This window comes from Anaerobacillus sp. 63XJN7_5_ISO-PGPR-S23-430 (assembly GCF_056173695.1).
Window position 1 is genome coordinate 3,799,381 of sequence record NZ_CM149686.1, and the last position, 57,671, is coordinate 3,857,051.

General features: G+C 38.4%; 51 protein-coding genes (2 of these 51 only partly in view). 8 read left to right on the plus strand and 43 right to left on the minus strand.

Features of this window, described 5'->3' with window-relative positions:
* Positions 1-3 carry the 5' portion of an alpha/beta fold hydrolase gene (locus tag AC0VYJ_RS19645; RefSeq protein ID WP_475365983.1) on the minus strand. The gene continues 813 nt to the left of window position 1, outside the view, so only the first 3 of its 816 coding nucleotides appear in the window; the start codon lies at positions 1-3; its stop codon lies beyond the left edge, outside the window.
* A 290-nt stretch (positions 4-293) separates the two neighbouring features.
* On the opposite strand from AC0VYJ_RS19645, the gene paaK reads away from it, so the two are divergent.
* Positions 294-1,634 carry a phenylacetate--CoA ligase PaaK gene (gene paaK / locus AC0VYJ_RS19650; RefSeq protein ID WP_475365984.1) on the plus strand — a complete coding sequence of 447 codons (1,341 nt, stop codon included), beginning with the start codon at positions 294-296 and terminating at the stop codon, positions 1,632-1,634.
* Between the two features lie 99 nt (positions 1,635-1,733).
* Here paaK and AC0VYJ_RS19655 read toward each other — a convergent pair whose 3' ends face one another.
* The 19 genes from AC0VYJ_RS19655 to AC0VYJ_RS19745 all read right to left on the minus strand — a co-directional run bounded on the left by AC0VYJ_RS19655 (position 1,734) and on the right by AC0VYJ_RS19745 (position 24,535).
* On the minus strand, positions 1,734-2,777 hold the full coding sequence (locus AC0VYJ_RS19655; protein WP_475365985.1) for a Gfo/Idh/MocA family protein: 1,044 nt from the start codon (positions 2,775-2,777) through the stop codon (positions 1,734-1,736).
* Between the two features lie 3 nt (positions 2,778-2,780).
* Positions 2,781-3,884: a Gfo/Idh/MocA family protein gene (locus tag AC0VYJ_RS19660; protein WP_475365986.1), complete on the minus strand. Its 1,104-nt coding sequence runs from the start codon at positions 3,882-3,884 to the stop codon at positions 2,781-2,783.
* 25 nt (positions 3,885-3,909) lie between these two features.
* A complete protein-coding gene (locus tag AC0VYJ_RS19665; RefSeq protein ID WP_283153465.1) occupies positions 3,910-4,731 on the minus strand; it encodes a carbohydrate ABC transporter permease in 822 nt (273 codons plus the stop codon).
* On the minus strand, positions 4,731-5,669 hold the full coding sequence (locus tag AC0VYJ_RS19670) for a carbohydrate ABC transporter permease (RefSeq protein WP_475365987.1): 939 nt from the start codon (positions 5,667-5,669) through the stop codon (positions 4,731-4,733). The genes AC0VYJ_RS19665 and AC0VYJ_RS19670 overlap by 1 nt, the downstream gene beginning before the upstream one ends.
* Positions 5,670-5,724: 55 nt before the next feature.
* Positions 5,725-7,005, minus strand: a complete 1,281-nt coding sequence (locus AC0VYJ_RS19675) for an extracellular solute-binding protein (protein WP_475365988.1) — start codon at positions 7,003-7,005, stop codon at positions 5,725-5,727.
* A gap of 42 nt (positions 7,006-7,047) precedes the next feature.
* On the minus strand, positions 7,048-7,803 hold the full coding sequence (locus AC0VYJ_RS19680; RefSeq protein ID WP_475365989.1) for a sugar phosphate isomerase/epimerase family protein: 756 nt from the start codon (positions 7,801-7,803) through the stop codon (positions 7,048-7,050).
* 201 nt (positions 7,804-8,004) lie between these two features.
* The gene (locus AC0VYJ_RS19685) at positions 8,005-9,009 is read right to left on the minus strand and encodes a LacI family DNA-binding transcriptional regulator (RefSeq protein ID WP_475365990.1); all 1,005 of its coding nucleotides are present in this window, start codon (positions 9,007-9,009) and stop codon (positions 8,005-8,007) included.
* Positions 9,010-9,310: 301 nt separating this feature from the next.
* Entirely contained in the window at positions 9,311-12,259 is a 2,949-nt protein-coding gene (locus AC0VYJ_RS19690; protein ID WP_475365991.1) for a CDP-glycerol glycerophosphotransferase family protein, read from the minus strand.
* 504 nt (positions 12,260-12,763) lie between these two features.
* Positions 12,764-13,822 (minus strand): acyltransferase family protein, encoded by a 1,059-nt coding sequence (locus tag AC0VYJ_RS19695; protein WP_475365992.1) that lies wholly within the window; start codon positions 13,820-13,822, stop codon positions 12,764-12,766.
* A gap of 269 nt (positions 13,823-14,091) precedes the next feature.
* Entirely contained in the window at positions 14,092-15,330 is a 1,239-nt protein-coding gene (locus tag AC0VYJ_RS19700) for a multidrug effflux MFS transporter (protein ID WP_475365993.1), read from the minus strand.
* A 214-nt stretch (positions 15,331-15,544) separates the two neighbouring features.
* Positions 15,545-15,799: a hypothetical protein gene (locus AC0VYJ_RS19705; RefSeq protein WP_194218555.1), complete on the minus strand. Its 255-nt coding sequence runs from the start codon at positions 15,797-15,799 to the stop codon at positions 15,545-15,547.
* A 166-nt stretch (positions 15,800-15,965) separates the two neighbouring features.
* Positions 15,966-17,051, minus strand: coding sequence for a plasmid pRiA4b ORF-3 family protein (locus AC0VYJ_RS19710; protein ID WP_475365994.1), 1,086 nt, complete (start codon positions 17,049-17,051; stop codon positions 15,966-15,968).
* Positions 17,052-17,290: 239 nt separating this feature from the next.
* Positions 17,291-17,482, minus strand: a complete 192-nt coding sequence (locus AC0VYJ_RS19715; protein ID WP_475365995.1) for a hypothetical protein — start codon at positions 17,480-17,482, stop codon at positions 17,291-17,293.
* Between the two features lie 24 nt (positions 17,483-17,506).
* A complete protein-coding gene (locus AC0VYJ_RS19720; RefSeq protein WP_475365996.1) occupies positions 17,507-18,043 on the minus strand; it encodes a DUF6241 domain-containing protein in 537 nt (178 codons plus the stop codon).
* 15 nt (positions 18,044-18,058) lie between these two features.
* A complete protein-coding gene (locus AC0VYJ_RS19725; RefSeq protein WP_475365997.1) occupies positions 18,059-19,009 on the minus strand; it encodes a hypothetical protein in 951 nt (316 codons plus the stop codon).
* On the minus strand, positions 19,010-19,537 hold the full coding sequence (locus AC0VYJ_RS19730) for a sigma-70 family RNA polymerase sigma factor (RefSeq protein WP_475365998.1): 528 nt from the start codon (positions 19,535-19,537) through the stop codon (positions 19,010-19,012).
* Between the two features lie 261 nt (positions 19,538-19,798).
* Entirely contained in the window at positions 19,799-21,064 is a 1,266-nt protein-coding gene (locus tag AC0VYJ_RS19735) for a LysM peptidoglycan-binding domain-containing protein (RefSeq protein ID WP_475365999.1), read from the minus strand.
* A 126-nt stretch (positions 21,065-21,190) separates the two neighbouring features.
* On the minus strand, positions 21,191-22,642 hold the full coding sequence (locus AC0VYJ_RS19740) for a cell wall-binding repeat-containing protein (protein ID WP_475366000.1): 1,452 nt from the start codon (positions 22,640-22,642) through the stop codon (positions 21,191-21,193).
* A 240-nt stretch (positions 22,643-22,882) separates the two neighbouring features.
* Positions 22,883-24,535, minus strand: coding sequence for an alpha-keto acid decarboxylase family protein (locus tag AC0VYJ_RS19745; protein ID WP_475367527.1), 1,653 nt, complete (start codon positions 24,533-24,535; stop codon positions 22,883-22,885).
* Positions 24,536-24,701: 166 nt separating this feature from the next.
* Between AC0VYJ_RS19745 and AC0VYJ_RS19750 the strand changes: the two genes are divergently transcribed.
* On the plus strand, positions 24,702-25,187 hold the full coding sequence (locus tag AC0VYJ_RS19750; RefSeq protein ID WP_475366001.1) for a MarR family winged helix-turn-helix transcriptional regulator: 486 nt from the start codon (positions 24,702-24,704) through the stop codon (positions 25,185-25,187).
* 118 nt (positions 25,188-25,305) lie between these two features.
* On the opposite strand, the gene AC0VYJ_RS19755 is transcribed toward AC0VYJ_RS19750, so the two are convergent.
* Complete coding sequence (locus AC0VYJ_RS19755; protein ID WP_371017714.1) at positions 25,306-26,208, minus strand: DUF1672 family protein; 903 nt, start codon at positions 26,206-26,208, stop codon at positions 25,306-25,308.
* A 119-nt stretch (positions 26,209-26,327) separates the two neighbouring features.
* Here AC0VYJ_RS19755 and AC0VYJ_RS19760 point away from each other — a divergent pair, with 119 nt between their 5' ends.
* The 4 genes from AC0VYJ_RS19760 (at position 26,328) to AC0VYJ_RS19775 (ending at position 30,199) form a co-directional block, all read left to right on the plus strand.
* The gene (locus tag AC0VYJ_RS19760; RefSeq protein ID WP_475366002.1) at positions 26,328-26,993 is read left to right on the plus strand and encodes a hypothetical protein; all 666 of its coding nucleotides are present in this window, start codon (positions 26,328-26,330) and stop codon (positions 26,991-26,993) included.
* A 388-nt stretch (positions 26,994-27,381) separates the two neighbouring features.
* Positions 27,382-27,981: a hypothetical protein gene (locus AC0VYJ_RS19765; RefSeq protein ID WP_194218544.1), complete on the plus strand. Its 600-nt coding sequence runs from the start codon at positions 27,382-27,384 to the stop codon at positions 27,979-27,981.
* A 4-nt stretch (positions 27,982-27,985) separates the two neighbouring features.
* On the plus strand, positions 27,986-29,836 hold the full coding sequence (locus tag AC0VYJ_RS19770; protein ID WP_475366003.1) for a DUF6792 domain-containing protein: 1,851 nt from the start codon (positions 27,986-27,988) through the stop codon (positions 29,834-29,836).
* Between the two features lie 24 nt (positions 29,837-29,860).
* Entirely contained in the window at positions 29,861-30,199 is a 339-nt protein-coding gene (locus tag AC0VYJ_RS19775; RefSeq protein ID WP_475366004.1) for a hypothetical protein, read from the plus strand.
* Between the two features lie 64 nt (positions 30,200-30,263).
* On the opposite strand, the gene AC0VYJ_RS19780 is transcribed toward AC0VYJ_RS19775, so the two are convergent.
* From AC0VYJ_RS19780 to AC0VYJ_RS19815, 8 genes are all read right to left on the minus strand, one after another.
* A complete protein-coding gene (locus tag AC0VYJ_RS19780) occupies positions 30,264-30,980 on the minus strand; it encodes a MurR/RpiR family transcriptional regulator (RefSeq protein WP_475366005.1) in 717 nt (238 codons plus the stop codon).
* Positions 30,981-31,303: 323 nt separating this feature from the next.
* On the minus strand, positions 31,304-32,602 hold the full coding sequence (locus AC0VYJ_RS19785) for an MFS transporter (protein WP_283153449.1): 1,299 nt from the start codon (positions 32,600-32,602) through the stop codon (positions 31,304-31,306).
* A 16-nt stretch (positions 32,603-32,618) separates the two neighbouring features.
* A complete protein-coding gene (locus AC0VYJ_RS19790; protein ID WP_475366006.1) occupies positions 32,619-34,052 on the minus strand; it encodes an FGGY-family carbohydrate kinase in 1,434 nt (477 codons plus the stop codon).
* Between the two features lie 10 nt (positions 34,053-34,062).
* Positions 34,063-35,535, minus strand: a complete 1,473-nt coding sequence (locus tag AC0VYJ_RS19795; RefSeq protein ID WP_475366007.1) for an FAD-binding oxidoreductase — start codon at positions 35,533-35,535, stop codon at positions 34,063-34,065.
* 39 nt (positions 35,536-35,574) lie between these two features.
* The gene (locus AC0VYJ_RS19800; protein WP_475367528.1) at positions 35,575-36,369 is read right to left on the minus strand and encodes an SDR family oxidoreductase; all 795 of its coding nucleotides are present in this window, start codon (positions 36,367-36,369) and stop codon (positions 35,575-35,577) included.
* Between the two features lie 280 nt (positions 36,370-36,649).
* Positions 36,650-37,702, minus strand: coding sequence for a M14 family metallopeptidase (locus AC0VYJ_RS19805; RefSeq protein WP_475366008.1), 1,053 nt, complete (start codon positions 37,700-37,702; stop codon positions 36,650-36,652).
* 68 nt (positions 37,703-37,770) lie between these two features.
* Positions 37,771-38,958, minus strand: a complete 1,188-nt coding sequence (locus tag AC0VYJ_RS19810) for a M14 family zinc carboxypeptidase (protein WP_475366009.1) — start codon at positions 38,956-38,958, stop codon at positions 37,771-37,773.
* Positions 38,959-39,444: 486 nt separating this feature from the next.
* Positions 39,445-41,076, minus strand: a complete 1,632-nt coding sequence (locus AC0VYJ_RS19815; RefSeq protein ID WP_475366010.1) for a DUF2207 domain-containing protein — start codon at positions 41,074-41,076, stop codon at positions 39,445-39,447.
* Positions 41,077-41,467: 391 nt separating this feature from the next.
* Between AC0VYJ_RS19815 and AC0VYJ_RS19820 the strand changes: the two genes are divergently transcribed.
* Positions 41,468-42,826, plus strand: coding sequence for an SLC45 family MFS transporter (locus AC0VYJ_RS19820; RefSeq protein ID WP_475366011.1), 1,359 nt, complete (start codon positions 41,468-41,470; stop codon positions 42,824-42,826).
* A gap of 284 nt (positions 42,827-43,110) precedes the next feature.
* Here the strand turns inward: AC0VYJ_RS19820 and AC0VYJ_RS19825 are convergent, their stop codons facing one another.
* The 5 genes from AC0VYJ_RS19825 to AC0VYJ_RS19845 all read right to left on the minus strand — a co-directional run bounded on the left by AC0VYJ_RS19825 (position 43,111) and on the right by AC0VYJ_RS19845 (position 47,521).
* The gene (locus AC0VYJ_RS19825; protein ID WP_475366012.1) at positions 43,111-44,886 is read right to left on the minus strand and encodes an ABC transporter ATP-binding protein; all 1,776 of its coding nucleotides are present in this window, start codon (positions 44,884-44,886) and stop codon (positions 43,111-43,113) included.
* Positions 44,864-45,253, minus strand: coding sequence for a S24/S26 family peptidase (locus AC0VYJ_RS19830; RefSeq protein WP_475366013.1), 390 nt, complete (start codon positions 45,251-45,253; stop codon positions 44,864-44,866). The genes AC0VYJ_RS19825 and AC0VYJ_RS19830 overlap by 23 nt, the downstream gene beginning before the upstream one ends.
* A gap of 83 nt (positions 45,254-45,336) precedes the next feature.
* A complete protein-coding gene (locus tag AC0VYJ_RS19835) occupies positions 45,337-45,597 on the minus strand; it encodes a PqqD family protein (protein ID WP_475366014.1) in 261 nt (86 codons plus the stop codon).
* Positions 45,597-46,382, minus strand: coding sequence for a hypothetical protein (locus AC0VYJ_RS19840; protein ID WP_475366015.1), 786 nt, complete (start codon positions 46,380-46,382; stop codon positions 45,597-45,599). The genes AC0VYJ_RS19835 and AC0VYJ_RS19840 overlap by 1 nt, the downstream gene beginning before the upstream one ends.
* 20 nt (positions 46,383-46,402) lie before the next feature.
* On the minus strand, positions 46,403-47,521 hold the full coding sequence (locus AC0VYJ_RS19845; RefSeq protein WP_475366016.1) for a nucleotidyltransferase family protein: 1,119 nt from the start codon (positions 47,519-47,521) through the stop codon (positions 46,403-46,405).
* A gap of 365 nt (positions 47,522-47,886) precedes the next feature.
* Between AC0VYJ_RS19845 and AC0VYJ_RS19850 the strand changes: the two genes are divergently transcribed.
* Positions 47,887-49,557: a right-handed parallel beta-helix repeat-containing protein gene (locus AC0VYJ_RS19850; protein ID WP_475366017.1), complete on the plus strand. Its 1,671-nt coding sequence runs from the start codon at positions 47,887-47,889 to the stop codon at positions 49,555-49,557.
* A 63-nt stretch (positions 49,558-49,620) separates the two neighbouring features.
* Here AC0VYJ_RS19850 and AC0VYJ_RS19855 read toward each other — a convergent pair whose 3' ends face one another.
* From AC0VYJ_RS19855 to AC0VYJ_RS19895, 9 genes are all read right to left on the minus strand, one after another.
* Complete coding sequence (locus AC0VYJ_RS19855; RefSeq protein WP_475366018.1) at positions 49,621-50,121, minus strand: glycosyltransferase; 501 nt, start codon at positions 50,119-50,121, stop codon at positions 49,621-49,623.
* Positions 50,118-50,567, minus strand: a complete 450-nt coding sequence (gene pssD, locus AC0VYJ_RS19860) for a PssD/Cps14F family polysaccharide biosynthesis glycosyltransferase (protein WP_475366019.1) — start codon at positions 50,565-50,567, stop codon at positions 50,118-50,120. Before pssD ends, AC0VYJ_RS19855 begins: the two co-directional genes overlap by 4 nt.
* A gap of 48 nt (positions 50,568-50,615) precedes the next feature.
* On the minus strand, positions 50,616-51,797 hold the full coding sequence (locus AC0VYJ_RS19865) for an NAD(P)-dependent oxidoreductase (RefSeq protein ID WP_475366020.1): 1,182 nt from the start codon (positions 51,795-51,797) through the stop codon (positions 50,616-50,618).
* 62 nt (positions 51,798-51,859) lie between these two features.
* Complete coding sequence (locus AC0VYJ_RS19870) at positions 51,860-53,305, minus strand: O-antigen ligase family protein (protein ID WP_475366021.1); 1,446 nt, start codon at positions 53,303-53,305, stop codon at positions 51,860-51,862.
* Between the two features lie 12 nt (positions 53,306-53,317).
* The gene (gene rfbD / locus AC0VYJ_RS19875; RefSeq protein ID WP_475366022.1) at positions 53,318-54,187 is read right to left on the minus strand and encodes a dTDP-4-dehydrorhamnose reductase; all 870 of its coding nucleotides are present in this window, start codon (positions 54,185-54,187) and stop codon (positions 53,318-53,320) included.
* 16 nt (positions 54,188-54,203) lie between these two features.
* Positions 54,204-55,331, minus strand: coding sequence for a glycosyltransferase family 4 protein (locus AC0VYJ_RS19880; RefSeq protein ID WP_475366023.1), 1,128 nt, complete (start codon positions 55,329-55,331; stop codon positions 54,204-54,206).
* Between the two features lie 98 nt (positions 55,332-55,429).
* Positions 55,430-56,929, minus strand: coding sequence for a right-handed parallel beta-helix repeat-containing protein (locus AC0VYJ_RS19885; RefSeq protein WP_475366024.1), 1,500 nt, complete (start codon positions 56,927-56,929; stop codon positions 55,430-55,432).
* Positions 56,930-56,979: 50 nt separating this feature from the next.
* Positions 56,980-57,315 (minus strand): helix-turn-helix domain-containing protein, encoded by a 336-nt coding sequence (locus tag AC0VYJ_RS19890; RefSeq protein WP_475366025.1) that lies wholly within the window; start codon positions 57,313-57,315, stop codon positions 56,980-56,982.
* A gap of 64 nt (positions 57,316-57,379) precedes the next feature.
* Positions 57,380-57,671, minus strand: the end of a protein-coding gene (locus AC0VYJ_RS19895) for a CatB-related O-acetyltransferase (RefSeq protein ID WP_475366026.1). 425 nt of this gene lie beyond the right edge of the window; the window shows 292 of its 717 coding nt (coding positions 426-717); the start codon falls outside the window, past its right edge — the gene reads right to left on this strand; it ends in the stop codon at positions 57,380-57,382.

Here is a 57,671-nt window from a genome sequence, read left to right on the forward strand (position 1 = left end):
CACGGTAAACCATCTCCTTTAATATGAATTTTGTTATGGTATAACTCCTACAAAGTTCGCTACTAAACAGCATATCCCTCTTTTATAACTGCCTAATATCAAAACAATAGTGAAGAGAGAAACATTCGACAAATTCTTTCATATATCGGGCAGTGACAGGCACCATCCTCCACACCACGACCAAAGACACAATTCCACTAAATCTCATTGACCACGCTTCCATAAAAAGGTACCTTTAATATGACACTTATACTCTCAGTCGTTTATTTTGTATCATGCAAGGAGGCTACCGTATGGCAATTTATTCTGAACGAGAAACTTGGAGCAACGCTCAAATGCACGACCATCAATTAGAAGGATTAAAACGAACAGTCAGACACGCCTACCAGAACATCCCTTTCTACCACGAGACTTTTAAGAACATACATATAACCCCAGCTGATATCCAGTCACTCGACGATCTGCAACGACTTCCATTTACAAAGAAACATCACTTAAGAGAAAATTACCCTTTCAAGATGCTCGCCTGTCCTATGGACGAAGTTGTCCGCATCCATGCTTCATCTGGGACGAGCGGTAAACCTACCGTAGTCGCTTATACAAAGAATGATATTCAAAATTGGGCCGATATTGTTGCAAGATCAATCACACTCGCAGGCGGACAAAAGGGAGACATCCTTCATAACGCCTACGGATATGGACTGTTCACAGGTGGTCTCGGTCTCCATGCAGGCTCAGAGCGACTTGGCTGCGCAACAGTCCCGATATCAGGCGGAAATACAGCTAATCAAATTACCCTAATTCAAGATTTTAAGCCCAGAATCATTTGCTCCACTCCATCCTATCTCCTTAACATTGGAGAAGCGATGATGATGCAAGGCATTGATCCAGCTTCAACTTCATTACAATACGCCATTCTTGGCGCAGAGCCATGGTCGGAAGAAATGAGATTTCAGATCGAAAAATTATTCCATCTGAAAGCAACGGACATTTATGGTTTAAGTGAAGTAATGGGACCGGGCATTGCAATGGAATGTGCAGAATGTCAGAATGGACTCCACATCGCAGACGATCATTTTATCGCTGAAATCATTAACCCTGATACTCTCGATCAAGTCGACGAGGGACAATACGGCGAACTGGTTTTCACAAGCCTTACAAAAGAAGCTCTTCCAATAATCAGATACCGAACAGGTGACATCGCATCCATTACGAGAGAAAAGTGTCTTTGCGGCAGAACAACCACAAGAATGAGCCGTGTAAAAGGACGTATTGATGATATGCTCATTATCAGAGGAGTTAACGTTTTTCCTTCTGAAATCGAACGGTATATATGTAATCTAGAAGAACTCGTCCCGCACTATCAAATCCACTTGCAGAAAAAAGGCCACTTAGATCACGTAACCTTGCATGTCGAAGTAGAGCAGGAGTTTTATAAGAAGCTAGAGATGAATTTTAACCATCCTATGGCGGTGAATCTTGTTGAGAGTCTTGGAAAAACTCTTAAAATGAAAACGCTTATATCAGTGGATATCCAATTGAAAGAACCACACTCAATACCTCGCTCCGAAGGAAAAGCAAAGCGAGTGCTAGATGCCCGTACAAAAATTATTCCTAAAACTTCTATTCATTAATTCAAAACAGGCTGACGATTCATCTCGTCAGCCTGTTCGACATTTAGTGACATAGTTCGGGTGGTGACAGGCACCGCGCACCAACATACCACTCACCCCCTAAATAACCGCCCGCTCACCCTCTACCTCAACCACTCGCTTCGTTTCATTCGCTTCCAGTGCAGCTAAAATCACCTGCAACGATTTCATCCCTTCTTCACCACTCACGGCTGGTACGGTATCGTTCGCAATACAATCCACGAAATTCTCAACCACGTGCGTCGTTTGCTGTCCGGCCGCTTCATTCGTTTGGATTTTCTGAAGCTCATATTTCACAACATCACCGTTTTTGTACTGAACAACCAGTGAATGCTCCGGATCATCCTCTAGGCGAAGCACCGCATTTTCCCCATAGATTACGGTTGAATTATCGCCACCAGAAACGTAAGACCAGCTTGCTGCGAGTGTGCCAATCACTCCCATCTCCGTTTTAAGAATACACACCGCATTATCATCCACATCCGTGTTATCCTTCGCCTTCGTTTCTACAAACGCGCCAACCTCCACAATTTCTCCAAGCAAATAGCGCATGAGATCTGATTTATGTACGCCAAGGTCTCCCATCGCTCCGATAAACGCTCGCTCTTTATCGAAGAACCAGCTATCCGCTCCATCAATACTCCACCGTTCAGGTCCAGGATGACCGAACGTTGTGCGGAAGCTGTAGACCTTTCCAATCTCGCCGCCTTCGATCAATTCCTTCGCTTTCACGTGTGACGCGACGAATCGCTGATTATGAGCAATCATTAGCTTTTTGCCATTTATCTCCGCAGCTTCATTCATTGCTTTCGCTTCCTCAATTGAAGTCGCCATCGGCTTTTCACAAAGAACGTGCTTCCCTGCTTTCAATGCCGCAATCGATACAGGTGCGTGCAACGCGTTTGGCAAACACACGCTCACTGCATCAATCTCATCATCTTCAAGTAACGTGAGATAATCAGTATATGCCGTGCCGCCATACAAGTTCACCATATCCTCCGCGCGCTCCTTAACCACATCACACACCGCTACAATTTCCACATTTTCCTCTGCATTGTACTCCGGCAAATGACGCCGTCTCGCAATACTTCCACAACCGATAACCGCTACTTTCATTTTTTTCATTCCCTATCCCTCCATCGTCTCAGATAAAATGTCACTCGGCATTGAAGCAGGTTGCTCGCACTTACTCGTCATCTCATAATGCTTACCTTCCACTGAAGATTCATGTATACCATGCATAGTTTCTAGTACATGATAAGCAAGTTCACCATTTGCTCGTGGTTTCCGCTCTTCTCGTAAAGCGTTCACCATGTCCACCACACCAAGCCCACGGCTATTTTCAATCGATCCATGCGTAAGGGAAACTTCCTTCCATTCAACTTCTCCCGCATTTCTTACTAGTACCGGACCGCCGAACGTATTCGGATCAGGTACACTTAACGATCCATTCGTACCGTAGATTTCTAGAAAAGGAGTTTTCGCTCCCCATACATCAAAGCTCGTGATGATCGTACCGATCGCGCCATTTTCAAAATCCAAAATGCCTGCAACGTGCGTCGGCGTCTCGACCTTAATCGTCTGTCCAGACTTCGGTTCGCTTGTAATCATCCGTTCAGGCGAGGTGATCCTTGTCGATCCAGTAAGTCGACGAATCGGGCCAATTAAATGAATGAGAGCAGTTAAGTAATAAGGACCCATATCAAACATCGGCCCCGCTCCCTCTCGATAGAAAAAGGCTGGATCAGGGTGCCAGCTTTCCGGTCCATGACCCAGCATGAAGGCGGTCGCAGCAACTGGTTCCCCTATTGCGCCATCCTCGATTAGTTTCTTACACGTCTGAAGTCCACCACCGAGAAATGTATCAGGTGCAACACTTACTAAAAGATCTTTTTCCTTCGCCTTCACTAGAACCTTTTGCCCGTCTTCAAGCTTTATCGCTAGCGGTTTCTCAGAATACACATGCTTTCCTGCTTCTAATATGCGTAAACTAACTTCTGCATGTGCCGCAGGAATCGTTAAATTAAGAACGAGTTCTATGGTCGGATCTGCCAAAAGGGCGTCCACATCCAGAACACGAGGAATCTCATATTTATCTGCTTTCTCAACTGCTTTTTCGTGATTCAGATCAGCTACTGCAATCACTTCGAGATTCGCATACTCGCGAAGATTCGTTAAATAAATGTCGCTAATGTTGCCACAGCCGATGACACCAATTTTCATTTTCTCCATACTCTCCCACTCCTTTCCAAGTTCCTTAACCTTTCACCGCACCACCCGTTAGTCCTTTTACTACTTTTTCTTGTGAGAACAGGTACACAACGAGCATCGGAAGACTCGCAAGTGTTAATGCCGCCATCAAACCAGGGACATTTACTGAAAACTCTCCATAGAAATCTTGTAATCCTAATGGTAGGGTCATGTTCTCAGGGCTTGATACGAGAACGAGCGCAAAGATAAATTCATTCCACAGATGAATAAAATTATAGATAAAAACGGTCATAAGAGCCGGCGTTAACATCGGAAGGATAATGCGCCAAAAAATACCGAAATGAGAACAACCATCAATCTTAGCAGCTTCTTCTAATGACTTCGGAATTTCTTGCATAAATTGCGTTAAAATAAAGATCGAAATCGGTAAACTGAAAGCAATATAAGGTCCAAGTAAAGCTAGCAATGAATCATACAACCCCATATTTTGAGACAGCTTAAAGATCGGGATAAGCGTGGCATGAATTGGTAGCATCATTCCAGATATGAAAAGAAGAAACAAACCACGGTTAAACTTGAAATTCATTCTACTTAATGGATAACTTGCTAGAGCAGCAATTAACATAACTGCCACAACTGCCACAACCGAAACTAGGATACTGTTTAAAAAATAACGAGTTAGCCCCATCTGGAATACATCCGCGTAGTTACCCCACTCGATCGAGGTAAAAATAGCGAATGGTCTTTCAAAAAAAGTGCTCTGATCTTTTAATGAGGTCGAAATCATATAAACAAATGGATAACCAGTGAAAACCAAAAGCAATAATCCGATTAGATACAAAGGCATCTTCCTGAGTGATTGCACCATTAGAAAGCCCCTTTCTTCTTGCGGTTATAATCAACGATTTGGATCAGTACAGTAACAACGAGCGCAATGAGAAACATTAGAAACGCAATCGCACTTGCATAGCCCATGTTGAAGTTAATAAAAGCCTGCTTGAACATATAAGTGCCCATCAGTTCTGTTGCGTGATTCGGTCCACCACCAGTCATAATATAGAAAATATCAAAAGCCTTTAAGGATCCAACAATGGCTAGAATGGATGAACTCACAATGGTTGGCATAAGCAAAGGTAACGTGATGTGGAAGAACTTCTGCCAGGAATTCGCTCCATCGATTTGGGCAGATTCATAGAGTTCCTCTCCTATCCCGACCATAGCTGCCTTAAATAGGATCATATAAAAAGGTGAGAACTGCCAAACGACTACTAATAAGATCGCAATCAACGATGTGTTTTCATCACTAAGCCATGCTACATTTTCAAAGCCAAGTAAATTCACAATCTGATTAATAATCCCGTTGATTGGGTCAAACATATACACCCATAAGAGGCCGATCGCAACCGTAGACATTAAGAATGGAAGAAAATAAACGCTACTAAACAAGCGAATGCCTCGTATTGGTGCAAACAGCATCAGCGCCATGATCATGCCGAGTGGAATTTGGACAAAGACAGACGTCAGAACAACCCATGCATTGTTCGTAAGCGAAGTCCAAAAGACGGCATCGTTAAATAATTGAACGTAATTATCGAGGCCAATAAACGTTTTATCATTCGTTCCATCCCAGCTGTAGAAGCTATAACCTAATGTAGATAAAATGGGGTAAATCACATAGACAAGATAAATAATAAGGGCTGGCGCTGTGAATAAACCAATCGTGACCGCTTTTCTCATATTGCGCTTCTTCGTTCCGTGAGCCACTCTCGTCGTCTCGCTTCTTCTCGCCACTTCAGCTGTTTCCATATGTAAAGCTCTCCCTTCTGTAGATAAGAAAGAGGGGACTCATCCCCTCCTTCACTTATTCAAGAAGCTCTTCTGCCTTGGCTTCCATTTTGTTAGCTGCTTCTTCTGGCGTCATTGATAGACCGAATAGTGCCTGCGTCGTATCTTTATGAAGTTCAGCAAGCTCTGGAGGAAGTGTCTGGTCATAAGGCATTTGAATATGAGAAGCATTCTGAGCTACATCATAGAACTGCTTTACAAATTCATCCTCAGGAACAACATCTTTTACAGCTGACAGCGTTCCCGTGCGATCCGTGAATTTCTGTGCTGTTTCTTTACTCGTTAACGCTTGAATAAACTCAGCTGCTAAATCAGGATTTTTAGATTCTTTTGCAACTGACCAAACCGGTCCAGTGGCACCACCGACTTGCGTTTCATTTCCTTCCCCACCTGAAATCGTCGGGAATACGAAGAAACCAAGTTTCTCCTCGAACTGTGGAGCTTCTTCTCTCACGTTATTTAAGAAAGAGATCGTCATATCCATCATCGCAGCTTGCCCGGAGTACATGAGCTGTCGACCGCGGCCTTCATCGTAAGGAATACCGTTAAATCCAGCATTAAATGCATCCATCTTGACGAGATCTTGAATATACTCACCCGCTTCAACATAAGCAGGGTCATCAAAACCGCGTCCTTCGCGATTAAATGCGCTCTCGAATAAATCTGGTCCACCAATGCGACTTGCAAAATTCATTAAATAGTACGCTCCTGGCCATTTCGTTTTATTCGTTAACGCAAGTGGCGTCACATCATTCTTTTTCAGCGTCTTAATCACTTCAGTAAATTCCTCATACGTCTTTGGTTCTTCAAGATCATACTCTTCAAAGATTTCTTTGTTGTAGAAAATCACATCGAGCGATAAACCTAATGGAACCCCGTACACCTTTTCATCGAATGTCCCGTTATTTAATGCCATTTCTAAGTAATGATCTTGATCGATATTTTCAGTAATATCCTGCACATTTCCCTGATCAACGAAATGCTTCAACCAGCCGCCACCCCAGCTCTGAAAGATATCTGGTGGATTTCCACCTGACATCGAGACAGCTAATTTCTGCTTGTAAGCATCGTTTGGTGTTTGGAGTAACTTCACCTTCACACCATCATGTTCTTCTTCAAACTGCTTCGCTACTTCCTGAAAAAGCTTTTCCCGTTCACCCGTTTCAATGTGCCAAACTTCAATTACCTTCTCATCCCCGTTGCCAGAATCAGAACTTCCAGATGCTCCCTGGTTCCCCCCACATGCCGCTAACAGCAACAACACCAAAACTGATAATAAAGCCGTTACTTTCTTCATGCTTTACCCCCTAATTTGTAGTAATGACTATATAGCAACTGATCAAGAATGCTTACTAAGGAAATAGTTCATACTCATTTCAATACTTTCCAGAGGAGAGCGCTTACATTTATCTTGTTCAACAATCCACCAGTCAACGTTAGACACATCGCCTTGATTGAGGACTCCATTAAGGTCAACCCCTCCTGTGCCGAGCTCAGCGAAGAATTGCTCCCCATCCGTGGTCATGTCTTTCAAATGAACAAGAGGCGTGCGATCTTGATATCGCTTCATCCACTCTACCGGATTTTCCCCAGCCCGAGTGAGCCAATAAATATCAAACTCCGCCTTCACCCACTCTGGGTTCGTTTCATCTAAAATGGTCTCAAGTGCAGTTTTACCATTCGACAGCCTCTCTAATTCAAAATCATGATTGTGATAACATAACGTGATACCTTCTTTCGAGCACTCTCGTCCAATTTCATTCAAGCTTCGAATGAGCTCCGAATATCCTTCCTCTGTTCGCATTTCAGGTGCAAGAAACGGACAAACAAGTTTGGTACTCCCAATTTCATGCTGATACGCAATCACACTACTTAAATCTTCCTTTAGTGTATCGAGAGGAATGTGGCTAGAAGCTGCCATTAATCCAAGGTCATCCATTACTTTCTTCAAATCTTTTGCAGACATATCGTAATACCCTGCAAATTCCACACCCTGGTAACCGATGTCCGAAACCTTTTTCAAAGTACCAATAAAGTCCTTTTCACTTTCCTCACGTAACGTATACATCTGTACTGCAACAGGTATATTTGCCATTTACTATCTCTCCTTTAAATAGTTGATTTGTTTACCTCAGCCGATAGTCCGTTCTTCACCTCCTGGAAATAGTCGACTTCATAAATGTAATGGATTACATTTATGAATATAATTAATTGCTAATGAGCTTAGAAACAAAGGTTTCTCCACCACTCATAAAGTAAACGATTACATTTCAGTGAAACAGAATAGTCATTAAGACTAAACCTGCTTTTTATGACCACATGAATCTCTGATAATAAGTTTCGTATCAAGCACGTGCTGCTTTTTCGTTAAGGTCTCTCCATTAATTTGCTTCAAAAGGAGTTCCATAGATCTTTGTCCCATTTCCATAAAAGGTTGCGCTACTGTCGTAAGCGACGGCTCAAAGATATCTGAGAACTGGATATTATCAAAACCAACAACCCCAATGTCTTCTGGTACTCGAAGCCCGTGAGCTTTAACCGCTTTAACGGCCCCCATCGCCATGCTATCATTTGCAGCAAATATAGCTGTAGGAGGGTTTTCCAGTGCAAGAAACTTATTCATCTGATTGTAACCAGATTCATAATGATGATCTCCCTCTTGAATAAGAACCCCATCGATTCCTATGCCACGCTCAAGAAGCGCCTGTCGATAACCTTTTAACCGATCCCGACTTAACGGAATATCTAACGGACCTGTAATCATTCCAACTCGTTGATGTCCAAGCTGCAGTAAATGCTCCACCGCATTACGTGCACTGCTAATATTATCAATGGCTACAGTAGGAACGTTGAGTTCTGCAATAAAGTCAGATGTAAGCACAACAGGGTATTTGTCAGCGATGTCAGTAATAACGTTATTATCCAACCTCGTTGTTAATAATATCACCCCATCTACCTGTTTCTGCTTCAACTCTTCAAGATAGCTGTATGCTTTATCCGGATCTTGATAAGTATTTCCAAGAAGCACTTTGTAACCCGATTGATGTGCGACCAAGTCAATTCCGGCAATCATTTGCGGAAAAACATTATTCTCAATAGAAGGCACCATAACGAGGATGGTCTTCGTTTCAGTTCTTCTAAAATAACGAGCTAGAACATTCGGCTGATAGTTTAACTCTTCAATTGCCTGAAGCACCTTCATTCGCGTTTTTTCTTTTACAGCATCAGGATTTTGAATTACCCTGGACACAGTAGCTGTTGATACATTCGCAAGCTTTGCTACATCTGTCATATTCGCCATTTCAATTATCTCCCTAGTGTTTAAAATAGTATCTTTATTTTAAACTATAAATGGCTGATAGTGAGAATTCAAGCAAAATGTAATGGATTACATTTAGTGAACCGATTATCTATTTCCTGCAACTGATGCTCATTATAGAGAATAAATAGGCAAACTTCAATAGATTTCAGAAAATTTATTTAATTAAATTAATTAGAATGCACTTACGATACTTAGATCCCCCTCTCCTCGGATCTAAAATTCATTCTAAACAAATCCACAAAAAAGAGCCCAACGTAACCTAACCATTGGACTCTCAAAATTAATGTGACCTTAACGTTGCGAGAAGTTTGCCACCTACTTGATTAACAATAGGGTATTTTTTATACCTTCTCCACATTGTGGAGACAGCATCGCTGCTCTTCAACACTTCTTTGAGCGTTTTTCTTCTTGTTACTTCTTTCTCTTTTTTCTTAATTTCAGAAAAGATCCTTGAGCTGTTACCATCATCAATATAGTTAAAGTACTCAAATCGCTTGCTGCTAATTTCAGGTTTTTCAGCGAAATTCGTGCTCGCATACTCTTCGAATTTTGAAACTAACGCTGCGGAAGAGTATGCGACATCTCCAAATAATTCTTTGTTAAGATCCATATAACTTCCCTGCAATTCATTATACTTACTCAAATCAAAATGGAAAAATAGCACTGGCTTCTTTTGATAATACATTTCCCAGGCGACACTGGAATAATCCGTAATTAACATACTGGAGCGCATCAGGAGATCATTAATCTTTTCCTCACCGAATTGAATGACTCTTACATGCTCATTTTCACTAGTAAAATGGGCGACATAGGGCATGAATTTAGGATGAACATAGAAATTGAGAAGCAAATTATTTTTCCTTAGCGTGTCATGTAGCTCATTAGAGTTTAGCAGAGCATTATAAGCTTTATAGTAATCGGATAGCACAAATTCGCCTTCTTCTACTTCATCAAGCCAATTCCGCCAGGTCGGCATAAGAAAGACCTCTTTTTTCCCGCTATCGGTTGGCTCTTGGGAACGGTCTTCTACTACATCCCATCTTGATAAGCCCGTCACAATAATGTTCTTCGCTTTATATCCAAAGTGGTCCATGACGATTTGCTTTTCAAAATCGGAGGACACAACGAATAAATCAGCTGAATTCGCTGAACCAACCTTAAACGTATTTTCTACCTTCTTCAGTCCCAACACACCGTGCTGTAGAAAGACGTAGCGCTTACTATTCACATAATCACGAATCGGTCCACGAGCCACCCTCCAGGCATAACCGTGTCCCTTCGCTTCAGATGAAACAATCACTTTGGAAGATAGGATTAAGAAAAGGTGTTTAATGCTCATGAAATAAACGACTCGTTCCTTATAAGGAATTAAATTGCGTTCATCTTCAGACCCTTTTTTAATAACATAGTAAACCTTCTTACCTTTATGTTCTTCAAAGCAATGTTTAAAGAAGTAATAGGCATTATCTTGCGCTGTTTCTGAATATTTCTCATGAATTAACCAGGTAGGTTTCCAAAACGCATTCCAGTAGAAAAGGATATACAAATAGTACGCAATGTACTCATTCATTTTGTACTTTATGCTCTCATATTCGCCTTTATAGCGATAAGTGATACTAACCCCACCATTAATCGTGATATAGGGATAGATCATGTAGCCATTGGATTGATTTAAAGTGTATTTCCCCATCCGATGTTTCAATTGCTTATGAATAAGTAAATTATCACTAACTACTCTAATTAATCTCGTCTCGTGATTATTTACTTTTACTGAAATAAAAAAGTCCCAATAAAACTGTTCAAATTCAACTTCATTTAATTGAATGCGGAAACTTACTTTTTGTTTATTAGCGGACGTTTCCACCACTTTATGATAAGGTACACTTACTCGTTTACTCTTATCACTACGTAGCCTTAAGACGAGCTCCTCCACTTCGAAGCTTTTTATTCTTTTCATTGAAACCGTAGCCGTCAACTGCAGTTCACCATTTTGTTTAAGATTCAAACGATGAAGAGAAACGTTACCAGGATACTTACTTTTTAAATATTGCTCCTCAGTACTAACGTAAAATGAAAATTCATGATCATTTGTTAAATAAGGTGAAAGATAAAGATCCTCCGTTATAGGAAGATGACCGACATGCCGTTCGAGGTGGTTGAGAGGGTTATTATACTCACCGACTCTTCTTACCTCAACTAGGTTAGCGTGCCGAATTTCAACAAAAAGATCCCAACGGCTTGTGTTAGTAAATAATCCATTGAATTGGCTTATAGACACGCCGATTTCTTCCACTGAACCATGTAAATGACGGGACACCTCCAAATTCACGATCTCATCTCTTTTACGTTTCTTCAAATAAAATTGAATTTCATTCGCATATTCGATGAAATTCGTAGAAACATCAAATAAGATGCTATCGTGCGTAACACGTAAGTTCTGAGCATGAAGCTGCCCCTTCACTATTTTTGTAGATAAAGGTTGCACGATTGGGGTCACTTGACTATTCTCAAAAGTTAACGAATAAACTTCAAGAATATTTCCACGCTTAAAATGAAGTTGAAGCTCACCTTCTCCATTTACAAAGTCATTCGTGTTTTCATTATGCATTGTTACAGATTTATCTTCTGGATGATAAGATGAAGGGATCTTTCGGGAAGTTAAATCATTCGTGTGAACCATTACTGGTGAAGAAGGAAAGTACTGATTGATATGTAGAATGAGACGGTTGTCTTCTTCTTTCATGGAGATGACCTGACTTTGGAAATGAACAACTTCAAAACTAACTTTTTCTAACTCACTTATACTCCCTATATGCAAGGAAAGTTCATTCCGATCCGTAAGATAAGGAATCCAAGAGTTCTCCTCCATTTCAACAATCGGTTTCAAATACCTTTGTGCTCTAGAAGCTATCGGAGCTTGATAGACACCAATCCTCTTTCTATCCATACTTTTACTTCGACCATTTATTATAAAGAAATCCCATTTTCCTGAGCTTAACCCACTGAAATTCTCTTTAAATAAGCTGAAATTAATAAAAGAACCTACTCTTTCTTGTTTAAAATCCGGCCAAATATATTCTTCATTTTTACGATTTATAAGACATAGATTGAGAGATTCTAAATCATGAATTTCTTCATTTTTTATCTGGAAACTTAACATCTCTCCATCCCATCGCACATCGTTTAGTGCAATAGTTCTTTTTTCAACTTGATGACGTTTAACAAGCATATATCTCTTCCTTTGTACCATTAATTTTCCTTTTAATTAGGCAAAAACAGCTATTTATTTTCACACTCAACTAGACGCATCATAGATCTTTATCCATAACAATAGCCTGAACGTAATTTACAATTTCTTTACAAAGAATAAATTAAAAAAATACCTCGTTTTCTATTTTCAAAACAAAAGATCGTTTGATTGAAATAACGGTAAAAAACTCTACTCCCTTAAAAGAGATGTAAAGTCGAATGATTGGATAGTCGTTTTCGGATTCCATTTATACCCATTTAAAACCAATGATAACCAACACATAACGTTAATATTACCACTTATAGATTCGTTTTCAAGCATATCTGACTAAAAACTAGTCAATTAGTCATGCATGTGTCTATTCTCATAGATTGAGATCCGCTTCTTATCACACTAATTTTAACGGAGATATTGATACAAAAAAAACCCATCACCTAAATATGATGGGTTCTTTACGTTCATTGGAATGGATTAATCAAACGTTTAATTAATTCCAAGTTCCTGTTGATTCAGCATCTTTGTTTTAACAACAGGGCCTTTTATCCCCTCGATGTTGATGACAATTAACCTTACTAGCTTACTAATGAAAACCGACGTTCCAAGCACTAGGGTGAAGATAAGTACAATATATTCTTTTTGCCATACCGCATCTGGCAAAATACTTGAATACGCGAAAATCATGAATGGAAAGATAAAATAGAGGCCTATTGTGTTTTCCCCAATGGAGTGCAAGAAAATATCCAACAGCACCACTTTTCTAACTGATCGATAAATCCCTACCAAGGTTATCGTTATCACAGGCACCGTTATCATAAGAAACCATTCTGCCTGATAGATAGAGCCATTCATCAAATAGTAGGTAACCTCGAAAACAATTAATCCAATCAATGGTACAAGTCCGAATCGATTGAATTTCTCTAGAAAGTTCTGTACAGAATCCCAGTGCCGAGCTAAGTAACCTCCAAGAACAAAGAAGAAAAGCCATTTCAAAAGCAAACCGTCTTGGGCCAGAAATGCATTACCTTCCGTTAAGACTGGAGATACGAAATAGTAATGAACCAGTCCAGTAATAACTAATAGAATCGACCAACCAACTTTAGTTTGAACAAGCTTCAGTAAAGGGAGAAATAGAAGAAATTGTAGAACGACTGAAATAAAAGACAAGTGATAGAATGAATCCCCCATGGCAAAAGTAAGAATAGAATCTTTCCAACCGGTAAACATCTCTACGTTCATGGCTACTTTTGCAAGAACAAGATAGAAAAGGCTCCAGAGAACGAATAGAAGAATAACCTTAGAAACTTCAAAAGCACCTAATCGCTTCTCCTTCTTCGGCGATGGTTTAAATAGATATAAGCTAACGATCACTGCAAACATCGCAATCCCAAATTGACTGAGTTGATAAGTAATAGAGCTAATCTCATTCAATGACTGTCCTTCTCCAAAGAAAAGCATTTCCAAAACATGAACGAGTATTAGAAATAAACAAGTAATCGCACTTAGAAAAATGATTTCGCTTTGACCTTGATTCGTTCTCTGCATGAGCTCACATCCCGTTGTGGTTTGACTTGATACCTCTATTATAAGGATGTGACTCTCGCTGTGGAGGGATAATGGCTATTCTTTACAAAACATTAATAGAGCTGACATGATCCTTACAATGCCTTGATCCGCACTAAATAATATTCTCGAAAGAGCAAGAATAGCCTTCGACAAATATCGGGGAGTGACAGGCACCGCGAGCCGCAACCGCACCACCGACAGCAAAAATAAGACTGCTAAGCTACGCTTAGCAGTCTTATTCCATTCCATCAACTCGCTTCATTCGCAACAAGATACACTTTCTTGTTCCTTTTAACAAGAAAGACATATGCTCCTACGGCAATCAGTTCACATGCTGCAATCACAAGAGCCATTGATAAACCACCTTCCCCTAATCCTACAATTGGGGCAACAATAGCACCGAGAAGAAATGGTAATAAACCAAGTAATGCTGAAGCACTTCCGGCATGCTCAGCTTGATTTTCAAGTGCTAGTGAAAAGACGGATGTATTCACCACACCTACACTTGAGACGGTGAAAAACAAAAGAATGCAAACATAGATAACAGGTGCATCCATTGCGATCACCATTAGCAATAAAACACTGCTGATCATAGCTTGCGATAAACCGTAAACAAGCAGGCGACTCTCTCCTACTTTTCCGGCAAGCCTTCCTGTAGTTTGGGTCGCGATGATTAGTCCAACGCCGTTCAACGCAAAAACAAGACTAAACATTTGAGCAGAAAGTCCATACACTTCTTGAAGCACGAATGTGGAACCTGAAATGTACGCAAACATCGCACTCATCACAAATCCTTGTACGAGCACATAACCGAAAAAGATTTTATCTTTAAAAAGAAGTCCGTACGTCTGAAGAACCTCTTTGAACCCTCCTGTTTTTCGCTTATTAACAGGCAGTGTTTCTTTTAAACCAAATAGAACCGCAAAAAACATAATGGCGCCGATCACAGTTAATACGCCAAAAACACCACGCCATGATAAAAATTGGAGAAGCTGTCCGCCTGCAACTGGCGCAGCTATTGGTGCAATTCCATTCACAAGCATAAGTAGGGCAAAGTACTTCGTCATCTCTGTTCCTGAGAACTTATCACGTAGACTCGCTCTTGAAATCACCATTCCGGCTGCACCTGAAAGTCCCTGAAGTAAACGAAGGGCAATGAATGGCCAGATCGACGTCACAAAGAGACAAAGTAACGAAGCGATCGTATAAATAGTTAGTGAAATGATGAGAGGCTTACGTCTTCCCTGTATATCACTAAATGGTCCAACCACGATTTGCCCCAGCGCTAAACCAATTAAACAAGCTGTTAAACTTAGTTGTGCCATAGACGCATTGGTTTGCAAATCATCAGCCAACGTAGGAAGTGCCGGTAAATACATATCAATTGTTAAAGGACCAAACGCACTAAGAGCACCAAGTATAAAAATAAAGAAATAGATGGATTTCTTTGAACCGCTTGAGGTCGCTGTTAATTCTTCTTGTTTCATAATTGCTCTCCCCTCAATATCTTATAACAGAACAATCATAAACCCTCCAGTAACTGGAGGGTCAAGTTTTTTATTATCTTGAAGAAGAATTTAGTGGGAAGAGTAACTGAAAAGAGATAATGAATTTGTGAATTCAGCGTATCCTTAACCTCCATTTATGTAGAACCGACTCACTCCTTTTACCCCTTAGCACTCATATATGAACTAACCTTCTTCATTCTCGCCGATCTTTTATCATACGTTTTAGTTCTTCTGTTTCACTTAGCTGTTGCTCCTGGTAAGTCATGATCTGAGACAGTCCAAGCAGAATAACCCCAAAGAATAAGCTACTCCCAATAACGTTCACACCACCAAACCAGGATTGAGATACATTCCATACAATGATCCCAGTGATTACTCCAAAAATAAGAATCATCCAACCCACTAAGAAGGCGGCCACTTTAATCCCACTGTCTCTCTTTGTATTCATGATAGCACCTCTTTTTTTTCTTATTTTAACACGAACTGGTAAATAACTGGATATGAATAGCAACCATCTAACACGAAAGAAGGCACTAAGAACTCGTTTCTATCAAACTAAAAAGCACCCCTGGAAGTAACCCAGAGATGCTTTAATATACCTTTTCGAATTGTCATTATTTCTTCAACAACCGATTAATAACATCTTTATCAAACGACTTATACCCCTGGGATATAGCCCAGTCCATCATATCCTTACGATCAGGATGATTCACATCATTAACAATTTGGAGGAATTCTTCAAATCCTCCTTCTCCACCTACATCTTCAGGAGGAGCATTTCCTCCCCCATCAAGGCAAACAGAATAATTTAAATCTGAATTTTGAATGACTCGTTCTACCTCAATTTCATGCACCCAGTAATCTCCATAATCGTAGGTATACACCATGCGAGCAGGCAGATAATCCGAAAGTTTCTTTCCTCCCTCTAATGCCATTGGCGTTTCTCCTTGAAAGTCAAATGCATGCTTACTACTGACTAAGTTCATAAGTGGACGATTATTATTTTTATCTGCTTCCAAAGGATAAATCATGAAATCATGAAGATGAGCATTCATCCACCCAAAAGTGGTTTGTAAAATTCTATGGAAACTCGAAAAGGTTGTATTCGTCGGTACTCTTAACCTTCGCCATACATTATAATCCCTGAGTTGCAGCGTTACCTTCAGAACTACCGCCTCTATACTAAAAATCTCCCCACCTGAAAGCTCTTCTAAGTCTTTGTACAATTCCTCATTTGGTACAATGTAGCTATTCTTTCCGTTTCCATACAACGTATTGCTAACCCATTGACTCAATTCTTCTTGGATAATTGTATCAGGGTCAATCATATCTTCACCGAATTCCACGTTTTCACAAGCTTTGTTTAATCTCGCAACCGTTGTGCGATTTTTAGTTTTGGCATAAGTCGTCTGTCCCGCGTTCTGAACGACTTGATCAATAATCTCTTTCTTAATCCCTTCTGCCGCATACACTCGTTCAATTCCTTTAAGTAATAGCTGATCCAATTGCTTAAAGTCTTTCGCTTTTACACCATATAGTACAATTGCATAGCGATTTTGATCATTAACGAAAACTACTACCTTTTTCCGTCCAAGCTTAATGACGTTAGCATGCCAGGAATGTAAAGGTTCCTCATCTACATCTATCGCTACGTCGTCTTTCACTTCATCTAATAGTTTTTTGGTACATTGAATTAGCATGTAAGAGCTCCTTTTTAAAGTTGATTTAGAAAAAGACCCACTCAGTCAGTAAATTTCGCTTCATGTATTCATTCTCTAACTCCAGAAGTGTTTCGTCAAATGGCGAATGACTTATATCGTTATGAATGAAACTAGTATTCCACTCTAACTCCCCCTGCAACTCAAACCAGTCCACTGCTTTACATAAAATAAAACGGCGGGAGTTAAACAAACGTTTGTTTAACTCCCGCACCATTCATTTAATCGTCTTTTGAAACCCTCTTAACCTCTTGAAGCAACGGCTCATACAGGTCTGAACCTTTTTTTACATAATGAAGTTCCTTCACCCCAGGTACCTTCAGGTGTATTGCTCCGCTTTCCTTGTTGTACCACAACCTTAATCCATCAAGAAAAACGGACTTTTCTGTTTCGGAAACTTCTAGTTTCATCATTTATCTCTCAATCCTTTCTTTAGTTTAGTAGTGCTCATCAACAAATACCTGCTCTTCATCAGCAGACAATAACCGACTCGCCTTTCCGACTGACCCGTTATTCAAGCTCCAGAGCTCGTTATGAACGTAGACCGCATTTTCAAAATTTCCGTTTTTCCATTTCATTAACGCTTGCTTATATAAATCGTAATGTTCATATTCTCCCTTACCCTCGACTTGATCCAGAATGGTAAGCATGTCGTCAATACGCTCATCTGTCATTTCAACAAGCGTCCACTTTTCATCAGCATAAACTTTCTGATGTGTCATACCGTGAAGAGTGTTCATAAAATGCTGTTCACTCGGTATATCATCATTCGCTGTTGAATCCGATCCATCATCAATATAGCGTTCCTGATCAATCTCATCTGCCGCTTCTGCTGAGCCCTCATCAGATGCTTCAGTTACGCCTTTGTCTTCTAGTAAAGTTGTATTCATATCTGAGATAAACCAATAGCCAAGTCCAAGAGCCAAAAGGACGATTGATACGATTGAAATCAGTATTGTTTTAGTGGATGGCATGTTTTAGACAACTCCTTAGTATGATTGTTCGTTCAATTTATCTTTTCGTGCTAGATCTATGATTCCAGCCAGGTTAACGATGCTTCGCTTAAGGACGACATGTTGTTGCTCTAGTTCTTTCGCTTTTTCAACGCTATCGTCTTCAGGAGATGCGGAGTCGTTTGCTAGAGTGTCAGCTTTTGTATAGATTTTATCTATCTCACTTTTTAATGCCGGAAGTTCATCTGAATAGTTCATCGCTAGTTCCATCCGATCTCTCACTAATGCACTCCGATCATGGATTTCTTTAATACCATCAACGTTCACAACCCATCTAAAATCAACTTCATTATTATAGACTCCCACGACAGGAGGCGATAAAAGTTCGACTTCCATGTCAGCTGCCTTTTCATTGATATATCCCATAACGACGCCCATATATTGATCTTCTGTCGGAAGAGGTTGATCGTCAACTTCAGGGTCTCTTTGCCCCCAATTAATACTCGAAATATATCCAGTATCTTTCGAAAAACTATAACCATTCTCGTATTCAATATTGGACGGAATTTCTGAATCCTCCAATGAAATGCGATTTTCTTCTGGCAACTCCCATTTCAATAAATAGTCATAAATTTTTTGGTAATGCTCATCAGGAAATTTCATTTCATCAAATTCAGCTTGTTCATTCTCCATTTTTTTCTCTACTTCATCATCACCAACAGATAAATCTGGTTGTTCTTGTTCTTCTTTTTCCAGCCCTTGTTCTGTTCCAAAATAATTAGCAACTCCATTTGACCCAAGAATAAATACCAAAAGTAAACAAGTAACGAAAGATATGGCCGGGACCAATCGTCTTGGTTTCCGCTTGGAAGAACGACTATGAATTACGGTGTAATAAATCCGCTCCTTCTCCCTCTCACTCACCTCGCCCTTCTTCAATACCGTTCCATCCATATCCTTACGAAGATTTTTCAGCTTGTCTTCCATCTACTCAACCTCCTTATAAAGCTCACGAAGTTGCAATTTAGCACGCCTTAATCTTGTTTTTACTGTCTCTGTTTTAATACCTGTTAATTCTTCTATTTCCTGAAGACTTAAATCCTCATAATAGAACAATATAATCACTTCTCGATATTTCACCGAAAGCGAGAGAACCTTCTGAGAAATCTCTTCTCCTTCACTTTTTTGAACGAGTATTTCATCAAGACCAGCCGCCACCTCCACCTTTTCATCCCCACGAAAAGGAACCATCGACCTGAACCACTTACTTTTCAAATAATCTTTGCATCGATTGACCGTAATTTTAAACAACCAGGTTTTATAGCTACTTTCTCCCCTGAAATGATCTATGTTTTTAAAACAAGAAATAAATACTTCTTGCGTAATATCATCCGCTACCGCCCAATTTTTCACATATGTATAAGCAAGCCGCTTAATCTGCTCGGCAAAGTCATCAATCAACTCCCTAACGATTTCATTTCTCTCAAACTCATTGTCTGTTTTTTTCTCCCCCAACTAGCTCCCCCCTGGATTCACCTGTATGATAGACGACTTACCTTTCGTTATCGGTTCAAAAATATACCATCTTTAGCAGTTTACGACCAGAATTAATATCAAATTTTATCTAGCTAAAGATATTCAACACAAAAAAGAACCGCAGGAAGTTCGGGGGTTCCTGGGGTTCTTGAGTTGATATATCGTTTTCAAGTACTGACATTCTTTCAACCAAATGATCAGCTCTTCAAAGAACGAATGATACAATTTTGAATAGCTCTTTTATTTTCGCACAAGCATATTCTTCTTCACATACGCCCAGTTCTGCGGAAACGAAAAGCGAAGCCTCCAGTAAGTCGTACCCAGCAAACCATAAGCTTGCATTTGTTTGTATTTGGCTGTGACGCTTTGGATATCTTCATACCAAACTGAGTGCGACGTATTTGCAAAGGTGTAGCGGTAGTTTGGCGCCTGTGCGGTTTGGTTGTATTGAATGGGAATCCACGCATTGACTGCTCGATTCTGGGCTATTTGCGCAGAAATCATTTGAGCTGGTTTAGACTGAATCGGCACCGTCCAATCATATCCATACAGGCTCATCGCCATCATCACTTTACGAGCATCGATCTCCCCAGTGGCGTAAGTTAATACCTGTTCGATCCACCACACAGGTGAGATCGGGTCAGCTGGACCAATAGCGTATCCGTAGTCAATCGTCATAATGGAAACTATGTCCACAACCTCACCAACCGCCCTGTAGTCAAGAAAACCGACTAAACGGTTTGTAGGTATGTCGCTGCTTTTGGCATGTGCATTGAGCTGGAGTGTTAGATTACCAAGCCCTTTCTTTAACTCTTTTAAAAAGGAGGTAAAATCATTCCTTCTCTCAGGTGGAACGAATTCGAAATCAATACTAACCCCTGCATAGCCTTTTTCTTTTACTTTCGCAACGAGATTTCGAACGAGTGTTGCTCTTCTTTCTTTATTTTGAAGAACCGTAGCGGCTAACTCCGCACTAAACATTTGCACGTCATAGTTACTGATGACAAGTAATGGCTTAATGTTCAACTGTTTCGTTTGCTTTAAGATTAGATCATCATCGATTGTAATAAGCTCGCCTTCAGTCGTGAATGAGTAAGTGAAGATAGCTAAATAGGTTATAGAATCTGCTAATTCATTCAACGTTTCTAAGTAAGGTGAGCCTTCTATTGCATCAAAGAAGACGAGGGTTTCCATAGGATATTTCTGCATAGTAGGAATCCGAATTCTTGCACCGATTGGAATCGTTGTCGGATTAATATTAGGATTAGCCGCAACGATTGCTAGCACGGATGTTTTATATTTTTGAGAAAGGTTCCAAAACGTATCTCCCTCTTTAATTTGATAATATCGCTCAGGTAACTCCTGATCGGGGATATACAAATTCAAGCCAGGGACAAGCCGATCAGAAACGAGACCGTTCACTGTCTTCAAAGTGGAGATTGGGACACCATAGGTCATTGAAATGCGCCAAAGATTATCCCCCATTATTACTGTGTGGACCGCCATTGAATCTCCTCCCAATTATGCAGCAGACTATACTGTTAGTGTATTTTGGGAAGGAGAAGTTCATGAATCATCCTATATTTCGACATAACTTTTCATACTTCGGGCGGTGACAGGCACCATTCACCATCAATCCAACGAAAGAATATCATCCTCTACACCAGGTCCAACAGCACTTGTTCCACCTAAAATAATATAATCAGTCGTTTGCTCTTCTTTGAAGAATTTATAAGTAGACTCTGGTAGTTGATTTTTCTTAGTTAGAATCGTAGGTGCACCAAACTTGGCTGCTAAGACAGACCCAGTCAAAGCATCAGCAAATCCTTCACCCGTCGCTACAAAGACGCCGTATGTGGGTAGCTTCAGCTTCTTCGTAACAGCTATTGATGTTTCATAACGATCATTTCCTTGTATCCTTGTTGCCGATGGAAGTTGTTTTTTCACTTTCTCACTAATCGCATTCGGGCCGCCAATCACGTACGTTTTCGTATAACTTGCCATCGCATCCTTTGTTGCTTTTGATAATTCATTTGTATCCGTTAGAAAGATTGGGTGACCGTACATAGCTGCATATGGAGCCATGGAAAGAGCATCAGGGAAGTTCCCACCATCAACTACGACTGCCGTTCGATTTGGTAGAAGCGTCTCCGCGATCGCAGCTGCTGTTTCGTATCGATTCTCTCCTTGAATTCGATTAACGGTTAACTTCATATCTTTTTTTAATTCATTTTCTACCGCTGACGATATAGCATTCGGTCCACCAAGAATCGTTACCTTCTTCACGCCGAAATCTTTCATTAAATTCCTTACGCGCTTATCAAGCTTGGCTTTTGGAGTTAGAAGAATCGGTGCATCCATTTGGAATGCTAGCGGTGCCCCTGCTAGTGCATCTGGAAAAGTAGAACCGGTCGCAAGAACCACATTATCTGCTCCATTTGGCCACCCTGCTCTAGCAATCTCGATCGCCGTTTCATAGCGATCGTCACCTGAGATGCGATCAATATACTCCATATTCATGGCAGATAAAGCATACATGCTATCTGAACCACCGCCATTTAAATCAAGAGCTCCTATATAATAAGTTCCTTCTGGAATCACATATAGTTGAATTTGAACTCCGTCGTAAACCTCATTAACATCTGGAGTTAACCAGTCCCCATGTCCATCAGCAAGAAGGAAACCGAGGTCAATCCCACGTTGTGAAGCGCCTGAAACAACCAATTCTATCGGATTTTTCACTTCAATTTGATAGACGTCAACATCATCCCATTCAAACGTGCCATACACCGTATCATCGAGATTTAATAGATTCGCTCGATCCAACGTATCATTGGGTTCATTCTCCCAGTAATCCGTTAGAGTTTTTACCTTATTGGGATCAGTAGCAAGCTTGTCTCTTACTTGTGATTGAATTTTCTCAAGTTCTTCTCCAGTAAAAGTCGTTCCTTTCTTCTGCTCCACCTTTTTAATTTCATTTTTCAACTCGTCATGACCATCGTTGATTGCATAACCTTTTCCCGGAAACGTTAATCCACTTAATATTAAAAGACTAGCTACTAGATAGAAAACCACTTTCCTCATTCAACCATCCCCCGTTTTTCCCAAATAGTGTCATAAGCACCACTCTATTATATAGGCACTAGGAACCAGAAACCATGGGAGGTTCTGTCGAAGCATAGGAAATATGAAAGAGGAATAAGGGTGACCTAGTGTCAATCTATGTCAGTTAGATGAGCTACTAAAATATGAAAAAAAGAGCCCGAATCATCAATAACAATGATTCGAACTCCCTATCATTCATTCCTTACGTTTTTCATTCCATCAATTATTCTGCGCCGCAAACTTCTTCGTTAACTTTGATAGCAGCTCCGGCGTATCGTCACGATGCATGACAACTTCGATAAAGCAAAGCTTCTCATCTTCTGCATTAGCACTAGCGAGCACCTGATCAAGCTCTTCCTCCGTCACTGCTTTAAACGTCGTGAAGTGCTCCTCCGATCCAAACGCATGCGGAAGTTTTTGATAATCCCAAGTCGCAATATCGTTATAAACTTGCTCAGGTCCATGAATCGCGCGTTCAACCGTATAACCATCATTATTAATGAGGAAAATGATTGGCTTTAAACGATGACGCATGATCGTCGACAGTTCCTGTGCTGTTAGCTGGAATGAGCCATCCCCGATAAACAAAAGATTTCGTCGCTCAGTGTCTGCGAGCTGTGAGCCAAGTAAAGCGGGCAATGTATAACCAATTGAACCCCAGAGCGGTTGACCGATAAAACGCGCCCCTTCAGGTAAAGGCATCGTCGCTGCACCGAAGAAAGACGTTCCTTGCTCAGCTAGAAGGACATCGTTTTTCTTCAAGAATTTAGCCATTCGCTCATAAAACCACTTCTGCGTGATTTCATTTGAACTTGAAGAAACCTCATCCTCTGCAAATCGCGTTGCCTCCGCTTCTCCCTCATATCGATCCAGACGAGCAGCTAGTTCATCCATCGCCTGAATCATCGAAATTGGAGCGTATTTTGCTTCCTTCCACTTCACGCCATACGGATTGATCTCGACAACCTGTTCTTCCGTAAATTGATGAGAGAAACCACCCGTAATCGAGTCACTTAGCTTTACACCAATCTGGAAAATAACATCGGCTTCATCTACTCGTTTTTGTACCTCCGGAGAGCTCAGTTCACCGTTATAAACCCCGTTGAATTGAGGATGAGATTCTGGGAAGACTCCTTTTCCCATGCTTAACGTCGCAACAGGGTAACCTGTTTTTTCTGCAAAACGAAGCAATGCTTCACGTGCTCCGAAACGGTCCACTTCATAATCAGCTAAAATGACTGGCTGAGTCGCTTCATTTGCTTCTCTCGTAATCTCACGCACCATTTCATCCAGCACTTCAGCATTTCCTTCAAATGATAAACTCAATGGTGAAGCTGGTCTGTTAACCGGCTTATTGTACACATCAATTGGAAGATTAATATGTACCGGACGCTTTTCCATCCAGCATGTTTGCAGGACGCGGTCGATTTCCTGTGCCGCATTTTCTTCCGTTAAAGTCGTTTGCGCCACCGTTACTTCTTCATACATTCTCGCAAAGCGATCGAACTTCCCATCACCAAGCGTATGGTGAACAAGCGATCCATTATTCATGACAGCTGTTGTTGGAGTGCCTGTTATTTTCACCACCGGCACGCGTTCAGCATATGCGCCAGCAATTCCGTTCACTGCACTGAGTTCTCCAACGCCAAATGTTGTGACAAGTGCACCCGCACCATTCATTCTTGCATATCCATCCGCAGCATAAGCTGCATTCAGCTCATTAGCATTTCCGACCCACTCCATTTTTCCATCTTCAAGAATCGTATCAAGAAACGCAAGATTATAATCTCCGGGTACGCCAAACATATGACGAATCCCTAATTCAGATAATCGATCTAATAAATAATTCCCTACTGTATATGTTTGTTGCATCATTGAACACTCCTTAAATAACGTCAACTATGTTGACTTAATAAAAGGGTATCAAACAAAATGATATAGGTCAAACTTGTTGACTCTTTATTGGTGGCAAAAAGGACGCAGTGGTATACTAGGAAATACAATCAATGCGATATGTTCAAAGCTTCAGGGGGTAGTGATGAAGGAAAAAACGAACGAACAAATGAATGAAGTGTTAGCCATGTTTTACTTCGCCTACAAAACATTCACAGAAGAACCGGATATTATGATTGAAGAGTACGGCATCCAACGCGTTCACCACCGCATTCTTTTTTTCATCGCACGTTTTCCTGGACTTAGCGTGAATGAATTATTATCACTGTTAGAAGTAAGCAAACAGGCGCTTCATCGACCAATGAAAACTTTAATCGAAAAAGAACTTGTCACAACATCAGAAGCGGAACACGACCGCCGTGTTAAACAGCTGTTTCTAACGGATAAAGGCGAACATTTAGAGGAAAAGCTGAGCAACACACAAAAACAGCACCTCACTTCCATTTTCCAAGAACTAAAGCCTGAACAAGTCGATGCCTGGCAAACGATTATGGAGAAATTATCGGTCGAGCGGGATGGGTTTGAAGCGTGGAAGAACAAGTTAAAAAATGAACCAGATAACTCTAAATGATGTTGTTTTGAGTAAATTATTTGAGAGATAAAATAAGCGGCTAGCTTTATGACAAACTCATAAACTAGCCGCTTTTAAGATATTTGTTAAAATATACAATTGATCAATAAAAACACCTTTACCTCTTTATTATATAATTCGGAGCTTTTCTTTCCAGGGTGTTTTCCTTATTATTCTGTCCATTCGTTTTATCAACTGTATTATCATGCAGTAAAAAACTATACTTTCCAATCGGTAGTCCGTCCATATCGGATAAATCACTCACGATTTGATCGAATATTTCCTTGTTTGGTTCAACACCAGGTTCCTCCATATACAGTTGAATAAGAACACTAACCATAGCCGGATTGATTGATTCCCCTTCTAACATATTGACCCATTCATCTTTTGGGAGATCCGAATTTTCAAGATACTCGTTCAAAAGTTTTTCTTGCACAACACCACCGTAAATGACTACTTTATAATAAGGGGTTGTATGATAATTACCCACACCATTTTGGTTAGCTTCTTCAGAGATACCTACTACAGGATACTCTTTCACTTTTCCATCTAAATACTGATCAAGTTTCTGAAATTCATCTTCATAGATCCACGTGTATAATCCACTACTAATAGCAGCTCCAACCTGACCTTCTTGCGACCAAACCCCAGTAGAATCTACTGTCTCTGATTGCTGATCGACAGAGATAATTGCATAGGAGTAGAAATGTGGTTTGCCCACCGATTCGACAAAAACAATTGCACCGTCTACTGCTCCCACGATGCTATGTACCTTTACTTTGGTTTGATAGTTTCTCTTAAAATACTGCTTTACTGCCCGATCAACCTCTTCGCTATGTTCTTCCGCAATCTCACCGTTTCTTTCACCTTTCGCAAGCGTATAACCTTCCCCTGTATATTCTTGAACAGAGAGAAAGTATTTTTCTTCTACTCTATCTTTTATGGTGCTGCTTTCTTTATTGGCACACTCACTTATGAATAACAGACTAAGAATCCTGAAGAGAAAAAGAAAGTTTTTCACTAATTACTCCTCTCGTATAAATAAAATAAAAGTAGGATTAGCACTATTCATTCCAATAAAAGTAAATCTATTGTATCTTTTAATAGAAGAGACATATAACCTTTAACTTGGAGGTATCAATGAAACAACCAATTACTCTAATCATTCTTCTCTCTTTTCTTATAACAGGTTGTCAAATAAGTAATGAGATCAAAACAACTGATCCTGAAAAAGTTGATCCTAAAGAACTACCTAAAGTAAGAGCTTTTAAAGATGAGTTTACGAGAGGTTTCTTACAATCCATTAAAGAGACAAGGGAGGGATACTATCTTTTTCGATCAGATACCAACCACTACACAATGGACTTCCCTTCCGGAGGAGTAATAGGTGAGATGGGATATTCCATACAAAAAGTCTCTGAAAGTTTCCTTGTTGGTGTAGAAGGTAAAAATACTGATTCTGAAATATCTATAAAATACCTTGAATTTATGAAGAAAGAATTGAGAGAATCAAGAATTGAAACGCTAATAAAAAATTCAAAATCCCCACTTAATTTTGAAACAAGGGAATTGGATGATCGTACAATAAGTACAGCTTACTTCGAGACTGATAAGGGTTATTATGGATACGTGGCCCTAGTCCAAAATACTAAAAGATACGGGGCTGTTGAGGTAACTTACACTTCAGAATGTAAAGTGGACCTATCAAATTGTGAAGAAGTGATAAAAAGTAAAAAAAATTCCTTCACTAACTGGATTGAAAGCATTCATTTTATTAATCAAGAAACACACGAAACATCCAATTAACCACAAATCAAAACACCGCGAACGTTAACAGGCATCTCACTATAATAATGGGGAGGTTATCGCCAAACCAACTAACCTCTCTACTCTAAGAGTTCTCTCATTAGTCTAAGCAAATACTCCAGATTGTACAGAAAGCAATAGGAGAAAAAACACTTAACAGAAAAAATCCATTCATCAAAACGACAATAAATCAAACATAGCACAGCTAGTACTAATGTCTCTACTTCGCTGACCAAACAAAAAAATCTCTCAGTTACATTCCAAGAAAAGGATATCTATTGTATCTCTTAATAAGAGCCCTATAACAACCATATGAAGCTGGAGGATCACAATGAGATTAATTATTAGTCTACTCATGGTTTTATCTATATTTTTAGGAGGCTGTCAAATGAGTGAAGAAAATCAAACAACGGATCCAGAGAAAGTAGATACAGAGAAACTGCCGAATGTAAAAGCATTTGAAGATGAATTTACTAAGGGGTTCATTCAATCAATTAACGAAACAGAAGAAGGATTTTATCCTTTTCTTTCTGAAACTGGTGCTTATAGTATGAATTTTCCTCAAGAGGGCGTTATAGATGAAAGAGGATATTATGTACAAGACGGTACTGAAAAATATAGTATTGGTCTAAAAGATAATAATGTCAGTACCAGAATCAATATTAAATACTATCAATTTATGAAAGCTGAATTTATGGAGTCTAGCTTGCAAACGCTTGAAGAAAATTTTGACCTCCCTCTTCAATTTCAAGAAAAAAAACTTGATGGACGCACTATACAAAGAGCTTTTTATGAAGATGAAGATGGTTACTTTGGAGTAGTCGCCATGGTTCAGAACACAGAAAATAATGGAGCTATTGAAGTGACAACACTTTCAGAGTGTAGTAAGGGTAATGCCGACAGTCACTGTAATCAAGTTAAGAAAGATTACAAAACCACTATCTATCATTGGCTAGAATCCATTAAATTCATTACGGAAAGTGAGTAAACTTATGACGATTCAACTATCAAATTCTCGCGAGTTTCGTCTAAGAATAACAGAATTGGAGTATAGCAATCTTTCCGATAAAGAGTTCATTCAAGAAGTACAACAAATTTATCTTGAAGAATTCGGGGAAGTTCTTCCTGCTAACATAGATATCTTCCACTCATCGGAGTCTGTCAGACTTGAAGGAGATACTTCAGGTTATGACGGTACAGCAATTCATTTTAAATCAAAAGAAAATGATATCAATGAAATATATGTTATTTCACAGGGCTCCCAAGGAAATGACGATTGGACTTATAACATTAAAGCTATGTTTGCTGGTAAAGATTATTCACAAGCGCAGATGACAAATGAATTTGTTAAAGATGTAAAAAATGAATTTCAAATTTCAGAGAAAGACAATACTGTCCCGATAATCGGACTTTCTCATTCACTAGCACATAACAATAATACAACTGCTCTACTTTTATACAACACATTTGATGAAGTCTATAGTGTAAATGGTGCACAAACTAATTACTATCAGTTATTTGAGGCTGATACTAATTTCCAAAGAGAACTTGCAAAAACATTTTCCATTTCGCCTGATAACCGAAATGCTATCTACACTATAGACCCCAAAGCCCTCGAAGCCTTCACCAAAGATTACTACAGCCAAAAAGCAAAAAGGGTTCATCAAACCATCTCCTATGATGATCCGTTATATGGGGCAAGTGGTGTAAGAGGATTTGTTACTCTTGGGGAAGTAGACATGATCGATACAAACCCAACTTATAAAGGCATTCGTGAATTGGTTGATGAAATTCCTGACCATGTTATTGAAGACTTTCAGCAGCTTGCCATTAATTATACGGTTGCCTCTAAAAAAGATGGAAATGATCAAGTGATTAAGGATTTGGTAGGTTTCGATCCTGAACTATTAAACGGCAACCCAATCGCAAATATATCGGGCACATATCTGCTCGACCAATCAAAATTTAGTGATATGGTCGAAAGCATGAACGAAAAAGTTCCTGACCTTCTCGATAATGTTCAGGTCATTACTCAAAACGCCGACACTATTTTCGGAAAGTTAGTAGAAGCCAACTATATTACAACTGCCCAAAAAACCGAGCTTGTGCATGTCTTTGAGAAAGTAGAGAAAGATTTACAAGACATTGAGGATATTATTTGGAAAATGGATCAGATTCGCTTCGATTCAGTGATTCTCCAACCACCGCCTATCGCTGGAGATGCAATCTTGGCTTCCAGACTTTATCATAATTACATGCAAATTCTCTCGCAGCTTGAGACTTTAAATAAAGAAGAATACAAGAAACTTATGGATACGATCGTATCCAGTCATAGTATAGCTGAAATGCTTGAGGCCATTAGGTCTGGTAATAAATCCTATCAGGGTACAGATATGGTTTACTCCACAAGTCAAAATGGTGAGACCATCTTGGTGAATATATCCGCGTCTCTTCGCATGTATCGGGATGGAAAAACTGTTATTCAAGAAAAAGAAGAGGCAATCCGAAGGTTTGAGCTCGCTGTGAATAGAGAGATCGAGGAAGAATACTTAAAACAAAAGCATCAAGTTTTTACGAAAGTAAATGATATTGAGCAAAATCCAGATCATTATAGCATGTATCTTCGAAAGCACATCTATTTCAGTCGACTCAGTAAAACCATTCGTCATATCTCTGTTCACGAATCTATTCCTCCTCTTCAAGGTGTTGATTTCGACTATGAACTGTCTGCTCTTCGTAAGCAAGTAACTAAGGGGTATGACTATATCGAAAAGTATCGAAAAGCTATTGAAGATTTGTTTCACGAAGATGACCGAGTTTCTACGCTTTTTTCACTCATTTAATGAGTTGCCTAAGGAGGTATTTTCTTGAAAGAACTACATTCATTAACAGTAAGAGAACGAATTCTTGAATCCACAAGTCTATTACATAAGCAAAAGCAGCTTCAGGATGCCATTGACGACATTCATCATATCGATGAACAGTTTCTAAATTTGGTACGGACTATTATCATTAGCGAAGATCAGCAAGGCGAAATTGTTAAAGCAATGGTAGAGGAAACCGAGCGTTATACAATGACAAAGCGCACTCTGCTAACAGCTTTAGAAAATCAGTCTGAACAGGCTGTCAAATCTTTAGACAGACAAGCAGATGATCTAAAGGTTCAGAGTCTAACGATTACTTATGAAGATACTCCTTCTGCTTAACTTGTACACAAAAAGCGTCTCACCTCATTCCCCTATGAAGTAAGACGCTTTTCTAATACCGTATTCATCGTGCCCCTCCCCCACTAATCCTCGCAATCACTTCTTCAATAAAAATAAAAAACACCGTTCTCGTTTTTTCAAAAGGAAGCAGGCTGTTATCCTGATTAAACTTCGATAAATAGAAAATATAGTCCGCCATCGAATTTAACGTGTTCACATACTCTTCTAGAATCAGCATGATATCTGCACCGTTTTGCTTTGTTTCTGTAAATAAATTTTCAAACGATGAGAATTTCCCTGTAACGGAAAGAACGATCAGAAGCGTATCTTCATCTGCCAGTCGGCTCGCAAAGTCTTCACTTTGTGCTACGGTGATATTTTTATTTGTGACAACTGTCAACTTGTACGCAAAGTACTCTGCACTAATAAAAGATGGTCCAAGACCGTAGATAATCACCTTCTTATACTTTTGAAAAACAGAAACAAAATCATCAATAAGGGCAGGATCGAAGTTTTCCAAAAACTGCATCAATCGCTCAATTTCATTTGATTTTTTTTGTTTTTCAAGGTTAATTTGCTGGCCGCTAAAGTAAAGCTTGTACTGCTTAAAGTTATCGAAGCCTAATTTCCGAACGAGCTTCGACACTTTTGAGGGAGAGACTTCACATAGCTCAGCGGCATCGATGATTTTCAACTTATCGTTTGTAGCAACAACATCCGATAATTTGCCGTGAACTTCTTCTTCTAATTTCGTTAAATTAGCCGTATCTAATTTGATCATTTAATTGCCATTCCCTTCCTTTCTTGCTCCAGTCCCTAGGCCATACCGATAAGACTGGTTGCTAACTACGAATAATCGTTATATCCTATTAACATTGATGAAATAAGTCAGCTAATACGCCTTTCATTCTCTTTCAACTGATAGTTGGAACCTGATTTCATTCCAACTCGTTTTTCTTTTCCCTATAAGTCTATCCCCTTAAGCTTTTAATTTCTACTATCACTAAGCAAACTATATGAATAAAATTACTATAAAATAAACAATCGTAATTTCCTCATCGAAAATTACGATTGCCTGTCTATTATTGGAATAGATTCCGCTTCTTATACTGCGCTTTGGTGTGACTCTTGCTCAGTATATTTCACGTTTCGATTAACTGTCGTTTTAAAGATTAGCGTAATGATGATACCTAATACACCAGCTACTGCACTAAAGATGAAGTATGCATTGTAACCCCCTGCATCTCCAAAGGATGAAAGCATCAAGCTCATAACGAGCGGTAATAGAATGTCTGGTAAGTAACCAATAAATGAAACTAAACCAATTGATAGACCAAGTACTTCGTCATCAATGTCACAATCGCCTAGTAGCGCCCAATAAAGACCTCGGATCGTATAGACAGATAAACCACTTAAGATAATCAATGCACTAAAGTAAAAATTCGGCAAAGTTGTTGGTAATATTGCAACCGCTGTCAAAAAGAGGGTCGCTAATCCCAAGGCTATTATAAGGATACTGCTTTTCCCAAATTTATCTCCTAAAAACCCTCCGACAACACCACCAATTGGCCGCATCCAAAGCATTGTCACTGTGATGGTCCCTACAATAGATGCATTCATTCCAACATTCGTTTCTAAAAACCCTCCAAAATAATACACGGTCCACGTCACAATGTAACTCATAAAAATGATGCCACCAAGTAACCAGACAAATTTGTTAGCAAAAACTTTTTTCAAAGTCGCTAAATTTAGGGGTGGTCCTTTTTTCACATCTTTTTCTGTTTTCTTAGTAGAGTTATCTTCAACATCCACAAAAATCATAATCAGAACAGAAACTGCAATCAGTACGCCTGAATACAGATAGATAACATTCACCAACGCGTCTTGTTTATCCGCTACAGCTGTACTTGTTCCAAGTACTCTTGAAAAGATAAACACTGCGATACTCGCTAGTGTTGCTTCAACAACACCTCGACCGCCATCCAAAATCCCAAAAAAGCGTCCTTCTTCTTCTTTTTTTGAAATGAGCTTCACAAGTTTTAAATGGGCTGCCCAGAAGGTTAAAACAGAGAAGATCCCCCAAATTGCAAAGATGAGAATGACAACTGGATAGCTTGGCACTTGAGCAAACCAAATACCAGCTAATCCTACAAAAAATAAAGAAACAGAAATGAGTTTCTTAGCGGAAAACCGATCCGAAATCCACCCACTTGGAAAGTAACCGATTATAAACGCGACACCTAAAACGGAAAAAATGCTATTTAATTGCGATAAACTCATCCCATACACTTCTAATATCGTCCCTTGATAATTTGTTCGAAGGTAAATGAGTGGAAAAATAGCACCTGCCGCTAACACTATAAGCATAAATTGAAAATATCGTTTCAGATTATTGGATTTCATAAGGATCATCCATTTCTTATTTAAAAATCGGATAAGAAAGTTTAAAAATTTCATCCGTATGCTTTCTCACATGCTGTACAACCGTTTCGTTTAAGGTCTTATAAAAATTGTAATTCTCCGCATTCGGCTCAAACGTTTTTTCCGTTTTCACCATTTGCTCAATCGCTTCAGAAAAATCATCGTAAACACTTAAATACTTCGAAGCGCTAATGGCTGCCCCTAAACAGGCACTACTGCTTCCCTTCCGCCGATGCACGGGTAACCCAAATAAATCGGACAGGATTTGCATGATGACATCACTCTTGGAACCCCCACCGATCACGACTAATTCATTCAGCTCCACATCAATTTCATCTAACATCTCATCAATGTTGTTTTTAATATTAAATGCAATCGCTTCCAGGATCGAACGATAAATATGGTACCTAGAATGTCGTTGATCGAAGCCTAGCATTAACCCTTTTCGATAAGGCTTATCAGGTGAAGCTAACCAATCTAGGATCGTAATCAACCCTTCACTACCAACAGGAACTTCTTCCGCCTTACGATTCAAGAACTCTTCTTCCGAGATCCCTAACTTTTCTGCTTCCGTTACAAGCTCTTCACCGATTAACTTCTTAAACCAGCTAACCGTCCATAATCCACGTCGAATACCGTTAGATTCATAGACGTATTTAAAAGGAATGGATGCAAAGGTTGGAAAAAAGTTTTTCGCGTCCTCATAATAGTTGTCTCTTAATAACATGGAAGAAATAAAGGTACCCAATGAAATCATGATTGAACTGTCGTTCTGAATACCTGATCCAAGCACTTCCACCGCTTTATCGTTCGAAGTAGCAACGACTGGAATGCCTTCGCTTAAACCAAATTCCTTTGCAAGCTCATTACGAATGGAACCGAGCTTTTCACCTGGTTTCACAAGGTTAAACAGCATATCTCTTCGTAAGCCGTTCGCTTCAATTACGGCGTCATCCGTCGACCAATCTAACGTTTCACGGTCAATCGGCCAAAATACTTCCTGATTACCAGCCGTATCGTTGTATTCTCCCGTCAGCTGTAATCCTAAATAGCCAGAAGTTGTTGTCACATACTGTACGCGATCATCTTTGTGCTCATACGGTTTTGATAATCTAGCATCCATCCAGCTAATCGCTGGATGGGCTAAATCACCGTCTTCATTAAGTAAAACGCGACAGCATCGGATTGTACATAACCCGATTGCTTCGATTTCTTTCAGATTACCGTCGAAATTTGCTAAACAGTTTTTCACACCGTAATAAACACTATCCCATAAGTCATCGTCTGGGTGAATGACGACGCCTGGTTCAGGTGTTAAGGTTTCCCTTAACGCCTGTGAACCATAAGCGACTTCATTTCCTTCTAGGTCAAAGATCACTACTTTTGTACTTTGTGATCCATTATCAATCCCCATGATGTATCGATTCGCCATGATTTCCCTCCTAGCCTCTAATATACTTTTTCACTTCGCTAGGTTGAGGGAAAATCGTTCCGTGATTCATGATGCCTTTTGGATCAAACGCTTCTTTCAACTTCTCAAGCATATAGTATGCAGAACCGTGCTCTTCTTTTGTCCATTCAGAACGATACTTCCCAATACCATGGTGGTGACACATAGAGCCGCCAAGCTTCAACGTTTCTTCAATAATGATTTGGTGAATCGGGTGGTGATAAATGCGCATTTCATCTTCTGGTGCACAATTAATTGTGTAGTTGTAAACAAAATACATATTTGTTCCGTTCAAGTAGCTATGAGAAGAGTGACCGCCAAGCATCGTTAGCTCATCTGCACGATCAAACTCATTTTTAATCCGTTCGATAACATTGTTATAAAGTTTCGGGATACTTTCCCAGTCAGCCGACACTTCTGTTGTAAACCCATCATGAGTATTGTGATCAATCATATCTTGGATTTCGCGCTCAATGCGGCTTTCATCCCAGTTCAAGTTATTGAACCAGTTTTCAATTAGCGACGAATCTACTTTTTCAACAATTCCTGACTGGAACTTTTCAACTGCTTCTTCAATACCTGCGTTAGTCGCTTCCACGATTCCTTTTGGACCTTCCGCCATGAAAATCAAAACGCACTTATCATTATAAAAATGTTTAAAATGCTGTCTTGCATCTTCTTCAGAATAAACGCGCGCAACAGATGGACGGTAACCATTCACCATGACTTCACGTAGCACTTTGATCCCAGTTTCAACATCTTTAATCAAGTAGCCGTGGAACGCATTATTCTCTGGATTGTGCTTAAAGATTTTCACCGTTACTTCTGTGATATAACAAAGTGCACCTTCATTCCCAATCGCAATGTGGCGAATATCCGGGCCGCCAGAACGTCTTGGAACGTTCTTAATCTTTGAAACTTGTCCTTCAGGAAAAACACATTCTAGGCCAACAACCATATCCTCAATCGCACCATACAAAGTGGAAAGCTGACCAATACTTCTTGTGGAAACAAGGCCACCATATTGAGCAACTGGCTTGGACTGCGGTGAGTGACCAGTCGTATAGCCCAATTTACGTAGCTCATCTTCAAGCGTTTGAAGCTTCACCCCAGACTGAACCGTAGCCTGCATGTTGTACGTATCCATTTTAATAATTTCATTCATCTTAGAACCGTCAATGACGAGCGTCGTTTCTTTCCAGTTCTCAAGTCCACCCTCAGTGCCTGTTTTCCCACTTCTAGGGATCACGTTAATATTATTTTCATTACAGAACATGAGAAGCGTTTTAACTTCTTCCGTTGAATGAGGAAACACGATCGCAAGTGGTGCTGGAACATCAAGTACATTTTTCGTTTTTGCGTATTTCTTATAGCGATCAGCTGATGCATCGTAGAGCGCCTCTTCATTTGTTACGATTTGATCCTCAGAAAGTAGAGATTTTAATTCTTCTAATAGGTTTTTCATAATTGATTCTCCTTTTTTATTATGATAGTTTAATAGAATTTATCGTACGAGGTAACCACCATCGACATTAAGTAACGTTCCATTTACATAGTTAGAAGCGTCAGATGCCAAGAAAACAACCGCTCCCATGAGATCCTGAATGTTTCCCCAGCGATTCGCCGGAATGTGATCCAGTACGCGCTGATTGCTTTCAGGATTTTCTCGCGTGTTCTTTGTTACGTCTGTTGCAAAGTACCCAGGCGCAATGCCATTCACTTGAATGTTATATTGAGCGAGTTCATCGCAATACGCTTTTGTAAATCCAGCCAAACCATGCTTTGTGGCTGCATAAGCTGGCGACCATTGTCCACCAAGATAAGAGAACAGTGAGCACGTATTAATAATTTTTCCGCTTTGTTGTGGAATCATATGTTTTGCTGCTTCGTGTGACAGTTCAAACGGAGCATTTAAATTGACAGACACCATTTTATCCCACTGAAGTCTGGAGAACTTCGTAACATCTGGTTCATTGATGTTAATCCCGGCATTATTGACGAGAATATCAATCTTTCCAAAAACACTTAAACATTTATCAATAATATGCTTGCAGACGCCTTCTTCAGTTAAGTTTCCAAGCATTAAATGATATTGAACGCCCTCTGCTTCAATTAATTTCTTCGTTCTGTCGTCATCTTCTTCCATACTAACCGCAAAGATATTAGCTCCTGCCTTCGCTAACGCAAGCGCAAATCCTTGCCCTAGTCCTGAATTACCTCCAGTGATAATTGCAACTTTTCCTTTAAGATTAAAAAAATCCATATTAAAATCAGTGATCTTATTCATTTCCGGGTTCATACTCAATATTGCCACCCTTCAGATTATTTTATCTTTTCTTCAACTAGGTTCATTCTAATCCTCCACAAAATGAAAATCAAGCGTTTTCAGAGAAATTTCTCTTTTTATTATAAATAAATTATAATAAAAGGAAAATTTTCTTGTCGTGCAAGTGGGATTCATTACCCTCTCACCTCTTTTTTCGTTAAAAACAAGAAAAAAGAGACAAACCTATTAAATCTCTAATAGGTTTATCTCTCACATTTAAACTATCTTTTTCTTATATCGTAGGTTTTTTTACTTACTCCCCATCATAATTACTTTCCGGAAGCGTATCCCAGAAAGTAGTATCTGCTGAATCAATCGAATCATCTGCCAGTGCATTTAGACTCGCTTTCATTGCCGTAACCGCTTGTTGGATTAAATAACCATTACTCTTCTGCCCGAGAACGTAATCATCGCGATAATGATCGGCCATACCACGCATTTCAAAAAGAAGTGTTGCAATACCGTATTCCATCGCGAGTCCGTTTCGACTAATTGTTGGCGCACTTCCTCCCGGATACTTCGACAGTAGGCCATATCCTTTTGCTTCAACCGCGTTATAAACAACGGATCCGAGTTCTTTAGACTGCTCCACCACTTCTGGATCAACGTCTCCGTTTGTAGGATAAAGAATAGAACCAGACACAAGCTCGCCCGTGTGGCCTAACGTTGTTTGCGTCCCCTGATGATGAAGGTCAATCATATAATCCGGCGAATATTTTTGTAGCACATTCTCGTGTAGCGCCTGTGTTTCAGGCTGCTCGCGATCCACATGATCACGGTTAAGATCAACTTCGTTGGCATTATAGCGTGTATGCGTACCAGAAACATAGTCTTCTAATGAAAAATTCACATCACCTTCTGCCCCATCAACATTAAGTCGCGGTGCAATCAGCACATTCACGTTATCAAGGATATTCTGCACATTGTTTCCGTTCGAAGATAAATACTTAATCATCTCAAGAGCGCCTTCCGTCGTTAACGTTTCATTTCCGTGCTGCTGTGTTAAGAATAGAATTGTTGGATTATCTGGGTTCATGGTACCAAACTTAGCAAGGTAAAGATCTCTCCCTTTAACCGACTGACCGTACACTTCAAGCTCCAACGCTTCAGAGCGCTTATCGACTTTTTCTAAAAAGCTCACCATTTCTTCATAAGAATGCAGGCGTTCATTTTTTATCGTTTCATTGCCACCATAGTTCGGTCCATTCGGTCCGTTATCTCCAGCTAAAGCCGTATTCCCTGTTAAAAACGAACCAGACACAAGCATCGTTCCTGCTACTGTTAATGTAAGAATTTGTTTTTTCATATATATCCTCCTCTAAATCATCAATGATTGGTTGTGTTTCCGCTTATAAAACTCTGTATCTAACTGGACTATCGTTCTGTTAATGGGATGCTATCATAATCCTCAGGGTCAATTTCATAAACATCTTCGCTCACTACGCTGTCAATAATGCCATTAAGTCCAATTTCAACGGCCTTAATCAGCCTTCCTTTTTCCTTCTGACCATAGCTTTGCGTTTGACCAGTTACCTCAAACAGCACTGCGCCGCTTCCATTAAGTGCAAAGGAACCAAGTGCAGTACCAGGTAAATCAAGATTCTGTGGATACAGGCTAATATGATCAAATGGGGAATTCCCTCGTTCTTGCAGAGCGTTATATGCAGCAACATTTAACTGCTTTGAAAAATCACCATCATATGTATCAGCATACTCACTGTATTTCGAGCCTTCTTCACTTTCAGGATCAGGAACAAAATCCCCTGAAATCGAAAGCGTCACTTTATCATCTGTGCCTTCAACAAAATATTCGCCTTGATGATGCAAATCAACGAACACATCGACTACTCCATACTCACTCAACAACCCTTTGTAAACATCACGAACCGTTTGGGCTTCAGGAGTAATGTACCAGCCTGGATTTGAAGAGTTATTTGGAAAATCTTCAGGTTGTGGCACATAGTTAAGATTTGGATTAAAATCTCGGTTCACATCAAATCCCGGATTCGAATCATAATCCCAATATTGGTTCGTATACGTGTAGTAATTCCAGGATGGCAACGCACTAGCGAGCTGAGGGAAATCTTCCACAACTTCACTCCAGGACATATCATTTCCCCGTCTGTTTAACTCTGTCGCATCCGGGTTCACCATCGGCATGGCAACAATCGTCACTTCATTCCTGATTTTCTTTGCTTCTGGCGAATTCGAGCCAAGCTTCTGCAGTAAATTCAATAGTGCTGCCGTACCCGTTTTTTCATTCCCATGAATTTCACTTTGTACTAAAATGACTTTGTCACCCGATCCAACTGTCGCCTTATAAATTTCACGGCCTTGATTGGAGTAACCTGCAACCTCCACATTAACCTGTCCCTGACTGCTTTTATCAATTTGCTGAAGTTTTTTACTTAGCTCCGCATGACTAATAAAACCAGAGATCGAGTATTCTTGGCTTTGCGCTTGCACTGGTTTGGCGTTCGGCGCTGCCATCGTAGAGCTAGCAAATACTGATGTCAATATCAGCGTGCTACACAACAACGTTACCTTTTTCTTTCGATTCATCTCATTCCTCCTCCGTTTTTAAAGACTCTACCACTCCGTCATTCTCGATTTCCATCTCCTTCCCTTTTAAATCTGGCGAAAACGAAACGTTTGGACTAAGGGTTATGGAGAAAATAGGTCGATTTACATGGGGGATTTTAACATCGTTATAAAAAAGAAAAGGACATTTGACGGTGATTGTGATTTCTTCAACACCAAGCAAATTTCAATGCTTTCATCACCGTGTTCTTCTTCGTTGTCATTAGGATTTGCTATCATATTGTTAATGGAAGGGTTCCGGTTTTACGGTTTCAGGTAGCTAAAAAGTGATCTCCATCTTTCTTTTGTCTTTCAACACATAAAGCAGATAAACGAAAGTTAATAAATGAATTTCAAAAATCCACAAAAAAACCAGGTAAACTAATCAATTAACAGATTAGCCCCTGGTTTTTCTGTATAATCTTGTAAGTTAATTTTAAAGACGATTTCTTTTTCAGCGGGCTTTTTCTAAAACGCCCCTGAACCTCCTCCCCCACCTCCTACGCCTGATCCACCGCCACCGCTAGAACCAGCTGCTGATACGGCAGTATGTTGATCTGCTTTTTCAAAGCCTGACTGAAACGTTTCAGCTAAAAGTAGGTAAATCATCCACTCATTATTTTGTGACGTAGAAGCAAATTGAGCGGACACCTTTCGCTTTCCGGCTCCAATTTGGTATAGAAGAGCCGGAACTTGTTCATTCTGATCCCACTCTTTCCATTGATCGCTGACCTTTAGCGGCGTCACTGTTTCCATAATTCTTCTTCCCTTTTCATTTAACGGTCGGTAGGCGATGGGAAAGATGAGAAAGAAAAGGAAAAGCAAACTAACCAGAAGCATCCAGAGAAACAGTTCATGATAAGCAAACAAGAAGATGCTTATGAAGGATCCAAGTGCGGCTAATCCTGAAATCCAACGGGTTTTCACTGCTTTTTCAGTCAGGTCATACTGCTTATACTCTCTCCGTACCGCTTCTTTCCAGCCTGAAAAGCTTTTTTGATATTTCTCATGATTTTTCTTCTCTTCCACATAGCTTTCCAGATCCTTCACGTGAAAGATATGACTTGAAGCAATATCATCAAATAGCCATTCGATTAATCTAGTTTCATGCTTAAAATCAGTATCTCTATTCACTAGTTCAAACTCTTCATCTGATATCTTTTTGATATTTTCTTTTCGAACAAGTTCAAGTAACGAAGCAATAACCGCTGATGCTTTAAGATTACCTCCTGTAAACAATAGAATTGCTGGCAAGCTCATTTCTGTATCTGGAAAGCGACCATTTCCGCTAATCTGCCGTTCAATCTCAATCTCAGTCAACCTCTTTCTTCTGATTGCGTGAACGAGCAATCCAATTACAATTAGAAGCAATCCACCAACAATCACAGGAGCAACCCCACCCCAACGCTCTCTCGCCTCCCTTTCGGCAGCTACTTCCGCGTCCATTTTCTCTTGACCAGAAAGAATGTCACCAAGCATTGGCATTTCAGCTGTCAAAGTTGCTTCTGAAAAAAGTGAGGCATCATATGCAACGCGAATATCGCCGTTTTCCTCACTCGATACTTCCCCGAGATTGAAAACGACTGTCCCCTCATCAATCGTTTCAACAGCATCATAAGCTTCATCATATCCGTACGCTGCCTTCACATCAGCAGGTATGGGAGGTACAACCGTTATCGTCATATTTTCGTATGTCGTTTCATTGCTTTCGTCAAAAAAAGGATAATAAAACTGGGCGACGTCTTCGAATCGTTCCACTCCATTAGTAATCGTATAGGTGATGTCGACAGTTACGGTTTCATCAGAGCCACCACGGTATACTTTATAAACATCACCATCTTTCTCTACCTTAAGTTCCTTCCCATTTTCAGTAGCTTGGAAGTTCTTAATTGTCGTCTTTTCTTTCGAGATAAGTCTCCTTGTGATGCCGTTAAAATCTCCATCAAATTCATACGTGTGGCTTTCTTTTACATCTACCTGACCGTCCTCGTGTAGTTGGGCAGTGATATCGGTCGCTTCAATAGAAAACTCAACCGCCCATACATTTACAGGAATGAGTAAGATAAAAAGAAAAAAGCCTAAAACTAACACCTTATTCATAGACGTAACCTTCTTTCCTGTACATTTACACTTTTATATACGGATAAAATAGGTAAAAGTTACAAATTCATTACGTTGAGATTAGAAATTGATTTGACATTAAAACATTATTTTTCACAATAACATTAATGCAAACGGTTGCGTAAATGTTAAAGATTAGTATATACTATTCAAAGAAAACGCTTTACCATATTAATGATGCATTCCTTTACTACTTCACGATCCTAGTGAGGTATAAAGCTTATAACTAAAGCGTTATCACGACTAATTCACTTTACAGAAGGCTGATCGAACCATTCGCGAGTACAGCTTTTATTTTTTAATTCTCATGCAAGCGATTGCATTTTCTTTGTTCACTTATTTATACGCCATACATATACAGGAGGAAATTATGTTACAAGAACAAGTTGCCACAACGAATGAAAAGCGATATCAAAAAGAATTACCCGCTCTACCTCTCACGACAATCTGGTTAATTAGCTTCGGATTTTTAGGGGTTCAGATGGCCTTTTCATTACAAAGCGCGAATATGGGACGCATTTTCCAAACCTTAGGAGCAGATCCTCATAATCTCGGTTTATTCTTTATCCTACCGCCACTCGCTGGATTAGTTGTCCAACCTTTAGTTGGATATTTTTCCGATAGGACCTGGATTCCAGGGCTTGGCCGACGAATTCCTTATCTACTCGTTGGAGCTGTAGTTGCTGTCATTGTCATGTGTCTCTTGCCCAATTCGGGTAGTTTCGGATTTACTGCAGTAACAGCCATGACGTTTGGCGCCATTGCCATTCTCTTTATGGATGTCTCATCAAACATGGCGATGCAGCCATTTAAAATGATGGTTGGGGACATGGTGAACAAAGAACAAAAAGGATTTGCGTATTCGATCCAAAGCTTTTTATCAAATAGTGGTGCTGTGTTAGCTAGTATTTTCCCGTTTCTATTAACAATTATCGGCGTTTCAAACAGCGCACCAAAAGGCGTTGTGCCACAATCTGTCGTCCTTTCATTTTATGTTGGTGCAGGAGTTCTCATCATCTGTAGTCTGATAACGGTATGGAAAGTAAAAGAGTATACTCCAGATGAGTTCGCAGTTTATCACGGCATTTCGAAAGAATCGACGAAAGAAAAGGTAAACATTTTCAAATTGCTTGGAAGCGCTCCAAAAGTATTTTGGACCGTTACACTCGTTCAATTATTCTGCTGGATAGGTTTTCAATACTTGTGGACGTATGGCACCGGTGCCATTGCGTTAAATGTTTGGAATACGAGCGACCCTTCTAGCGCAGCTTATCAAGATGCCGGGAACTGGTTTGGGATTTTAACAGCCGTTCAGTCGATTGGCGCCGTACTCTGGTCTCTCGCGTTATCCAGAATTCCAAACAACTCACGCAAATTCTATTACTCCATGAGCTTATTGCTAGGTGGGATCGGATTTGGATCTGTTTTCTTCGTGCACAATCAGTGGGCACTCGTTATTTCCTTTACGTTAATCGGAATCGCTTGGGCCGCAATGATGACATTCCCATTCACGATCTTAACGAACGCGTTGAAAGGGAAGAACATGGGTACATATCTTGGGTTATTTAACGGTAGCATTTGTTTACCGCAAATTATTGCTTCATGCTTAAGCTTTGTTTTATTCCCATTGATCGGATCTTCCATGCCGTTTATGATCTTGCTTTCAGGTGTGTTACTTGTCGTTGGGGCGTTGTCTGTACCGGTTATTAAGGAGACGTATGCGAAGTAGACATGAACGAGACGATTCTGTCCAATGACATTCATAAAACGAAAAAGCCAGATAAGCAAACAATTAGCTTATCTGGCTTTTCAAGTTTTATAGTCTAACTTAAAAAATAGAATAGAAACTCTTTAATCAATCGTTTGTTTAACTTAAGAAATATACTGTTTGAGACGTCTCTCTAAACAAAGCCCCAACTTCCTCTGGTTGATAAAGAAACCATTTCACACAAAGAATATAAATATTTATTAAATAGTTCCACATAAATGGGTGGTGACAGACACCCAACATGCCTACTGAGCTATCCTCATCCCACTGTTGTTATACAAATTGGCATACATTCTTCCAGACTGCATTAGCTCCACGTGTGATCCTTGTTCTACTACTTCACCTTTGTTAATTACAACAATATGATCTGCATTCCGTATTGTAGACAACCTGTGGGCAATCATTATAGTTGTGCGTCCTTCCATAAGTCGCTCTATGGCTTCTTGGACTAAACGTTCTGATTCATTATCCAACGCAGAAGTTGCTTCATCTAGCAACAAAATAGGTGCGTCTCTTAAGATGGCTCTAGCAATTGCAATTCGTTGCTTTTGTCCACCAGATAATCTTGATCCTCTTTCCCCTACTTCTGTTTCATAACCACCTTTTAACTCCACGATGAATTGATGGGCATTTGCTTTCTTAGCAGCTTCAATTATCTCCAACCTGCTAGCACCTATCCTACCAAATGCAATATTTTCTTCAATTGTTCCACTAAAAAGGAATGTGTCTTGAGGTACATAAGAAAAATAACTTCTTTGTTGATTTACTGACATTGCGAAGGCATCTAAATCATCAAAAAATATGTTCCCACTGTGAGGTTGATAAACACGTTGAAGGAGATGGAACAGTGTGCTTTTTCCTGCGCCACTCGGTCCAACCAGAGCAGTAACTTTACCAGCAGGCACTTTCAATGAAAAATTTTGAAATAACACATCATTTTGCTGATAGTGAAAGTCCAAATTTCTAAACTCAATCATTCGTTTCATTCTAATAGGTGGATTCATATGATCCTTAAGATTCATTTCTGGTTTTTCCTGCATTGCTTCCATAATACGTTCAACAGCAGCAATCGAACGCTGAAAGCTCCCCCATTGTTCTGCAAGGGAAGTTAGAGGATAAACCAACCTTTGCATTAAACTTACAAAAGCGAGTAATACCCCAATCGTAATTTGCCCATGCGTTACAAGAAAAGCCCCTAGTCCTAACGTAATAAAGAAAGACATCGTTCCTGCCATATTAGCGGCTGTACTAAACCAACTACGAATAGAGGCCTCTTTCATTTCAGTATGAAGAAGTTCGTCCGATGATTGTTGGAAGCGTCTTAGAAATAACGTTTCAAGACTAAACGTCCGAAGAACCATATTACCAGCGAATGAATCATTTAATGTGATGTGCATATCTTCCACTTGTTTATGAATAAGACGATTCCTGTCTCTCATTTGCTTTCCAAAGACAATTCCTGAAATAATCGTTAATGGAGCGAGTACGATAAATAGAAGAGATAATTGCCAATTCAATAAAACAAGATACACAAAAATAGAAATAACTAGGATAGGAAGACGAACTAAATTTAATAGCACTCCGCCAACGGCACCATGGATCTTATCAATATCATTCGTTAAATGTGATAGTAGTTTACCAGAATGATTCTTTTCAAAAGATGCATATGGAATAGAAAGAAATCTTTCAAACAATTGTGTTCGAAGATCTTTCTTTACATGACTTACAGTGTAGGTTCTTAAATAGGAGTCAAAATAATCTACGATGCCTGTAACAACTAGTGCAATTAATCCAACAGTGAAAAGTGTCTTTAACTCTTTAAAATCCCCATTCACCGCACTGTCAGTAATATGTTGCATTAACCAGGCAAAGAGTAAAATTAGAAAAATGTCTACTATTAAAATAAAAAGGAGACAGCAGTAGCTTCTCCAGTACGGTTTGATATATGAAGATAAAAAAGTTAAGGAACCTTTAATGTCACCTGTCTCAAGTAATCTTTTAACTGGCGCTAGACTCTTCATTGGCTTTTCTGTTCCTTTTCTTTAATATTTTATGAACGTATATGTGTAATAAAATTGATGCCGCGCGGGAATGACATAGTAAAAAACTATAAATTTTTATGAACCATTTTGTGACATCTATTGTTGTTCTACTTTTCTTGATCATTGTTAATTTTCCAATAACCTCCCCCTCAAATACTGGTGCATCAGGATAAAGATTCGTATCTCCTTTGCATATAAATCCTATCTGCCCATTTAGATAAATAGTTCGCAAATAGCGATGTCCCGTTAAGCCACCATCTTTCGTTTCAAACAACAAAATATCACCTTTTTTTAATTTTTTTAGATTAAACTGCTCGAAGGCACAAACATTATTTTGACTAATCATAGGGTACATACTGAAACCTTGTGACGGGACCTCAAGAAATTCATTAGATTTAATTAGTTTCTTAAGTAGTTGGGACTGATTCTTCATTTTTTTACTAATCCGGCGTCCACCATTTCATTCAAAAATTGCTTAATATCTTTCTGTACAATTTCGGTAGAAACTTCATAATCACTCTGAATTTTCTCAGTTAGTGACTGAACTGATTGTTCCTTAGTAAGAAGCTCCCAACATACACCTCCTAGGGCATTTAACTTTGTCACTGTGTAATCGACAGGATGTAGAACAACCCAAGTTCCATCCATCTCTACTGCTTCAAGATCAGATTGGCGAATATAAGTTTCCATTAACTAATCTCCTTCCAAAATAAATCATTTTTTTGAAATTGAAGCCTATAAACTGGTACATTACTAACAAGTTGACTTAATAACTCAAATAATTTTTTAGTCTCAACTGGATCACTTGCCCAGTAGAAGACTTTATCAAATAAGCTCATCATACTCTCGGATTTTTCTAACCGAAACCGGTTAATGTTTTCAGACTGTTCAAGAAGTTGAATTCCTCCAAGTTCGATCGATGGTTCTTGAAAAGATGAAGTTGTATCACTTCGGAATGGTGAGTCATAAACTTTCGTACCGCTACTTGTTATTTTAACTACTGTTGCTTCATCGGAAAGAATAGCACGTGGATAAGACAACTCAACCACAGTAGATTTACCAGCACCAGATTGGCCTGAAAAAAGATAAGCTTGGTTACCTTCTCTCATGCATGAAGAATGAATAAGCAATCCCCACTGTTCATGGACAATAAAAACACTATATAAGTTCATGAGAGCATGCTTCAAAGCAAAATCATTAAGAACCTTTATATTTGCAGTCGTATAGCTTGAGTCGACCTCAATAATATAATCCCCACGATCATAGAAAACAGTTCCATTATCCTTTGTGATATCTACATCAAAACTATTAAAAGGATAACCGTATCCGTATTCTATTACAATATCTAGGTTAGCTTTTTTTGACTGTTTAGTCGGTACCACTTTAAATCCATTAACAATGTGTTGAATGGCCTGCTCTGACTGCGAATTAATTCTTATACTGTGATCACCTATCTCAATCCATAGCTGATTCATAAGTTACTCCTCCTTATTCATTATGCCTTATGATATTTGAGCGAATTTTGCTGCAAAAGTACCAAGTAATATTTTTTTAGTAATACCCACCTTGAATGATTATCTTTATCTTCACCTAGAAAATTCTTCAAATATATTTTAGGAGGATAGATAACATGAAACAGTTTTGTTGAAGTAATTAGATGTTTAGGAGAATCAAAAAGACAATGATTAAAATAAAATTTATATACGTAATATGAAAGATCTTTATGATTTCTCTGAGCTTTTCGTGCATTACTTAAACTCCAAAAAAGGACACGTTTTCGAAAAGGGTAAAATTTTATTTTTTCAAGAAACGGAATCTCCTGGTACAAAATTGACAGACAAGCATTTATTTTTCTCCATGTCTTATCAGACTTGGCGCGATTTTTTAATTTATGGAAATCAATTTCCTCTGCATGATTTGATAGAATTTGAATAAGATCAATAAAATATTTCAACGAATCCATTTTATGTCGTACAGCATGGAGAGAAGTGAAATAAAACGTATCTTGTACCGATAGAACCCTTACATAATTGTAATTAGAATAGGAAATAGAGTTATCCCAAAACGGGTCTATATGCACATCGGAATAATATTCCTTATCTAAATTCCAATGCAATTCTACGGAGACAGATAAAGAACTATTAGGATTATTTTTCACAAAAGAACAATGGTTATTAGATGGATCTTCTGACTCTTCAATAGTAAAACCAGCCTTTTTCACAAGGTTTATTGATTTTTGCAGGTCGGAAGAGCGAATGAGTAAATCGATGTCTGCTGTCCCTCTAGCTAAAAAACTATTAAAATAAGTTTCTGAGAAGACTATTCCTTTTAATGGAATAACTTGTAAAGATGCTGCTTCAAAACAATCGAGGAGATGATTAAGTTCATGTCTTAGCATTAAATTCTGATAAGATGCTTTCTCATAAGAACTTTTTAATTGGTTCATAAGGGATATCGAATAACTACTTTTCTGCTGACAAGACTTAAGATAATGGTACACTTGGGACTTTATAGCGAACACATTAATATCGTTCAGCATTGATATGTAGGTATCTTCTCCCCCTTCATAAAGATCTTTTTGAGTATACATCTTCTCAAGCATAGACATAATCATAATCAGTCTCCTCTCTTACTTAAAAGCCTTTTTTCTTATCATCTTTATCTTTTTTACCAGAGGCCTTTGTTTCGAATTGGATGATTTGATGATCAATAACTTTTGGAGCTTCATAAGTTCTTTTCATTAGTTTCCACCTCCTTTTTATGTATTTGTTAGATCTCACGTTCATTATAACGCACAAAAAATTTAAGTGCAACAATTTTCTAAATATTAAAGCTGGCTATTTTGATGACCTTTACTATCATATTCAATAAAAATAGACATTGCTCCTATTCCATAATATCTAATGACTCCATATACTAGTTCATAAACAAAATATTTACACCTTTAATACAAAGGGGGATAAATTAAGGAGGGATTAAATGGAACTATGTTCAGCGAATACACTTCAAGAACAGATTAATAATGTAAGTGCTTCAGGTGGCGGAATTGTCACGGCTTCTGAATGCATTTATGTTCTGACAGAGCCACTCCTATTGAAACCGGGAGTACATTTAAAAGGGGCTGGAAAAGGGAAAACTATTATCAGAATTAATCCTAAAAGTTCTAGCGGGTCTTCAGCAAGTCATAAGTTACTAATTGCAGACCGCAGCAACAATATTAAACTTAGTGATATTACATTTGATGGTATGAAGGATAGTAGACCAGATCTTATAAACGATCCATACGCTCATTCTGTAGAGATTGCTTGGGTCGATAGCTTTGAAATAAATAATATAGAAATTATTAACTCTGCTAGTGCTTCTATAGTTCTTTATAACTCTAAAAATGGAGTAATTCAAAATAGTATAATTCTTAATAGTGGCTCTAATGGAATTCTTGCTCTACAAGAATGTAAGAATATAACCATAAATGATAATTTAATCGAAAATACGGACCATCAAAATGGAATATTCTTTAGTTATCAGCTTGGGAAATCGTGTTCCAATATTACAATAGAGCGAAATATCGTCAGGAATGCTGCTGATTTTGGGATTGAAATTGGACATACAGTTAATGAAGGCCATCCCCCCCATAAAAACATTATGATTCGGGATAATAAAGTGTATAACTCAAGAAATAGTGGTATTGCATTTAGAACTGTAAGTTTTGGAGTAATTGAGAACAATTTAGTAGAAGGGTACGGTCAAAACGGCGGATACGGTGGAGACGGTCTCTTCATAGAAGGATTTCGGAATAAAGCTGTTGATGTTCGTGTAATGAATAATATTATTAAACAAACGAATCAAACAGGTGATGCAAACGCTATTTATATTACTGGAGTAGATATGGTTCATGTTATCCAAAACCAAATTATAGATAGTAATGGAAGAGGAATTTTTGCACAGGCATCTGTTATGGGAGTAACCACAAAGGACTTCCCTAATGGTAGACGAAGATACAATGAATTATTGATTCAAAAGAACAATATAACAAATAGCAAAAGTGTCGGGATTCAGTTACAAGGCGAAAGTTCACTCAACAACGAAATTATTTTAAATAAAATTATTAGTAGCGGTGAAGAAGGTATCTTAGTAGCTAACTTAGATGAGTTAAATTTTGGACTTAAAATCTTGTTTAATAACATTGAAGCTAGCGCAGATGAAGGTATCGGTCTATACAAACAAAATAACTTCGAAATCAACAATAACATTCTATTAAATAATGGGAAGTCGACTGTAGAAGATACAAGAAAATCAGGTGTCCGACTGACAGTGGTAGGAAATGGATCATTCGTCAATAACACTTTTCAAGATAATCAAACCATTCCAACCCAGATTTATTATGTTGTATTAAGACAGGTAAACGGAACAGTTTCAAATGACGATGTTCTCCTTATTGGTGGAACGAGACAAAAAAACATTTTAAATTCGCCTAACTATTCCGAATCAAATGTAATTTATAAAGAGAATGATGATACTGATGGTCCAAGTGAATTTGAAAACAAATTATTAAAAGCAGTTGAAGGACTTGAAGATCTAAATGAAGCTACTATCGATAAAATACTAAATATTTTCAAAGAAATTATTGAACTTTCAACAAAAGAAACTTAAGAAACAAACGAGTGAAGAGATTTTATCTCTTCACTCGTTTGTTTCTTAATTGAAATTTCCCACTCACTTATGAACTAATTCCATCGAAATCTCATCCAATCTACCAATGAAAAAATCCAGATTTGAAGTTACTTTGTTATTAGATACTGTAGAGCATAGCGTAGAATAGTCAAGTATTTTATCTTTCAATTCTTCAATTTTAAAAATAGATATGATCCTTTTTTCTTTTTCGAGACGTTTAGAAAAATAGACTTGATGGTCATCGACATGTTCCTTAAATTCTTCTTGCCTCGGAACGACTATAGGGATTTTGCCTATAGATAATGGCAACATAATACTTCCTGGTCCTCCATGAGTAATAATTATTCGCGCTTCATTCGATTTTTTAACCATATCATCGTAGCTGATTAATTTTGCAGAATCGCAATACTCAGGAATATAAGAAGAATAACCAATCTGTATAAATACATCATCATAAATAATGCCATCTTTTTTCAAACAATCAATTTCTTTAATCAACCTATTAAAAGGTTGTTCATGTGTACCCACGGTTACAAATATCATAATAACCCTCCTAGGAATTCACCTTTGGGATAAAGTTTTCTTTGCTCTTCCCACTGTAAGATGAATTTATCAGCTATAGGGTAAACAATTTTACCTGTGAGAGTTGAAAGTTCGATACGATCATAAACTTCAATGTAAATTAGTTTGCATCCAAATAGTTTGCCTAGATAAAAAAAAGGAATGGCAGGAGCTGCACCAGTTGAAATAATAATATCTGGACGTTCTTTCATTAGTACTTTCCAGGATAGAATAGTATTTCTCAACAAATTTTTGACGTTACGATTAGTAGGATGATGACACCAATATCGCTTTTCGTTTTTCAACAAAGAGCAACTATCTTCTTTTTCAAATGTAACCCAAAACCTTTCATATTTTCTCCACCATTTTTCTAATTGATACAACTGCATTAAGTGACCACCGCTTGAACCCACAAGACAAATTTTCATCTAAACATCTCCTGTTCGTTTAGATTATTTTTATTAAACCTTTCATGTTTAGGTGGAAATGGGCAATTCGTTTATCAATTCATTACCCGACATATTAATTGAAGAATGAAGAGTTTGATTCCAAGCTTCTAGAGCTAAACTATCTGGTATTTCTACATTATCAAAAGTAAGATACTCCCCTTTTTTTACTGACTTTGTTATTTTCCCTCTAGATAATAGACCTATTGGAATATGGCGTGGAAAATCTTCTATTTTTATACTTGTTCCTCTAACTTCAAAGCTACCGATTCCTTTATTAATAGATTCTCCGAGTAGGAGGTTTCGCTTAGCTATCGCAGCTACACTAAATTTAGGATTTCTGGAATTATTCAATAAAATCCCTTCACCTCTAAATACTCTTCTAATGGTTTTTATAATTTCCAAATGACAGAGGTGATGATTCTGAAGTAGTGTATAGTAGGGGCCATCACCCATTTTTAAATATTTTAAAGCATCATATTGATCACTAGTATGCTCTGCTGTTATAAATACTCCTGCAGGAGCACTAGGGCATAATATGTAATCACTTAATGAATGATTACGACTTGTAGCCTCTACCGCAAGCTTTTCTCCTCCTTGGAAAACACTTTTAACTTCTGGGCCTAATAAACCATTCTCCGCAATTGTAGCTCCTAGGCCGTTGGCTACTAATACTTGTTCTATATTCACTTTTGTACCATCTGTGAATGAAGTCACCATTTCTAAACTAATTCCATTTTTTTTCGACCAGAAAGTCATATCCTGCATCTCTGGTTCTTCATTTAAATACCCCTTTATATTTCCATAAACCACTGGTTTAAAGCCCATTTCCAAAGCGTTTTCACGAAGTGCTGCAAGAGAGCCAGGTTGGTCTCCTTCTGCTTCAGTAATAAAACCTTTCTTTGCAAAATAAGAACCAGTGGTAATTTGCAATTCGGAATTCATTGTCACGATTGGTAAGGAAGCCTTCATTGCTCTGTCTATTACTTCTGTGCCGTATAGTACATCTCCACTACATTCAACAATTAAATCAGCGTTTTCTAGAAAGTCTTCTATTGAATTTGTTAAATCTTCCAGAGGGATGCCCTTGACTGTAGCAGGATCCCTCCTTGTTAAAACCTTCCCGATCATAATATCGTTTCGATTTCTTAATGTTTTGGTAAGTCCAGTACCAATAAAACCAGTCCCCACGACCCCTATTCTTTTCCTCATTACCAGGCACCCTTTCCATCAGTCGTATCCATCATTTAATATCGTTCGTTACAAACCTTTCTTTATAACGAACGATAAAGTTCATCATTATTTGCAGTTTCCTTAACTTCATCGTCCCGTTTTCTCTTAAGTAGATAGTACGATGTAATCAAAGCAAGATGAAACCACACAAATCCCATACGAAAACCATTGTTAAAGTTGAAATTTACTAGCAAAAGGATACAACAGCCCATTAAGCCTAATGAAATGTAATTATTTTTGTTAAATGTATTTTTAAGCATCCAACTAATACGCAATAAGATAGTGATAAAAATAGTTAATCCTACTATTCCAGTATCAAATAGCACCGATAAGAAAATGTTCGCATTTCCCTTTCCTGTGTTTAGATCTCCACCACCAGCATATTTGTTTCTGTTTTCTTCTAACTCTGAAAGTAGTGCCATTCCACCGCTCCCATTACCTACAATCGGGTGCTTAGGAATGTAGTCTAACATTAACTCGATTGATCCCAATCTACTGTCAGCAGCTCCCCTGTCTGTTGTGACAGATGTGGTAGGGTTGAAACGATTATAAACTTTCATAACAATTTCACTATCTACGATAAATAAAACAACGAGCAAGAGTAATAAAAACACTGTGGAAGAAGCAGCAATCTTAATAATTCGAACGTTCCATGTAATTACCAGTAAAATGAGAGTTGTTAAAATGAAGGCAAGAATGCTTGCTCTTGCCATACTAATAAATAAACCCATGAAACTTGCAGCTAAGCCAATTTGTACAAACTTTTCACTGAACAAACTAGAATCTCTTCTAATGAACAGTACAAGAAACCAAATAGATGTATATCCTGCAAACAAACCATACCAATCTGGTTCGTATGCGAAGGACGAAGGTCTTGGTATTCCTATAGCATCATAGTGACTAATTCCAATGTGAATCCCCATAAAAAAACCAATCCATTGCAAGATACCAACTACGACCACAATAAACCCTGATAAAATAGTGAATTTTAAAGTTTTATAAAAAAAACTCAAACCCTTCTCACGAATGCACTGCACTGAGATAAAGAAAAAAACATTTAGAAAAAGTTGCCCTACAACTGTTATCCAAAAATCTTTCATACTTAGCACATGAGAATAGCTTAAGAAATAACTCAAAACCCAAAGATTTATGAGAAAAAAAAGTGGCACCTTCCATAACTTTCTTTGTTCCAAAAAATATTCTATGAAAAGTTTCACACAGATTACCATTAGTAATAATTGATAGATTCTAATGTAAGACCCTTGTATTGAAATAAAAGATATATCTATAAAAATCACTAAAGCTACTGCTAAAAACAGCTTTTCAATGGAAATAGGATAGCACAGCACAATTAGTATGGGGATACTCAGCAGTACCATTTCCATAAGGCTAACTGTAGACAACACTCCCGTTACGAACGCTAGGAATAAAATAATCAGCATAAGAGGTAAATGATTCTCTTTTAGTGATAGTTGAATTTGATTCATATACATCCCTACCTAATTAACTTTCCAAAGTGCATTCCGATCAAGTTCCTCAATATAGTCCTGTAGTGCTTCCTTCCAGTTTCTCATTGCGTTGAAATCATTAAGCCTTAAGTTAAGTGGCTCCATAGCTGAATTCTTCGGTCGAGGAGCAGGTGCATTATAATCTTCTGTTGTAACGGCCGACACATCTATAGATATGTTAGATCTTTCAAAAATTTCTTTAGCTAATTCATACCAGCTACATAGGCCACTATTCGAAACGTGGTAAATACCATATTTCTCTGTGCTAATTAAGTTAATAATTTGTCTTGCAAGATCAATTGTGTAGGTTGGGTTCCCAATTTGGTCATCTACTACTGATAGACGCTCTCTTTTTTTAGCAAGCTCCTGCATTGTTGTTACAAAATTCTTTCCGCTCCCACCAAATAACCAAGAAGTTCTCACTATAAAAAATTTTGAACTTAAATCTCTTACATATTGCTCTCCAGCCAACTTAGATTTACCATATATTCCAGCTGGATTGGGAGAATCATACTCAGAGTATGGTCCCGACTTCTTTCCGTCAAATACATAATTTGTACTTAAATAAACTAGTTTCGCATCTACCTTATTTGAAGCCACAGCAATATTACGAGTACCAATACCATTTACTAGAAACGCTTGATCCGTATATCGCTCAGACTGATCAACGTTTGTAAAAGCAGCACAATGAATAATGATGTCAGGTTGAATCTTTTGAATAATTCTATCTACCTGGTCATGGTTAGTAATATCTAAATCTTCTTTCCCTAGAGGATAGATAGTATAATTTAGTCCTTTAAAACACCTAACTAATTCTTGGCCAAGTTGTCCATTCGCACCTGTAATCGCTACCTTACTCATTTCAGCACCGCCCATCCTATATGTGAACAACTTTTTTCTTAATCGTATCGGAATATACTTTTTCAAACTGACCTACAACCGACATCCAGGAATACTTTCTTGCCGTATCAATAGCCGCCATTTTCAAAAGTTGTTTATCTTGATTTGTAGAACAGATTATGTCAGTCACTTTATCAATAACGGAGGAAATATCATTAAAATCCATTAAATAGCCATTCTGAGCCTCTTCAATCATTTTACTAAAGGATGGTATATTATTCAGAATTGGAATCGCTCCAGCCGACATCGCTTCCAAAGTAGACATTCCAAATCCTTCATATTCTGAAGCTGAAATGAAATACTCTGATGCTCCTACTTCTTTTAATAGTTCTTCTTTAGACAACGCTTCTTTAATTGTAACGTGCCTCTCTAGTTGGTAGTCTTTAATCAGTTTATGAAATGTATTTTTTAAGTGATCATAATCTTTTCCAACGATACTTAGTGAAATATCCGGCTGGCTCTCTTTCAAAAGAGCAAACAACCTAAGTAACTTATCAATTCTTTTATTATTTGAAAATCTTCCTATAAAAACAAATTTATTTTTCTTCTTTTCACTATCAGCCACGCTATGAAAAGTTTCAAAATCAATTCCATTTTCAATTAATTGTACTTTTCGCTTTCCAATGGGATAGAACAAATCGTAATCATTATTGCTACAAGCTACAATTCGATTTGCCTGCTGTAAACTAAAACGAGTTACTGTTTGGAAATAAATTTTTTTGAATTGCGCAAGGGTCTTTGTATGAAAAAAACCCCCATGTGTCGAGAGGACGATCGGTTTTTTATGAAATGCTTTAAGTATAGCGAAGTAATCAATAAAAAAGTCTACTGCATGTATATGAATGAGATCATATTCAGACAGATAGGTGATGGAAGAAAGAGCGACGGGATACTTTCTTGAACCAACGTAAGGAATTCTCATTATCTTTATGCCGTTCTCACAAGAGAAAGCAGGCAGTCTGTCGCCTGTAGAAAATTCTTTATCTAGCGTTAGTATATCTGATTCAATCCCCAGTTTTTTAAGATGAATTGTAAGACTATCGACGAAGTTCTCCATTCCACCAATCGATGGTTTGAATTGCCTAACCACATGTAAAACTTTCACTATAACACCGCCTTCTTCGTTCTTTATATAGAACGATTGTAACACTAAATAACTTTTCGTTCAATATAACACTACATAAATTCTTTGTTGAGAACAATTTAATTTGATTTTTTAGTTTCCATAAGAACATTTGAGGAACTCTCAATGATTATATGATCTGTTAGTAACTGGTCCTTACTCTTATTATTAATCTCATTACCTTTAAGAAGCCCATCTGTAGTACTAACAACTCTTATTGAATAATCAATTTCATCAAATTTATTTACTGCATTATTAGTCAATGTATTATCTAATATTTGAAAATCCTTCTGTTGATATACTTCTATTCCGATTTTACTGTTATTTGTAACTTCATTGTTTTCAATTAGCAAACCAGTGCTAATGTGTAAATTTGCTATCAGTATTCCAATTCCATTATTCTCACTAACTATATTATGTTTGATTACATTATCTGTAGAAGCTGTTCCCTGTAAGTGAATGCCATCGATCTTATTCTTCGAAAAAGTATTATCAATTATATTTACTCTCTGATATTCTCGTAATCCGTTAGGAAAATCCTTCGTTGTTTCTCCTATTTTAGATGCTTGTACAAACAAACCTCGCCCTCTGCTTTTTTGAACATTATTTCCTTGTATCGTAATTCCATCTATACCTGTAACATAGATGCCGTTTGCATCTCCACTGTCATATTTCTGAACGACCACATTTTTTAATACCTTGATATTAAAAGCTTTATTAAATCCACCTTCAATGAATAAACCGTCTGCCCCGTATCCACCATTTTCTCCGTACCCCTCAACATAATTGTTTTCAATTATACCGTTACTTACTGTACGAAAAGCTATGCCAGCATTTTGTGAGTCTATTACCTTATTCTTTCTTATCTCAATACCCTGATGTGGTTCATCCCCAGATTTAACATTGTGACCCACCTCTATACCAAAGTCCCCTGCGTTCTTAACAGTATTTCCTTCTATTAGTATATTCTCGCTGGCTTTTCCGTCCTGATAACTAAAGTAAATTCCATTTTGGAAATCTATATTTTCAACTATATTATCAATTACTTTTATATTTCTAGTCGCTTGTAAACCGAGTATACCGTTTGAGCCACTATTTTTAATCGTATTGTTTTTAACAACACCATTTTCAGAATTATAAAGAACTATGGAAGCTCCCGCTGAATTGATGATAGTATTATTTGTGATTTCAAAATTATGGGTAAAGGGTAAGCTGATCGTATGGGCATTTGGGTCATCAATAAATTTTTTTCGATGTTGTTTATTACCATCAAATGTTATTTGGCTTATTTTAATATTGCTAGAGCCTGATTCAGCTTCTAATATTTTCATATCATTTAAAGAATGATTATCATTTATTTTATACTTAAGAGTAGTCTTGCCAGTATCATCACCCTTAAGGTGCACCCCAGTTTTTAGAATAATAGTTTTCTCAACAAGAATTGTACCTGGGGGCAGTTCGACCACTCCTCCCCCTTCTTCATACTTCTGATCCACTAGCATTTGAATTTCAATATCTTCCTTCATCATACCATCAGATAAGGTAAATCTGATAAAGATGAGTAGTAATAGTATGAACACTAGGAACACCCTACTCATTAGGGTTTCGGAAAGCTGTAAATTACGTTTCATTATTCAACACTTTGCTGACGATGCCACTTAATAAAATCAAAAAGCATCTTATAATCACTTATGTGATGACTATCTATTCCTTCTTCCTTTGCTAAATCCACAATTTGTGACCATCTGTGATCAAATCCTGTAGCTGGTGGATTATCATCTAGTAGATCATATAACTCAACATCAAGTACTTGACTAACTCGAAGCAAAATATCTATTGTTGGGTTAGTCTTTAAATTTCTTTCAATATTGCTTAGATAAGATTTGGATACTAACGATCGTTCAGCTAGTTCTGTCATAGAGATGCCTTTTTTTCTTCTGATTTCTCGAACGTTCTCACCTATCATTTGGGAGGTTTCCCCCTCTACTTTTATTAACCACAACTCAGTCAACTAGATTTCTTCACAAGATTCAGCTGTACACTTCATATTTCTGTTCATTTGTTTTTAACAAGTCATGGATTTCACTACGGTTTAATAATTCTTCAGGTTGCACTGCGCCCGTTAAATGTTTTTTTAACCATTCTTCATCACGAGAGAATAAAGAAAGACTCAATAGTTTATTAATAATATCTGCTTCAAAGCGATACTGAATTATCTTAGCTGGAACCCCGGCTACGATTGCATAAGGTGGAACATCCTTGGTAACAAGGGAACTCGCAGCACAAATAGCACCTTCTCCAATTGTTACACCATCTAACACA

Bases quoted from the DNA above. Each gene is read 5' to 3' on its own strand.
- paaK (WP_475365984.1), top strand. From the start codon at position 294: ATGGCAATTTATTCTGAACGAGAAACTTGGAGCAACGCTCAAATGCAC.
- AC0VYJ_RS19655 (WP_475365985.1), bottom strand. From the start codon at position 2,777: ATGAAAAAAATGAAAGTAGCGGTTATCGGTTGTGGAAGTATTGCGAGA.
- AC0VYJ_RS19660 (WP_475365986.1), bottom strand. From the start codon at position 3,884: ATGGAGAAAATGAAAATTGGTGTCATCGGCTGTGGCAACATTAGCGAC.
- AC0VYJ_RS19665 (WP_283153465.1), bottom strand. From the start codon at position 4,731: ATGGTGCAATCACTCAGGAAGATGCCTTTGTATCTAATCGGATTATTG.
- AC0VYJ_RS19670 (WP_475365987.1), bottom strand. From the start codon at position 5,669: ATGGAAACAGCTGAAGTGGCGAGAAGAAGCGAGACGACGAGAGTGGCT.
- AC0VYJ_RS19675 (WP_475365988.1), bottom strand. From the start codon at position 7,005: ATGAAGAAAGTAACGGCTTTATTATCAGTTTTGGTGTTGTTGCTGTTA.
- AC0VYJ_RS19680 (WP_475365989.1), bottom strand. From the start codon at position 7,803: ATGGCAAATATACCTGTTGCAGTACAGATGTATACGTTACGTGAGGAA.
- AC0VYJ_RS19685 (WP_475365990.1), bottom strand. From the start codon at position 9,009: ATGGCGAATATGACAGATGTAGCAAAGCTTGCGAATGTATCAACAGCT.
- AC0VYJ_RS19690 (WP_475365991.1), bottom strand. From the start codon at position 12,259: ATGCTTGTTAAACGTCATCAAGTTGAAAAAAGAACTATTGCACTAAAC.
- AC0VYJ_RS19695 (WP_475365992.1), bottom strand. From the start codon at position 13,822: ATGCAGAGAACGAATCAAGGTCAAAGCGAAATCATTTTTCTAAGTGCG.
- AC0VYJ_RS19700 (WP_475365993.1), bottom strand. From the start codon at position 15,330: ATGAAACAAGAAGAATTAACAGCGACCTCAAGCGGTTCAAAGAAATCC.
- AC0VYJ_RS19705 (WP_194218555.1), bottom strand. From the start codon at position 15,799: ATGAATACAAAGAGAGACAGTGGGATTAAAGTGGCCGCCTTCTTAGTG.
- AC0VYJ_RS19710 (WP_475365994.1), bottom strand. From the start codon at position 17,051: ATGCTAATTCAATGTACCAAAAAACTATTAGATGAAGTGAAAGACGAC.
- AC0VYJ_RS19715 (WP_475365995.1), bottom strand. From the start codon at position 17,482: ATGATGAAACTAGAAGTTTCCGAAACAGAAAAGTCCGTTTTTCTTGAT.
- AC0VYJ_RS19720 (WP_475365996.1), bottom strand. From the start codon at position 18,043: ATGCCATCCACTAAAACAATACTGATTTCAATCGTATCAATCGTCCTT.
- AC0VYJ_RS19725 (WP_475365997.1), bottom strand. From the start codon at position 19,009: ATGGAAGACAAGCTGAAAAATCTTCGTAAGGATATGGATGGAACGGTA.
- AC0VYJ_RS19735 (WP_475365999.1), bottom strand. From the start codon at position 21,064: ATGGCGGTCCACACAGTAATAATGGGGGATAATCTTTGGCGCATTTCA.
- AC0VYJ_RS19740 (WP_475366000.1), bottom strand. From the start codon at position 22,642: ATGAGGAAAGTGGTTTTCTATCTAGTAGCTAGTCTTTTAATATTAAGT.
- AC0VYJ_RS19745 (WP_475367527.1), bottom strand. From the start codon at position 24,535: ATGCAACAAACATATACAGTAGGGAATTATTTATTAGATCGATTATCT.
- AC0VYJ_RS19750 (WP_475366001.1), top strand. From the start codon at position 24,702: ATGAAGGAAAAAACGAACGAACAAATGAATGAAGTGTTAGCCATGTTT.
- AC0VYJ_RS19760 (WP_475366002.1), top strand. From the start codon at position 26,328: ATGAAACAACCAATTACTCTAATCATTCTTCTCTCTTTTCTTATAACA.
- AC0VYJ_RS19765 (WP_194218544.1), top strand. From the start codon at position 27,382: ATGAGTGAAGAAAATCAAACAACGGATCCAGAGAAAGTAGATACAGAG.
- AC0VYJ_RS19770 (WP_475366003.1), top strand. From the start codon at position 27,986: ATGACGATTCAACTATCAAATTCTCGCGAGTTTCGTCTAAGAATAACA.
- AC0VYJ_RS19780 (WP_475366005.1), bottom strand. From the start codon at position 30,980: ATGATCAAATTAGATACGGCTAATTTAACGAAATTAGAAGAAGAAGTT.
- AC0VYJ_RS19785 (WP_283153449.1), bottom strand. From the start codon at position 32,602: ATGAAATCCAATAATCTGAAACGATATTTTCAATTTATGCTTATAGTG.
- AC0VYJ_RS19790 (WP_475366006.1), bottom strand. From the start codon at position 34,052: ATGGCGAATCGATACATCATGGGGATTGATAATGGATCACAAAGTACA.
- AC0VYJ_RS19795 (WP_475366007.1), bottom strand. From the start codon at position 35,535: ATGAAAAACCTATTAGAAGAATTAAAATCTCTACTTTCTGAGGATCAA.
- AC0VYJ_RS19800 (WP_475367528.1), bottom strand. From the start codon at position 36,369: ATGAACCCGGAAATGAATAAGATCACTGATTTTAATATGGATTTTTTT.
- AC0VYJ_RS19805 (WP_475366008.1), bottom strand. From the start codon at position 37,702: ATGAAAAAACAAATTCTTACATTAACAGTAGCAGGAACGATGCTTGTG.
- AC0VYJ_RS19810 (WP_475366009.1), bottom strand. From the start codon at position 38,958: ATGAATCGAAAGAAAAAGGTAACGTTGTTGTGTAGCACGCTGATATTG.
- AC0VYJ_RS19815 (WP_475366010.1), bottom strand. From the start codon at position 41,076: ATGAATAAGGTGTTAGTTTTAGGCTTTTTTCTTTTTATCTTACTCATT.
- AC0VYJ_RS19820 (WP_475366011.1), top strand. From the start codon at position 41,468: ATGTTACAAGAACAAGTTGCCACAACGAATGAAAAGCGATATCAAAAA.
- AC0VYJ_RS19825 (WP_475366012.1), bottom strand. From the start codon at position 44,886: ATGAAGAGTCTAGCGCCAGTTAAAAGATTACTTGAGACAGGTGACATT.
- AC0VYJ_RS19830 (WP_475366013.1), bottom strand. From the start codon at position 45,253: ATGATTAGTCAAAATAATGTTTGTGCCTTCGAGCAGTTTAATCTAAAA.
- AC0VYJ_RS19835 (WP_475366014.1), bottom strand. From the start codon at position 45,597: ATGGAAACTTATATTCGCCAATCTGATCTTGAAGCAGTAGAGATGGAT.
- AC0VYJ_RS19840 (WP_475366015.1), bottom strand. From the start codon at position 46,382: ATGAATCAGCTATGGATTGAGATAGGTGATCACAGTATAAGAATTAAT.
- AC0VYJ_RS19845 (WP_475366016.1), bottom strand. From the start codon at position 47,521: ATGATTATGTCTATGCTTGAGAAGATGTATACTCAAAAAGATCTTTAT.
- AC0VYJ_RS19850 (WP_475366017.1), top strand. From the start codon at position 47,887: ATGGAACTATGTTCAGCGAATACACTTCAAGAACAGATTAATAATGTA.
- AC0VYJ_RS19855 (WP_475366018.1), bottom strand. From the start codon at position 50,121: ATGATATTTGTAACCGTGGGTACACATGAACAACCTTTTAATAGGTTG.
- pssD (WP_475366019.1), bottom strand. From the start codon at position 50,567: ATGAAAATTTGTCTTGTGGGTTCAAGCGGTGGTCACTTAATGCAGTTG.
- AC0VYJ_RS19865 (WP_475366020.1), bottom strand. From the start codon at position 51,797: ATGAGGAAAAGAATAGGGGTCGTGGGGACTGGTTTTATTGGTACTGGA.
- AC0VYJ_RS19870 (WP_475366021.1), bottom strand. From the start codon at position 53,305: ATGAATCAAATTCAACTATCACTAAAAGAGAATCATTTACCTCTTATG.
- rfbD (WP_475366022.1), bottom strand. From the start codon at position 54,187: ATGAGTAAGGTAGCGATTACAGGTGCGAATGGACAACTTGGCCAAGAA.
- AC0VYJ_RS19890 (WP_475366025.1), bottom strand. From the start codon at position 57,315: ATGATAGGTGAGAACGTTCGAGAAATCAGAAGAAAAAAAGGCATCTCT.